Origin of the sequence: Achromobacter sp. F4_2707 (assembly GCF_047501535.1) — a bacterium.
Lineage (GTDB): Bacteria > Pseudomonadota > Gammaproteobacteria > Burkholderiales > Burkholderiaceae_B > Yanghanlia.
Map to the genome: position 1 here is coordinate 170,224 of NZ_JAZDRJ010000004.1, position 57,671 is coordinate 227,894.

Consider the following 57,671-nt stretch of genomic DNA (forward strand, 5'->3'; position numbering starts at 1 on the left):
AGCGCCACACGCTCTGAAGTGTTGCTGCGCATCATCATGCCCGGGATTCTGGGCAACATCCTCACTGGCGCGCGCCTCGCCATTGGCGTGATCTGGATTGTTCTTGTGCCTTGCGAAATGCTGGGCGTCAGTTCCGGTTTGGGCTATTACATTCTGGATACCCGTGACCGGCTCGCTTATTCCGAACTCATGGCCGTCATTGTGTTGATCGGCGCACTCGGCTTTCTACTGGATGGCCTGGCACAAAAAGCGTACCGCTACTGGTCGCGCACCCCAGCGCGGTAACGCCATGCCCACATGACTTAGTTCAGAATGTGGTAGCCGCCATCTACATACATGGTGGTGCCGGTAATCGCACGAGCGCCGTCGCTGGCCAAGAACGCGCTCAGCGGGCCGACGTCCTGGATATTCACATTGCCCATGGGGGCACGCCGTGCATTCTCTTCAACCAAGGAGTCAAAGCTGGCAATGCCCGAAGCCGCTCGGGTCAGAATCGGCCCGGGGGAAATCGCATTCACGCGAATGCCCTGGCCGCCCAGTTCAGACGCCAGATAGCGCACGGTTGACTCCAAAGCCGCCTTCACCGGGCCCATGATGCCGTAATTGGGGATCACTTCTTCCCCGCCCAAGTAGCTCATCGTCATCAGGCTGCCGCCATCGGCCATCAAAGGCTCGGCCAGACGCGCCATACGCACGAAAGAGTGGCAGGAAATATCCATGGCCTTCAGAAAGCCCTCGCAGGAGCTGTCGGTCACCCGACCGTGAAGATCATCTTTCGGCGCAAATGCAATCGAGTGCAGCAGAAAATCAAGCTTGCCCCAGCGCTGGGAAACTTCATCAAACAAGGCCTTTAGCTGCTCGTCATCACGCACATCGAGCGGCCGCTGAATCTCGGCACCCACGGCTTGCAGCAGAGGCTCCACATGCGGCCGCGCCTTGTCATTCAGCCACGTCCCACCCAATGTGGCGCCGGCTTTGTGCAGCGCATCCGCACATGCCCACGCAATACTTTGATCATTGCCAATGCCAATCACCAAACCTTTTTTGCCCTTCAGCACGTTCTGCCCTCTCATCGTCAAAAATGAGGGCCGACATCGGCCCTCACAATTAAACACTAATTGTAAACAATACGAACTAACTGTATTGCCACAACCTTACAAACACATTAAACCGGGACAGACCCCGTTTAGAGCAGCAGTTTGTTCATGCGTTTGACGAAGCTGGCGGGGTCGTTGAGTGCGGCGCCTTCGGCCAGCATGGCCTGATCCAGCAACAGCAGCGACCATTCTTCGAATTCGTCGTCAGCGGCTTCTTTCACGCGGCCAATCAAGGCGTGCTCGGGGTTGATTTCCAGAATCGGCTTGACCTCGGGTGCTTCCTGCCCGGCGGAACGCAGCAGGCGCTGCAAGTGCGGGCTGAGTTCGTTTTCATCAACCACCACGCAGGCGGGGGAATCCACCAAGCGAGTGGTGACGCGCACTTCCTTGACCTTGCCTTCCAGCGCTTTTTGCATGCGCTCAACCAGCGGCTTGTTCTCTTCCGCAACTTCGGCCTGGCGCTTCTTTTCTTCCTCGTCAGCCAACGCGTCGAGATCCAGCCCACCCTTGGCGACGGAAACCAGCGGCTTGCCGTCGAAATCACGCAGGTAAGACAGCATCCATTCGTCCACGCGGTCGCTCAGCAGCAGAACCTCGATGCCTTTCTTACGGAATACTTCCAGGTGTGGGCTGTTGGCTGCGGCCGCATAAGACTCGGCCGTGACGTAGTAGATCTTCTCCTGGCCTTCCTTCATGCGCGCAACGTAATCGGCAAACGACACATTCTGCACGCTGCCATCGTTGTGGGTCGAGGCAAAGCGCAGCAGCTTGGCGATGCGCTCGCGGTTGGCAAAGTCTTCGCCCGTGCCTTCCTTCAGCACCTGGCCGAACTGTTCCCAGAATACCTGGTAGTCTTCAGTGCGATTTTCTGCCAAGTCTTCCAGCATGCTGAGAATACGCTTGGTCGAGCCATCGCGGATCGCTTTCACATCGCGGCTTTCCTGAAGGATTTCACGCGACACGTTCAGCGGCAGGTCGGCTGAATCGATCACACCCTTCACAAAACGCAGGTAGGTAGGCAGCAGTTGTTCGGCGTCGTCCATGATGAAGACGCGCTTCACATAGAGCTTGACGCCACGCCGGGCGTCGCGCTCCCACAGGTCGAACGGCGCACGCTTGGGCACATACAGCAGCTGGGTGTATTCGCTACGGCCTTCCACACGGTTGTGCGTCCAGACCAGCGGGTCCTCGAAATCGTGGGCGATGTGCTTGTAGAACTCTTTGTATTGTTCCTCGGTCACCTCAGACTTGGAACGCGTCCACAAAGCGCTGGCCTGGTTAATATTTTCCCATTCCGTGGTTTTCACCTGCTCGGATTTTTCCTCGTCCCACTCTTCCTTCAACATTTGAATGGGCAGGGAAATATGGTCGGAATAACGGCGCAGCACCTCGCGGATCTTCCAGCCGCTCAGGAACTCATCGTCAGGGTCACGCAGGTGCAGAACAATAGACGTGCCGCGATCCGCCTTTTCGACCGACGCCACGCTGAACTCGCCCTGGCCGTCGGATTCCCACAGAACGGCCTCGGTTTCGGGCACGCCTGCGCGACGCGACAGTACGGACACCTTGTCCGCCACGATGAACGACGAGTAAAAGCCCACGCCAAACTGGCCGATAAGCTGAGCATCCTTCTGCTTGTCGCCAGTCAATTGTGAAAAGAACTCTTTAGTGCCGGAGCGCGCAATGGTGCCCAGATTGGCCACTGCCTCATCACGCGTCATGCCGATACCATTGTCGGAAATCGTGATGGTGTGCTTTTCTTTGTCGAAATCAACACGGATGCGTAATTCCGCATCACCTTCATACAACTCGGGTTGATCGATCGCTTCAAACCGCAGTTTGTCGCAGGCATCGGATGCATTCGATACCAGTTCGCGCAGGAAAATCTCGCGATTACTGTAGAGCGAATGAATCATCAATTGCAGTAATTGCTTGACCTCAGCCTGAAAGCCAAGCGTTTCAGAAGTCACTGACGTGTCGGATTGACTCATGTTGGGACCGTGCAAAAAAGTTTGTAAATATTTCCCTATCAGGCGTGTGGTTTTAACGACACGCCCAAGCTTCAAGCGTATATTGGGTCGTTATAGGAAATTTCAACCCGCCTCATAGCCGGTTGTTTCCTGGCATCACACTGCAGCAAGGGCGGCATTGAACTAAACGCCGGAGTGTCTTGGCCACTGTCCTACGCCCCGGCTTTCCAAGAAGAAGCGCAAGCAACAATTTGGAGGCAATACCATGCAGGCAGACGTCTTGTTCCGCATACTGAAAGGCTTGAGTTGGGTCGTCATCGCACTCATGCTGGTCAGCATCGTTTACGCGTCATTTACTTCCATCAAATACTGGGCCGGCATCGGCGTCTAGGAGGAAGCTATGAACAAACGCCAAACGCGGCTCTTTGCCATTGCCTCGACAGCCATCGCGACGCTCATATTTCTTGTGCTGACCGTCGATAGCCACCGCCAGTTTCCCACCCTTACCAACGCCGACACCATCACTGATGAAGTCGTACGGGGGCAGAAAGTCTGGCATAACTACAACTGTATTAACTGTCACACCATCTTTGGCGAAGGCGCTTACTACGCGCCCGACCTCACGAAAATCACGCAGCTGCGTGGTGCGCCGTACCTCACGGCATTCATGAAAGACCCATCCCAGTTTTACGACGAACAAAAGCACCGGCGCCTGATGCCCAACCTGGGCATGAGCGACCAGGAAATCTCCGACGTCATTGCTTTCATGGATTGGGTCAGCAAGGTTGACAACCAAGGCTGGCCGCCACGGCCCATTCTGGTGGTGGGCAGTTCCATACCCGGCACCGACCTCAGCATGGCTCAGCAAGAAGTCGAAGGCGAAGGTGTCGCTGCCGGCCTGCCGCCGGGTGCGCGCCCTGTGGCCCCTGATAATTCACCCATCGCACTGGGCGAAGCGCTGTTCCGCACGGCTGTCCCCACCTGTCAGGCGTGCCACAGCATGGCACCGGGCGTGAATCTGGCCGGCCCCTCGCTGGCAGGCCTGGAGGCATTCTTTGAACAAATCAAAGCATCGGGCGAATACACCGGTGAAGCTACTACGGCCGAAGAGTTCGTGCGCGAATCCATCGTTAACCCGAGCGCATGGCTGCACCCCGGCCCCATGTATTCAGCAGATGGCACGTCTTTCATGCCACCTAGCTACGGCGACGATCTGACAGAAGAACAGATCGACCATCTCGTTGCTTATCTCCTGTCGTTCAACTAAGAGGGGGCCTGCCATGCGATACAAATCACAATCCGTTGCCTATTGGTACTTCGCCCTGGCTTTGGTCCTGTTCGGCCTGCAGCTCGTCTTCGGCTTGCTATCGGCGTCCAAATACCTGGGGCCTGATCCACTTCTCAATATTCTGCCCTTTGACGTCACCAAAACCATTCACACCAACCTTCTGATTGTGTGGGTGCTGACAGGCTTCATGGGCGCCACATACTGGATCATTGCCGACGAATCGCGCTCTGAACTCTACAGCGTGAAACTGGCTTACATCCAGCTAGGCATCTGGGCCATCATGGGCGTCACAGCAGTCATTGGATACCTGTTTGGCTACGGCACAGGCAATAAATTGCTGGAACAGCCTCTGCCACACAAGATTGCCATCGTGGTCTGCATGCTGATCTTTCTCTACAACATCGTCATGACGATACGGCAGTCAGGCCGCTTCACCACTACCGAAGGCGTGTTGTTGCTTGGCCTGGCCAGCTCAGCCGTGCTGTACCTGCCGGCCTTGCTCAGCTGGGATAACTACGTCATCGCTATCTACTACCGCTGGTGGACCATCCACCTGTGGGTAGAAGGCGTATGGGAAATGATCCAAGGCTCCTTCTTGGCTTATCTGCTCATCCGCCTCTCGGGAGCCGACCGCGAAGTCCTGGAAAAATGGCTGTATGTCATTGTTGGCCTCGTGTTTATTGCGGGCATTCTGGGTACGGCCCACCACTATTACTGGGTGGGTGTGCCGCATTACTGGCTACCCTTGGGCGGTTTCTTTAGCGCTCTGGAACCCGTTGCCCTGGTCGGCATGGCGATGTACGCCTACTTCTCTATCCGCCGCGGCGGTGTGCGCCACCCCAATGTGCTGGCCTTGCACTGGACCATCGGCAGCGCATTGTTCACCTTGTTTGGTGCCGGTTTGTTGGGCCTGGCCCACACCTTCCCCGCCATCAACAAATGGACGCACGGCACGCTGATCACCGCCATGCACGGCCACGCCGCCTTCTACGGTGCCTATGCCATGATTGTCATGGCCGTCATCAGCTATGCCCTGCCCACCCTCACCCAAAACCGCAAAATGGAAGGTAGCGCCGTGGGTTACTGGGCCTTCTGGCTGCAAATGGGCGGCATGTTCGGCATGACACTATCGTTCGCCACTGCCGGCATTGGCCAAGTTTACTTGGAGCGCGTACTGGGCATTGGCTATCTGGACGTGCAACTGAAGATCCAGATCCATTTCGTCATGCTGATCATCACCGCCTCCATGTTTGCCATTGGCGTGCTGCTCTTCATCTACGACTTCTTCCGCCACGCCCCGCGGTTGGAACCCATTGACGAAACGGAACTGTTCCCCGATACCCCTCCGCTGCGTGGCCCAAGCCACTTCCAAGCCGGCCATACAGGAGACGCAAGGCTGAATGAACAAGTTGGATGACGCACTACAACCCCTGGGGCCGGATGCTTACGCAGCGTCCGGCCCGCAAATAAACGAAACACAGGCCAAGGCGGCGCAACTGGCACAAGACGGCCTACGCCCGCCGCCTGACATAGAACCTTACTACCTGGCCACACACGACGAAATTCAGCTTTTTGAACTGTGCCATGAAAACGGACTGGCCGTCATGCTAAAAGGCCCGACCGGCTGCGGCAAAACCCGCTTCGTCGAGCACATGGCCTGGAAGCTACAACGCCCGCTGGTGACGGTTTCCTGCCACGACGACCTAAGCGCCAGCGACCTGATTGGCCGCTATCTCATTCATCACGATAGCGTCCAATGGCAGGACGGCCCCCTGACTACCGCGGCTCGCCTGGGCGCCATCTGTTATCTAGACGAAATCGTCGAAGCTCGCCAGGACACCATCGTGGTGCTGCATTCGCTCACCGACCACCGCCGCACGCTCACCATCGACAAAACGGGTGAAGTACTGGAAGCCGCCCCGGGTTTCCAAATGGTGATTTCCTACAACCCCGGCTACCAGCGCATGATGAAAGACCTAAAGCCCAGCACCCGCCAGCGGTTTGTGGCGCTGGATTTCGACTTCCCCGCGCCAGATCACGAAGCTGGCATCGTGGCCCATGAAGGCGGCATCAGCCACCAGGATGCCCAGACGCTTGTCGCACTGGCCGGCAAGCTGCGCGCGTTTCAGGATCGAGGTCTGGCCGAAGCCCCCAGCACACGGCTGCTGGTTGCCACAGCTCAGTTAATGAAACGCGGCATCGGTATCAAACGTGCCTGCCAAGTGGCACTGGTTTCGCCCTTGTCGGATGACGCCGGGCTGCTGGACGCCATGAACGACTTGCTGGACCTTTCCCTGGCATAAGGCCGGGCTAGGCGCGCGACATGGCAGAAGCCGAAGACGTCGTCCAAGACGTAGCCCGATACGCCACGCTACATATCCGCCGCCTGTGGCTCAGGCACCGGGGCACCGCCGACTCACCGCGCCCGCTCAGCCTGCCGGAAGTCCGCCAGCGCATCGACCTGCTGATTCATGCCGTACATGGCTTCAGCCTGCCGTTAAGAATCGCGCATATTCCCGCCCGCCCTACCGTACTCACCCGGCTATTCCGACGCCACGACGTACGCCAATCCGGCCTGGCAATCCCCTGTACGGACGGAAGATCGATCTGGCTGCCCATGGAGCTTGCACTGCCTGTTCCGATAATGGCATTGACCGCGCCCGCGTCAGCGGAATGGCGGCAATACCAACAGAAGGCCGCAGAACTCTTTCGTACCATAGCGCTGCAACAAGCCAGCCGCGCCCTGCGCGGGAGCGCCACACAGGTCGCCCAAGCCCCCTGCCCCCGCAGCTTGGCGCTATACACCTTACTGGAAGCGCAGGCCGCCGACGAGCACTTGGTCGCGGAACTGCCCGGCCTGGCGCCAGCGGTTGAACAGCTACGCAAATGGGCGCTCAGCCTGCGGCCCCCCATCGACAGCCTGCCGCCCGCCTGCCGCCCCATTGAGGCACTGGCCCAAAGCATTCTGTCCACACCGCTGAATCAACCTGTTGAAGGCCTGCCTTGGCCACCCGCGCCTAGCCCGCAACAGCAGATGGAAGCCGCCGAATGGCTGGTGCGTGAACACAAAACTCCGCACACCAAACTGCCACGCGCCCAAGCCCTATTCAAAGACTGCTGGACGGGCGAAATCCTGCCCTCGCCACCCGAACACCCGCAGCAATCTGTACCGGGCCAGGCGCTGCCACCGGACTTCGACCCCCCGACTCGCAGCGCCCACATGCCTCGCAGCCCCAAGGAAAGAAAAGCCGAAGAGGACGAAGACAAAAAAGAACCAGGCGTATGGATGATCCACGCAGGCGACCCGCTGGAAAAAGCGGAAGACCCAAAAGGCACGCAACGCCCCACCGACCGCGACGAAGAAACCGCCAGTGAAGAATTCGCCGACGCCTTGTCGGAACTGCCGGAGGCGCGGCTAGTGAGCACTTCCACACCAGCCAAAGAAGTCCTGCTGTCCGACGACACGCCAGACCGCCGGCACCAGACCCGAGAGGAAAAAACCGCAGAAAACACGCCGCAGATCCACTACCCCGAATGGGACTACCGCATCAACGGCTATCACCACCCGGGCGCCATCATCCACCTGCTGCCCGCCCAGCACGGGCCCGGACTCTGGGTGGAAAAAACTCTGGCACGCCACCGCAGCATGCTAGACACCATCCGCCGCCGCTTTGAAATGCTGCAGGCTGACCGCGTCTGGCTGCGCCGCCGCCTGGACGGCGACGAAATCGACCTCGACGCCTACACCGAAGCCCGCTGCGACCTGCGCAGCGGCCTGTCCATGCCTCAGGCCTTGTACCGACAACAACGCCGCCAAGCGCGCAACATCGCCATTGTGCTGCTGGTGGATATCAGCGGCTCAACCGACTCCTACCTGGCCGACGGCCGCCGCATCATCGATGTAGAACGCGAAGCCCTGCTGCTGGTAGCCATCGCCCTGCAACACATGGGCGAACCCTATTCCATCCAGGCATTTTCCGGCGACGGAAGGCGCCGCGTCACCCTCAGCACCCTGAAGTACTTCAACGAACCCTATAGCGAAGACGTCGCCCTACGCATTGCCGCTTTGGAACCCCAGTACTACACCCGCACCGGCGCAGCCCTGCGCCACAGCACCGCCGAACTCATGCAACAACCGGCAGAACATCGCCTGCTGTTACTGCTATCGGACGGCAAACCCAATGATTCCGACATCTATGAAGGCCGCTACGGCGTAGAAGACACCCGCCGCGCCGTAGAAGAAGCCCGCCTACAAGGCGCACACCCCTTCTGCCTGACCATAGACCGCCAGGCCGCCGGATATTTATCAAAAATATTCGGCCATGGCCACTACGCGCTGCTAAGCAAACCACAAGAGCTGCCTACCGTTCTGTTGGACTGGATGCGCAGACTAATGGCAGGCACATAAAATTTATGTATAATTGCGGACTTCCTGCCGTGTGTTGTTATCTGCAACATACCTCCCTGCCCGGGTGGTGAAATTGGTAGACGCAGGGGACTCAAAAATAGGTACTTCTACCTATTTGCACTATGAGTTCAATGCTCACCAAGCCGCATGGGATAAGGGTTTGCAGGGATTTGTAGCTTCTTTGCGAAAACATTGATTTTCGCTCTAGGAGCCAAATAGGAGCCAGACCAGTTCATACTGGTTCCTAGCAGGTGGTAGTAAGTAGTAGTGAAGTAGAACTGCTTCACAATTTTGCCCGGGTGGTGAAATTGGTAGACGCAGGGGACTCAGACCAAATTTGAGCCCTCCGAGGGAAACCTCAGAGGTGAAGCCCGTCAAACTCGGTGAAGGCCCTGGACGATAAGTCCGAGCTAATGCCGAGCCAAGCCCTGGAGCCGAAAGGCCCCTCGGAAGGTGTAGAGAGCAGACGGCGGGCACCTAAGGCAAAGCGATAACACGCGATGCTACGGTGAAGGCGTGCTCCAGACCACGAACGTCATGCTTCGGCATGGCGGCGATGAAAATCGAAGTGGTAAGAAAATCCCCCGCCGCAAGGCGTGCCGGTTCGATTCCGGCCCCGGGCACCAACGATTTGTTCCGCACAGGTTCAGATTGCACCAAATTCTCAAGAAAATCATGAGGTTAGACTAGAAACCTGACCCATGAGGTTCCATCAAGTCTCAGCAAATCCCAACGTTGCGTGCCCCCAAAGGTGTACCCTAGACTGGTCGTACCCAGTTTTCTTTTTGCAGGGGTACACCTATGGGATTCCTGACTGACCTCAAAGTCCGCACCGCTTCGCCCAGCACCAAAGAGTACATGCTGAATGACGGCGACGGCCTCCACCTGCGCGTACGTGCATCCAACAAAAGCTGGCTCTACCGGTACAAATCCGGCACGAAGCAGATCAAGATCGGCTTGGGTGCCTACCCTGCCGTGACACTGGCAATGGCGCGAGAGCTGGCCAGAGAAGCGAACGCGCTACGCGCCCAAGGCATCGACCCCCAAGATGCCCGACGGGAGCAACAAGAGCAGGCCAAGATCGCCAAGATGAACACGTTCGAACTGATGGCCCGCGCCTGGCTCGAAAGTGCCAGCAAGGATCGCATCTGGTCAGCCGGCTACAAAAGCAAAGTCACCCGTCACTTGGAGATTCACGTGTTCCCTTGGGTGGGCGACAAAGCAATGGAGACCATCAGGCCACCCGAAATCGTTCGATGCCTGCATCGCATCAAAGACCGCGGCAACCTGGAAACGGCGCAGCGTGTCCGCGAGGCCGTCCAACATGTCTATCAGTACGCTGTGGATACGGGCGTATTGGAGCCCGCCCAGAACTTCGTCAACAACCGTACTGGGGGCTTGCCAACACCGCGCGGCCGCCACTACGCCGCCATCACTGACCCACAGCTACTTGGCCAGCTCCTGAGAGATATGCGGTCCTATTCCGGCAACTTCATTTCCGTGGCCGCCCTGCGCTTGGCTCCCTTGGTCTTCCAACGGCCCGGCCAACTGCGTCTGGCTCATTGGGAAGATGTCGATCTCAAAAAGGGTCTGTGGCGCTGCCCGCCAGAGAACATGAAGATGCGTGAATGGCAGAAACGCGATAATCGCACGCCGGCCCACATCGTGCCGCTATCGCGCCAGGCCCGACGGATTCTGGAAGATCTATTGCCCATTACCGGACCGACAGGTCCCGTGTTCCCCAACATGGCCAGACGCTCTGACAAGTCACGCTACATCAGTGAAAACACGATCAACTCGGCTTTGCGCACGCTGGGCTACGACACCAAGGAACAGATCACGGGCCACGGGTTCCGGGCTACCGCACGCACGATGATTCGGGAGTACCTGGGCTGGGAGCCGGACGTCATCGAACGCCACCTGGCGCACGTGTCGAAGGAAGAATTGGGCGCCAGTTACGATCGCGCGACTTTCCTGGCGCAACGTAAGGTGATGGTGCAGCAGTGGGCAGACTTCCTGGATGAGCTTGAGGCAGGCAAGATGCCCAAACTGGCGGAAAACGTCCTTTGGCTTAAGCGGGCATAAGACAGCCTACAGGCGAACCTGTCGGACTCTGGCTCCCTGGCGTGTCTTCCTTATCATGCAGGACTGCATAAAACGAAAACCAGACGGGTCTTCTGCCCATTGCTCTAGTTCTTCTCGGCGCCATCCCTTAGCCTTACCACCCAGGGAAACAGGAGGCGGGAAATTGCCGGCGGCAATGCGACGATAAAGGCTGGAACGGCTTAATGCCGTCATTCGTAACACATCACGCATACGGTAGAACATCGGCGCCAACGGGTCGCTGGGCATACCATTGTCAGTCGGCGTAGTCTGAAGGTCGGACATGTCGGTCTCCTGTTGTTCCATATGACCTCAGAATGCCGTGAAATGCGATGGATTAACACTCACTCAGGCTAAGACAAGCGTAGTGGCCAGACTGCTTCGACTGCGGACGTTCAGAAGACACGCTGACCTAGTTCCCGCTTTCGCATCAAGAACTGCTAACTTGCGTGAGTGCCGCCAACAGCCCTTACCGATACGCTGCCCGCAACCGCTGCGAGCTTTTCAAGGAACCTTGTGCGCGCCTCATCGGTGAAGTGCTTTGTTACTTCGCCCGCCCTGCTTTGTGCCGTCGGTAGGTCGCCTTGAACGGCGGCGAGATAGGCGCGCTGCATGCCTAGCGTCTTAGTCGACAAGCTCGCGCCGTCGTTCACAAGAGCTTCGAGGCGGCGCAGCGCGTCCTGCATGGCGGCCTCGTCGCGGAAGCTCATACCTATGTCGAACTTCGCCAGCATCGGGTAGATAGCGCGGGGGAACGCAGCAATGGCGTCATCGATTTGATTAAGAGCTCGATGGTCATGTGTGCACCGTGCCGAAACGAGTGCCCGCCCGATCATCGCCATCTGGCGAGCGCGCTCGCTGCCCACCGCTTCTAACTCTGCGCAGAGCACTTCAAGCTGGGTAAAATGTTGTTCTGGGTTGCTGCCCATTACTAGTGCGCGGAAATACGCTTGGATGTGGAACTGGTTGGTCCGGTTTTCCTCATAGTTCTTCTGAGCCATATCCCTCGCCTCGTCGTACTGCTCCATCTGCAGCAGAACCTCAATCAGTTCCCGTTTGGCCCGAACGCCGACGAAGGGTCCCGTAACAACGCGATTGAGCCGCTCAATAGCATCACGCTGGCGACCAACGAGGCGATAGTAGTAGCCTAGGATAAAGTGGTGCTCATCCCCGTGAATACGCTGGGCTTCGTCCAGCACACGGCTATCCCGCAGACGGGCGAGCACCAGACAAAGGTAGTAACGCACATCCTGGACAAGTTGCGAATCTAAACTTCGCTCTTTCGCCAGCAGAACGTCCGCCAACTGGACGGCGCGCCTCAGCCCCCCCCGGTCGTAGTAAAGCTCCTTGATAGCTCGCAGGATATGCGAAGGAATCAAAATCTTGGGGTCCAGACTCTGACCGCTAGCGAGCGCATTTTTAACCAGAAATGCAACTCGCGACGAATCATAGTCGTTCCAGTTGCCGCGCCGGATATCACCTTCGATTGCGATGTTGACAGCTTTCTGAAGCTCAGGAGCCAAGTTGAGGTTATTCCGCTTCACGTAATCGCGAACCGAATCCACCAACCTTACGAACTCTCCTTCCGCTCCGATTAGCTCACACACATGCTCCGAGATTAAATCGCCGATTAGGGAAGCGAGCGGGTCCGCGTTGAATACTTGGCAAAGGAACTCGACACTAAATACTTCCGACTGCGCTAGAAGCCGAATTACATTGAGCGCGGCCTCATTTTCTTCGAAGGGGCGCAACAACATCAACGCCTTCTCCCCATTAAACTCCACTATTTCATGAGATCGATCCAGCGCGCCTTTGACGCCGAATCGCGCAACAAGGTCTACGGCAAAGAACACCTCGTCGGGAAACCCATGGAGTAGGTCGGCGAACATTTCGAAATCTTCGTTACTTAGCGCGACACCCTCAATTTGTAGAAGACGAGCAAAGAGTCGGCGGCGTTCTGACGAATCTAGCTCACCCAAGGAGCACGAAAAGACTGCCGGTTGCAGTTGCCGCGCCGAGCCAGGATGGAGGGCCCAGCGCGAGGCTACAAATATCAGAGGCATACCGGCCAGGTCCGCATTGTTGGCAATAGCAGCGAACCAGGGGGCCAGCGTCCGCTCAAAGGTGACGAGACATCCTTCATCGAGCACGATCACTCGCTCTTTGAAATTCGCCAGATCCTTTAGCAAGCCTACCGAAATTTCAACCTTCTCATCGAGTGTCCGCTCGGTAAGGTTCAATTCGGTGTAATTCGTATCCGACGCCCCAAGATCTAAGAGTCTTAAGATAAAGTCCTCGATGCTCGCGTGGCGGTCGAGATGAAGAACAGGGAAGTCCTTGTCTGGCCCCACAAGCCCTAGCTTCCGCAAGGCGTTCAAGATTAGCGTGCGTCGACCAATCGATGGCGGGCCTCCAACGACCGAAAGCACGGGCTTAGACCGGCTGAAATCATCGAAGCGACGCTCGAACGCTTCAATCTGCACGTTGCGACCGACAAAAGCACTTTGGCGCTCTTTCAGCTTGGGATGTTTCGCCCAGCTTGCCTGCCTTAATTTCTGCTGGATGCGGCGCGCAGCGATAACGGGCCGGGGGACTTGCCTCAGGTTGTAGTTGTCCCTAAGCCATTTTGGTATGCGTGGATCGTCGTGAGCTACATTACGGTCAATCACGATCGGATAAACGCACTTAAGCGAACCGCTCGCCAGTCTAACCGACGCACCATCCACCTCTTGCTGAACCCACTCAGAATCGAGCGACTTGCTGGAGATGAAAAGGCAAAACACGGTACTTTCATCCAACCCACGGATAATCTCGTTGAGGGTCAGCTCGCCAGACTCAAACGAGACCTCGTCATAAACGATGTCCTCCGCCGCTAGGCGTGCCGCCACAATGCCGACGTAACTTTCCTTATCCGCACTCGAATGAGATAAAAATGCCTTCATGGTCAATCCTTATAGTGTCGCATGCGCGCCGTATAAGCTATTTCGTCACAGCCCGCGTGAGGCTACCCCACCTTAAGCGCATTCGGCATAGCGTCGATCACTTAATCTGAGTGGCCTTAGATCGGCATGTCTGATGACTGCTTTTGACCGCAAGTAGCCACTCAACCTCTACCATTAACAGTTACTTCATTTTACTTTCCTAAACCCCCTATCACCAGCCATAAACCGCTCCAACATATACGGAATCAGCGTTAAAGCATCCACGTTTTCCCCATGTTCCTGGCTGTGAGCGGCTGCATACCGCTCCAAATCCTCCAGCAACGACTGCGACATCTGCACTGTCACCTTCACCTGCCGCACCTTCGGCAGCGGCCCTAATCTCAGTTTTGTCGCCATACCCTCACCTATTGATGAACAGCGGCCGATACGGTCGCAGTGTGATGTCTCGGTTCACGACCACCCGAACCGGCATTCCCTGCCGTATGGTGAGCGTGGGCTGGATGTTCATGTTGCGCCGGGTCATTTCTTGACCGACCTGATTGATGCTGTCGTGCAGGCCGTCCCTGGTCGCCACGACCACTCTTCCTTCGCTGCCTGACAGATCTGGTGCAGCCAGTTCCGCTGTCACGCCAAGCAACGTGGTCAGCGCCGCACCCGCCAGGATCCGATCCCAGTGCCAGTCCACATCGTCCTCCAGGCCAGCGAATCCGGCAGGATCTGCAGCGGCCAAGCTATCGAGCGTCACCGACGAGGTATCCGGCAACACGATGCGATCCCATACGGCCTGAACTCTGCTCTGCCCATAGGCCACCTGACTGTTGTAGCGCCCCATCAGGCGTGAGCCCTGCGGGATGAGCACATGTTGACCTGTCGCGCTGTCATAGACGGGCTCCGTGATGTTCGCGATGATCTCTCCAGGCAGATCAGACTTGATGCCCGTCACCAAGGCAGCCGATATAACGGTGCCAGCCATCAAGGTGTACGGCGCACGTGGCGCTGTCAGCCCTTGCATAGCGACTTTGCTTTGCTGCCCCGACCGGGCGAAGGCCTCTTTTTTGCCCTGGAGGTTCTGAGCCGGTACGGCGTCCACTGCGCCTGCAGTGCCAGCAGTATTCAGCGCCAAGTCCGGCACTTCCATGCCGGATGCTGTTCCAGCAATAGCCGAACCGGATGCGCTTTTATCCGTCGTCTTGTAGAACAAGGGTGCCCGCGCCGCTTCCTCTGCTTCTTTCAACCTTGCCAACCGTTCCGCTTCTGCTGCATCCGGGCCTCCAGCCAGCCGCGCCTCAGTTTCACGCTCCGCACGCAGAATGGGCCGCCCCAAATCTCCAGGCAAGGGGTCGCCCAGTACGGGCACGGGCTGCACCCGCTCAGGCGGCAGCTTGATCTGGCTGTAGTCACGCGGCAAGGTTTCCAGCCCCTCCGCCCTGGAAATCCGATCGACGTTGTAAAGCTCCTCGGTCTCTCCCTGTCCACGCTTGACGGGCTGCAATGACCACATAAGCGCGCCCATCACCAGCAGTGTCCCACCGCCGGCCAGGACCGCCAGCGTGCGCCGGTTCAGGCGCGTGACGCGCTGCGGTTCGGCGCGCAGGCGTACGGACTCGGGAGAGACCTTGGGCGGCATGATGTCAGGCTCGATCTGGTTCTCACTCATGTCGGCCTCCATCAGCGGGATTTCACATCATTGCGGCTGATGCGCACGACCTGCTGACGCTCGCCGCCCAAACGCAGCTCCACCGCCCCAAACAGCCTATCCACGATGTAATACGGGGCCTGGTAGCGGTGATTGACCAATTGCAGATCACCCTCCGGCCCCACCAGGAACAGCGGCGGCAATTCGCCCTGGGCGATGCCGGCCGGGAACTGGATATAGACCTTGCGCCCATCATCAAAAGCTCGCAATGGCCGCCACGCCGGCTTGTCGCCCGTGATGTCATAGCGGAACTGCAACTGATCAACAGACAGGCCTGCTGCCAATGGCGTCACCTGCCGGGCAGCCTGCGCCTGCGCATTCAGGGCGTCCAGCCGGTCCTGCGGATAGTCCCAGGAGACCGACGCCATCCAGGCAGATTCTGTAGAGGTCAGTTCCAGCAGGTAGATGCGCCGGTCGGTCGTCACCACCAAGTTGGTCTTCAGACCCGCACGAACAGGCTTGACCTGAAGGTTCGGGCGCTGCGTGGCGTCGCTGCCGCTCATCGAATCCCCAAGAATCCACCGTACCGTATCGCCTGCGGACACGTCGATGAGACGTTCACCCGGCTGCAACTGGATGAGGGTGACCCGGCCAGGGCTGGCATAGACCTGGTACAACGCGCCTTCCGTGTACGGCCAGACCTGGATGGCATTGATGAAGCCATCGCGTGTCGGAGCCATCCTGGCCTCCTTGTTGGCCTGCGCCACGCGCGCCGTGGGGCTGGCAGGCTCGGCCTTGCTTGGTTTAGCGTCGAGTTCCTTCAACTGCCCGGGCAACGGCAGCGGCTCAGGCATGGCGACCACCTCGATGGGCGTGGGCGGCGCATCCAGCGCAAAGGTTTCCGAGACGGTCACCTCATCCAAAGAGATTTCCGGCGGCGGCGTGCCACGCGAAGCGCAGCCAGCAAGGACGGCGCAAGCGATCAGCGTCAGGCTCAACGATTTCATGGGGTGTTTCCTCCTGTAGATTGGCTCGACGACAACTGGCGGCTCCAACTGATGCCGTCCACGTAGATGCCCAAGGGGTTGGCGCGCAGCTTCGCCTCGGTGTTGGGCGCTTGCAGCACCACAGTCAGAATCGCCGTCCACCGCTCTGAACCGGCCAGGGAGCCGTTCACATAGCGGCGCTCCATCCACTGCACCTGGAAGGAACGTTCGCTGGCGCGCACGATGCTCTCGATCTCCACCGTGGCAGTTTCCTTGCCCACCTTGGCAAAGGGGTCGTTGGCACGGGCGTGCTCGTTCAGGAACGCCGCACCCCTGTCCGTGGTGTAGTCATAGGCAGCCAGCCAGTTGTCGCGCACAACGACGGGATCCAGCGAGATGGCGCGCACGCGCTGCATGAAACCGGCCAGGTGGTGGGCGATCTGGGCGTCGGTCGGCCGGTACGGGGCTTCAGCAGGCCCGACCGCCCGCACTTGCCCGAGCGTGTCCACTTCCACCACAAAGGGAGTGACCAGCGATTGGGAGGTTCGCCAGACATAGGCGGCCGACATGGCGATGGCCCAAGCAATGCAAGCAAAGGCCATCAATCGCCAGTTGCGCGTCTGGGCGTGCGAGCTGCCCAGACGGCCATCCCAGACCTGACCGGCTTTCTGATACGGCGTGATGGGCTCCGGTGTCTGGCTGTACTTCACGCTGGGGCGTCGAAACAACATGAGTGATCTCCTTTAAGAATTCGAGTCGTCACGCAGGCTGGGGCTGGGACCGGATCCACCGCCGCCATCGCCCGAGCGCACGGCATGCGCGGCCATCGTGGCGCCATGCGCCGCCCGATGCCGTGATTGCGCCCGTTTGGCCCAAGCGGGCTGAGCGCCGGCGCTGGCTACCGCACCGCCAGTCGCGGCTCCGGCACGTGCGTCACCGGCAGCGCCCATGACGGCGGCCTTGGCGCGCTTGCCGACCGCACTCGCCCCGGATCGAGCCACCTCTTTCAAGCCTGCGGCGACGGCCTGCTTGCCAGACTTCCCGGAAAAACTGGCTCCTTCCACATAGGCGTTGCGTGCGCTCTTGGCAACGGATGCCCCGGCCCTGACGCCTCCTATGCCTGCACGACCGGCAGCAAGGCCCGTTCGTGCCGCGAGACCAGCCCCGGCCACGCCGGCAGCAGCCATACCCGCCACACCCAACGCCGTACCGGCAGCGGCCCCAGCGCCCAGCTGCGGCGCACCGGACACCAACCCTGTGGCAATGCCTGGCCCGAAAATGCCCAAGCCCAGCATGGCAAGAGACGCCAGCATCACGGCCACGGCCTGATCCATCGTGGGCTCGGCCCCGATGCCGGTGCGGAAATCGTTGAACACGTGCGTGCTGATGCCCAGGATCACGGCGAGCACCAGCACCTTGATGCCCGAGGCCACCACATTGCCCAGCACCTTCTCGGCCAGGAAGGCAGTCTTGTTCCACAGCGCAAACGGCACCAGCACAAAGCCCGCCAGGGTCGTGAGCTTGAATTCCAGCAGCGTGATGAACAGTTGAATGGCTAGGATCAGAAAGCTGAACACCACGATGATCCACGCGAGGAACAGCACGACAATGACGTCGAGATTCGCAAAGACCTTGGTGATGCCGGACAACTCCCCGATGCGTTTCAGCAGCGGCGCGCCGGTGTCCACGCCGACCTGCGCCACGCGCCCCGGCTGCAGGAACTCGGTAATCGACAGTGACGAGCCAGAAGCGATCAGTCCAAGCCCCGCGAAGGACTTGAACACAATGGCCGAGAGCGCATTGAAGTTGCCGATGATGAAAGCAAACGCCCCGACATACAGCACCTTCTTGATGAGCTTGCCCGTCACATTGTCCTGGCCGCCCGTCGCCCACAGCAGGCCAGCCAGCGTCATGTCGATGACCACGAGCGTGGCGGTCAGAAACGCGACCTCACCGCCCAGCAGCCCGAAACCGCTGTCGATATAGCGCGAGAAGACCTGCGTGAACTTGTCGATGATGGCCAGATCGTTCATGGTCAGAACCCGTCCACCGGCTGCGGGGTGTAGTTGGATTTGCCGTCGCCATAAAAGTGATCACGCACGGCTTTGGCCTCACGCTGCGCCTGAGCATCCGTTTCAGGCGTAACTAACAAGACATCCGCAGCCTCTGTCTCTTGCGCCCGCTCTCCGCAGGCCGGCAGGACAAAGCAGCAAGCCACTACAGCAGAAAAGTGTATCCACATGGCTCGCCTCCTTCAGTCATAGAACCGGACAGATTCCGGCGTGTATTGCCCTTTCCCGTCGCCCAGGAAGCGGCGGCGCACCTCACGCGCCTGGGCTTCGTCCGCCACGGCGCGCGCCTTGTCGATGGCAATGGCCCGGTCCTGCGCGATCTGCAGTTGCTGTTGCTGAATCGCCTGCTTGGCCTGCAGGGCCAGCAATTGGTTGGTCGCCTGCATGGCTTGCAAGGAGCCGGCGGCGGACTGGCTTTGCGCCACCAGATCGGCCAATACGCCTTCGTCATCGCGCAGGTTCTGCACGGACTGGGCCTGCAGCTTGACCGTCGTGCGTATCGCCTCCAGCGACTGGTTCCAGCGCTCGCGAGCATCGACCACCATCTGATCGCTGGTCAGCGCCGCGCCCATCTCTTCCGGGTACAGGCGCGAGAAATCCACTTCCAGCCGCGACACATCGTAGGCCAGGCCTCGGGCCTCATCGATCAGGCGCGTGGTCGTGGCAATGGCCGAGCGCAGACGGTTGACGCTGTCGAAATCCAGCGTCGCCAGATTCTTGGCCTGGTTGATCAGCATCTGCGCTTCGTTTTCCAGTTGCCTGATCTGGTTGTTGATCTGCTCCAAAGCGCGCACCGCCGTCAGCAGGTTCTGGCTGTAGTTACTGGGATCGAACACCGTCAAGGCGTGGGCAGGAATCGCCATCCAGAGTGCGGCGGCCAGCAGGCAATGCATGGGCTTTTTCATGAGACATCCTCCGTCGGTGGGTTTTGGATGGAATCGGTGGCAGGTGAGGCGGATGCTCCGCCGTACCCGCTCAACATCTGCGCTGCCCAGTCCAGGCCTTTGTGGCGCAGCCAGCCCGACGCGAATCCGTCCGGCCCATGGGCTGCCAGCACGGCGTCCATAGCGCGCTGATCTTCCGGCGTAGATGCGCCTACAAACGCCAGCGCCACGGGGCCCAGCCCCAGGTCAAAGACACGATTGCCCAGCCTCGACTGGTAGTAGTAGTCTCGCTTGGGTTGGGCGTGGGCGATCAACTGGATCTGTCGGGCGTTCAACCCGAAGCCCTCGTAGATCGTGCGAATCTGCGGCTCAGACGCTTGCGGGTTGGGCAGGAAGATGCGACTCGCGCAGCTTTCGATGACGGCAGGCGCAATGGACGACTCCTTGATGTCGGCCAAGGACTGGGTATCGAAGACGACCGAAACCTGTTTTTTCCGCAAGGTCTTCAGCCACTGCCGCAGCCGCGCTGAGAACAAGGGGTGATCCAGAAACGTCCAGGCTTCGCTCAGGAACAGCATGGTTGGGGAACCATCAAACCGCTCTTCCAGACGCGCAAACAAGTAATCCAGCACCGCGAGCACAGCGGCTCTACTCGCCATCAGGTCTTCCATCTCGAAGCACTGCACATCGGCCACGCCCAGGCGGTCATGCTCCGCATCGAACAGCTTGCCGTATGCGCCGCCCAGCACATAGGGCGCAAGCGCCTGGCGCAGCCGGTTCGATTGCAAGAGCGCGCACAGCCCCGTCATCGTGCGCTGCCCGACCGGTGCGCTGGCCAAACTGCCCAGCGCCGACCAGATGGCTGCCTTCTCATCAGGGCCGACCGTCTCGCCTTCCATGACCAGCCGTCCTTCAACCCACTCGGCGGCTTGGCTGCGGTACGCGGGCTCGTCCACACGGGCCAGCGGCTGAAAGGCAATCTCACCCTTGGCGCTCAGGTCGTAGTGCTCTCCGCCCAGGCCCAGGATGGCCGCGCGCAGCGACCGGCCGACATCAAAGGCGAAGATGCGCGCACCGGCGTAGCGCCGGAACTGCAGCGCCAGGGTCGCCACCAGTACCGACTTGCCCATACCGGTCGGTCCGACAATCATCGTGTGCCCAACGTCGCCGATATGGGTCACCAGCCGGAACGGCGTTGCGCCATCGGTGCGCGTGACGATGAGCGGCGGTCCGTCCAGGTGTTGATTCCTCTCCTGTCCGGCCCAAACCGCCGAGACCGGCATCATGTGCGCCAAATTCAGCGTGGAGACCAGATACTGACGGACATTGGCGTAGCAATGCCCCGGCAAGGACGACAGCCAGGCATCCACCGAATTCAAGGTCTCGGGCATGGTCACAAAGCCCCGGCCCTGAATCGCCCGCTCAACCAACCGCCGTTTCTCATCGGCAAGGCTGGGGTCGGGATCCATGACAACGACTGTGCTCGTCAGGTAGCCGTAGGCCACATCGTCCGAACCCAGTTCCTGCAAGGCGGCATCGGCATCCAGCGCCTTGTTGTCCGCATCGTTATCGACCAGCGGGCTTTCCTGCTGAGACAGGGTTTCGCGCAGCAAGGCCACCACGCTCTTGCGCTTGGCAAACCACTGACGGCGCAGGCGCGTCAGTTCCGACTGGGCTTGCGCCTTGTCCAGACAGATAAAGCGCGTCATCCAGCGATACGCAAAGCCCAGCCGGTTCAGGTCATCCAGAATGCCGGGCCAGGTCGAAGCCGGGAAGCCCCGCACCGACACCACCCGCAGGTGCTGGTCGCCCAGCATCGGCGCCAAGCCTCCCACCAACGGGCAGTCCGTCAGCAGGCTGTCCAGGTAGAACGGCACTTCGGGCACCGATATCCGATGGCGGCGCGTTGAGATGGTTCCATGCAAGTACGTCAGCAGCTCTGCACTGCCCAACCACGCCAGCTCGGGCACGACGCCCTCCAACAGGCCATAGAACCGCTGGGTTTCCGACACGAACCCGGCCAGCCGCTCACGCCAGTCCACGCCTTTGCTGTCCTGGTTTTCGTAGATCAGCCGGGCGGCGCGGGCTCGGGACTCTTCCGGTGCCAACCAGACCACCGTCAGGTAGTAGGCGCTCTCGAAGTGCGACCCCACATCATCGAAGGCAGACCGTCGCTCTTCATCTACCAGCCAGGACAGGCCTTCAGGGAATGTCGATTCCGGGTAAGCGCGAGCCGGACCGCGTTCGGCTTCCACGAACAGCGCCCAGCCTGAACCCAGGCGTTTGAGCGCATTGTTCAGCCTGGCCGTGACGGCCACCAGCTCGGAATCCGTGGCGCTGTCCAGGTCCGGCCCGCGAAACCTGGCCGTGCGGGCAAATGCGCCATCCTTGTTCAGCACGACACCATCAGCGACCAACCCCGCCCAGGGCAGCCAATCGGCCAACAGCGCCGGACGCTTGCGGTATTCGGTCAGATTCATCATGGCCGCGCCCTTAAACGTCCAGCAACGCGGGATGCTTCACGTGCCGCGCGAACACCTGCATGAACTGCACATCTATGCGCGCTCCCCAGACCGCCAGCATATGGCCGACAAACCAGCAGGCCACGCCTGCCAGCCATAGCTGCAGGCCCAGCCCGATGGCGGCGGCCAGCGTGCCGTTGGCAATCGCTACCGTGCGCGGTGCGCCGCCCAGAAGAATCGGCTCGGTCAGCGCCCGATGCAGCGGGGCTTCAAACCCGTCTGGCAGGCCGCTCATACCAGCGCCCCGCCCGAGAAGCTAAAGAAAGACAGAAAGAAACTGGACGCCGCAAAGGCAATGGACAGACCAAAGACGATCTGAATCAGCCGCCGAAAGCCGCCTGACGTGTCGCCAAAGGCCAAGGTAAGGCCTGTCACGATGATGATGATCACCGCCACGATGCGGGCCACCGGCCCTTGGACAGACTCCAGAATGGATTGCAGCGGCGCCTCCCAGGGCATCTTGGAGCCGGCCGCCTGCAAGCCGCCGGCTGCAGCCAGCATCAGCAGTACGCCCAGGCGGCGCGCATAGTCACGGGTTTGAACGGTAAAAGAACGGACGGGTTTCATGCGATATCTCCCAGGGTGCAGTGTTGGGGCTCAAGCAGGTAGCGGTCGCCTTGGACGCCGGTGACGCGCACGATCTCGCGCACGCGGCGAGCCGTTCCGCGCCCAGCGAGGAAAACAATGACGTTGACGGTCTCGGCGATCAGCGCCCGAGGCGGCACCGCTGACACTTCAAGGGTCAGTTGCTCCAGCCGCATCAGTGCGCCGTAGGCGGAATTGGCGTGCAACGTAGCGACGCCGCCCGGGTGGCCCGTGCCCCAGGCCTTGAGCAAGTCCAAGGCTTCAGAGCCCCGGACCTCGCCGACGATGATGCGATCAGGCCGCTGACGCAGTGTGGAACGCACAAGATCCGCCATCGAGGCCGAACCCGGCTTGGTGCGCAGTTGCACGTGGTCTTCGTTGACGCACTGCAATTCCACCGTGTCCTCCAGGATCAGCACGCGATCGCCGCTGCGCCCGATCTCGGCCAGCAGCGCATTGGTCAGGGTGGTCTTGCCGGAACTCGTGCCGCCGGCCACCAGGATGTTCAGGCGTTCGGCCACGGCATGGCGCAAGAACTCAGCCTGTTCATCAGCCAGAATGCCGTCGCGCACGTAATCGTCCAGGGTGAAAACACCTGCCGCATGCTTGCGGATGCAGAATGCGGGGGCATAGACAATGGGCGGCAGCACGCCTTCAAATCGCTCACCATTGCCCGGCAGTTCCGCCGACAGGATGGGCAGGCCGCGATGGACCTCCTGCTGCACGCTGGCCGCCACCAGCCGGATGATGCGCTCGGCATCCTGGCTGGAAAGCATCACGTCAGTGCAGATGCGGCCATTGCCCAAGCGGTCCAACCAGAGCCGCCCATCGGGATTGAGCATGATTTCCGCGACCTCGGGGTCGGCCAGCGCCGCCGTGATCGCCGGGCCGAAGGCGGTGTGCAGCATCCTCAGGCTGCGTTGCTGGGATTCATCGTCTTCCGACTGCCATGCCTGCCTGCTCATGCCTCATCTCCTTGCTCGCTTTCTGGTGAAACCTGCGCCACTGCTTCGTTACCCTCAGACTGGTGGGGAACGGGTGCTTGGACGGCATCCCCGCTGAAGAGCCCCTCCTGCTCGGGGTAGATTTCTTCATGCACCTCACGCACCAGGCTGCGCCCGCGCTGCAGATGACGGGCCAACTGGTCTATGAACTGGGCATAACGCAGCTTGCCTTGAGCGCGTGCCGCCTCCTGATGCTCGGCCGGCACCGTCGCTGACACCGTGAGCGAGTAGCGGACAAACAGCGCTAAGGTCTCGATGAGAATGTTCTGATCACGCTCCAGCTTGTCGAACTGGCGAGACAGCCGGTCCAGGCGGCGGGCAAAGGCCGCTTCGCGTTGGTCGGCAGCATCCGGCGACAGAAACGAGGCCAGCGCAGCCGCGACAATGGACGACTTGGACACGCCGCGATGCGCCGACAGATCCTCCAGGCGTCGGGCGTGATCGGGCTGAATAAAAAGGTTCAGACGGTGTTTACGTCCCAGGCTCATAGCGGTATCCCATCGTCTGGATCAAGGGCAGCCAGTCGCGCCGCCCGCTGAAGGCGGCGGTCTGGCGTCATGGGCAGCGGCATGTCATCCAGGTCGGCCAGGAGCCTGAAATCGTCGTTCTCGTCGGCCAGCGCGATGCCAGGCTCCAAGACCAGCTCGGGCTTGACCTGCAGGCCGCCGTCATCGATCGACTCAGCCACAGGCGTGGCTATCGCATCGTCAGGCTCAGGCACGCGGAGATGGCTCCAGTCATCGGGCCTTGGCGCGGGCCGGTCCCGATACGCCCCTTCACCCAGCACGGGCGGCGGCAGCACCCGGCTCGTGAAATTGCGGTCCTCGTAGTAGCGCAGCTTGTGGGCTCGGATGGGCGGCTGACCGGACACCATGACGATCTGCTCGTCAGGCGGCAGTTGCATGATTTCGCCGGGAGTGCGCAGCGGCCTGGCCGTCTCCTGGCGAGACACCATCAAGTGGCCCAGCCACGGCGCCAGCCGGTGGCCGGCATAGTTGCGCTGGGCGCGTAGCTCCGTGGCCGTACCCAGGGAGTCCGATATCCGCTTAGCCGTGCGTTCGTCGTTGGTCGCAAACGTCACGCGCACATGGCAGTTATCCAGAATGGAGTTGTTCGGCCCGTAAGCCTTGTCCACCTGGTTCAGAGATTGGGCGATCAGGAAGGCGCGCAGGTCATAGCCCGCCATGAAGGCCAGCGCCGACTCGAAGAAATCCAGACGGCCCAGGGCCGGGAATTCGTCCAGCATCAGCAGCAGCTTGTGCTTGCGCTCGATGCCATCCGAGCCATCCATCGATTCAGTCAGGCGACGTCCAATCTGGTTGAGGATTAGGCGAATCAGCGGCTTGGTGCGGCTGATGTCCGAAGGCGGCACCACCAGATAAAGGGAGACGGGGTTGTCGGCGGCAATCAGGTCGGCAATACGCCAATCGCACCGCGAGGTCACTTCGGCCACTGTTGGGTCGCGGTACAGGCCCAGGAACGACATGGCGGTTGAAAGCACGCCGGAACGTTCGTTCTCGGACTTGTTCAACACTTCACGCGCGGCGGACGCCACCACCGGATGCGGGCCATCGTTCAGGTGCCGGGTGTGCATCATGCGATGCAAGGTCAGCTCAAACGGGCACTCGGGGTCCGACAGGAAGTTGGCGACACCACACAGCGTCTTGTCCTCGCCGGCGTAGAGCACGTGCAAAATGGCTCCGACCAGCAGCGCGTGCGAGGTCTTCTCCCAGTGATTGCGTCGCTCCAACGCCCCTTCGGGGTCCACCAGGATGTCGGCAATGTTCTGCACATCCCGGACTTCATGCGTGCCCAGGCGCACCTCCATCAGCGGGTTGTAATGCGCCGACAGCGGATTCGTCGGGTCAAACAGCAGGCAGTGAGAAAAGCGTGCACGCCAGCCCGCCGTCAGCTTCCATATCTCACCCTTGATGTCGTGAACAACGCAGGATCCCAACCAGGACAGCATGGTCGGCACCACCAGCCCCACGCCCTTGCCCGAGCGGGTCGGTGCGAACGCCATGACGTGCTCTGCCCCTTCATGGCGCAGATAGTGATAGTGCGTCTTGTCTTTGATGCGCCCAAGGAACACGCCCTCCTGGCGCAACATGCCGCTTTTACGGACTTCCTCGAAACTGGACCAGCGTGCAGAGCCATAGGTCGATACGCGCTTGGCAAGCCTGGCGCGATGGACCGACATGCCAACGGCCACACCGGCTGACAGCACTCCACCCATGGAGGCAATGGCGCCTCCGCGCGCAAACACGTCTGGCGCGTACGCCTCGAAGGAGAACCACCAGGGGAAGAGTTGCCAGGGGTAATAAACGGGAACGTCAGCAACGTACCCCACGGGCTCGCCCAGCCGTGGCGAATATCCCAGGGCTGCGGCGGTGTACTGGGTTCCGGCCCACAGGCACGCGAAGGCAACGGCGCAGACTGCAATGATCTGCCCGAACAGCACCCCTGTTTGTGCCGATGCCTTCTCCGCCATGTCGTCTCTCCGCTGACAATCGCGTGGTCAACAGGCACGCAAGCGCGTGCCGTATCCACACGTGATCAGTCTCGTTCAGAGGCGCTGAATCCAAAACCCACTCAGGCGTAGTCCAGCGCAGGAAATGACAAATGTCTCGACAGGCGTCGGCAAGACGCGGCCCGCGCGCGCAGCAACGCGCACAGAGCAAAGTATTTGTGGGGAATGACCGTCAGTACGGTCAGGCGCAGAGCAGCCCGTTCAGGATGCCGCAGGCAAAGTCATGCGCAGGTTGCACCCATCATGATGACCGTTCAAAGACGAGTCAAATAATGCGGCCGCAGCGGATTGATAATCAGTTGGACAATAAAATGGGAGCAGGCGTCTGGGGCTCGCGACCAAGGAATGACCGCACCACCTCAAAGAACCGCCGATCTTCAGGTCGCAGTCCACCAGACCTGTATAACGCCGAAGCGTAGAAAGCCGACTCGCACTGCTCGATCGGCAAAAAACGAACCCCATGGCGCGGATTGCGCGCAATCTGGGACTCAGCGATAAAGCTCACGCCGAAGCCTGCAGCCACCATCGACAGCATCCCTTGGACGCTGGAGGCGTACTGCGCAATAGTCGGCTCAATCACTTTCTCTGCAATGAGCGCACGAATCTGCTCGCTGCCGCCATCATCACTGTCAGGATGGCATACGATCAAACGGCATGACCTGAGGTCGTCACGGCTCAGGTACGAGGCCTGAGCAAGAGGATGGGAAGCTGGCACCACTGCCCACATGGGGTCGCTCCAAAGACGCTGAATCACCAAGTCTTCATGGCGAAGATTGCCAATGGCGATGCCGATGTCCAACACGCCATCTCGCAAGTTGCGGATCAGCGTGCCATGCTCGTACTCGGTGACATACAAATCGATGTCCGACAGCTCTTCATGCACGAGCCTTAGTAGCGCATCGAGTTGAGGGTGTGCCAAGCCGACCGTCATGCCCGACAGGCCCAGACGGATACGTTGCTGAACGGCTTGGGTAACCAGCGAAGCATGACGTTTGAACTCGGCATACTGGTTCAGAATCCGTTGCGCTTCCGGCAGTAGGCGCGCCCCGGCCTCGGTGATTCTTGTGCTGCGTTGCGTACGTTTGAACAGCAGCACACCCAACTCACTCTCAAGGCGTTTGATCGCAAGCGACATCAAGGGCTGCGCAACGTTAAGCCGTTCCGAGGCGCGGTGATAGTGCTGCTCTTCAGCTAACACTACAAAGCATTGCAGGTATTTCATGCGCATAGAAACCCATCCCATCTATCCACTAGATCCATCAAATATCAACGGGTACAAGGAAAGCACAAGAAGAATTGCCATTGATGTGTTAAAGATCCGAAGAGAACGCGGATCATTGAGAAAACGACGCAACGAAGTGCCACAAATCACCCATACAGAAACACTGGGCGCATTGATGATGGCGAAAAGGATGGCTATGATGATCACAGACATCATGCCGCTACCTGCAGGCACATAAGTCGTGATGGCGCCGCTAGCCATGATCCATGCTTTCGGATTTACCCATTGGAATCCGGCAGCCTTCCAGAACCCAAAAGGACGTGAGATCTCCGGCCGATCGTCCAGGGGACGTGCCGTACCAATCAGCCACGCGAGGTACAGCAGATAGGCTGCACCACCGACACGCAAGACGACATAAAGCTCTGGATAAACCGCAAACAGACTGCCCAAACCTACGCCAACACCCACAACCATCAGTGCGAAGCCAATACTGACGCCGAGAACATGCGGTAGGCTGCGGACAAAACCGTAGTTCAACCCAGAAGCGAGCAACATGGTGTTATTTGGCCCAGGCGTGATTGAGGTCACAAATGCGTAGGCAACAAAGGCAAGCAGAAACTCTGATGACATAACCATCCATAGTCAAATTGGCATCTCGATATACGCTTCAGTAGCAAGTAATTTGTGGTCGCCACACACAAACAATCAAACAGCGGACAACTCGTCGCGAGAACGGATAATGCGCGAAACCAAGCCATAACTGACCGCTTCCTCAGCCGGCATCCATAGATCACGTTCGATATCCATGCGCACGCGCTCGATTGCCTGTCCACTTTCATCTGCGATGACACGCGCGATGCGTTCTCGAGCTTTAATGATCTCGGTCGCCTGTATGGCGATGTCACTTGCAGGTCCCCCGGCGCCACCGCTGGGTTGGTGAATCAGAAAGCGAGTCTGCGGCAGGCAGAACCGGCGTTCGCGAGGCGCTCCCAGGTAGAGATGTGTAGCGGCGCTTCCCACCCAACCCGTACCAACCATATTGACTGGCGAAGATACGAAGCGCGCCACATCGTGAATTGCGTCACCAGACTCCAGATGGCCTCCAGGAGACGAGATGATCATGGTGATGGGAGCCTTTGACTCGTCATCCAGTATCAACAGTTTTCGCACGGTCTCCAATGCAAGGGTATCGGTAATCGTGCCAAACACCAGAACCATTCGGGAGCGAAATGCTTTTTCTTCGAGGAATGCACTTTCCTTAGGCAAAGTTGACCGAGGAGTCGTATCAGTTTCTTGTGCGTACATGTTTAATATTTCCCTTTCTACTTGATCAATGAGGCAGCGCCCCTAATCCGAGAGCCTTGTACAAGGCAACGATGCGTGTCTGAGCGATGGCTTCCTGCTGAGCAACTTCCCGGCGCACTTGAAACAGCGCACGCTGGTTCTCCAAGACCGCTTGATAGTTCCCCGCGCCAGCGCGATAACGTTTATCTGCAATCTCAAACGCGGCCTGAGCATGCTGTCCAGCTCGCAGCAGAGCAGCCAGTTGACGCTGCTGTTCTGCCAATTGCGTCACCGCGTTCTCAACCTCTTCCTGCGCGTTGAGCAACGCCTGTTCGTAGCGCGCCCATGCTTTGTCCGACAAGGCTTCGGCTCCACGCAAGCGGGCGCGCGCGTTCCCAAGGCGTAGTGCTGGCCAGGACACGGCCGGTGCGATTTGAAAAGCGCGCGAGGCAGCACTGCCAAAATCGCCGTCACGCAGTGCAAAGAATCCAAGGAAGCCGCCCAGGTCGATACGTGGATACAGTTCTGCGGTAGCGGCGCCAACGTCCTCGACGCTGGCGGCCAACAGTCTCTCGGCCTGCACTACGTCAGGACGAGCCAGGATCAATTGGCTCACATCGCCCAGCGGCAACTGCGCCGCCAACGGCGCTGCTCGCACTGCAGTGGGGTCGGGCAAGCCGCCATGGCCGGGGCGCTGCCCAGCCAGCACATCAAGGCGATGGCGCATCTGCTGCACAGAGGCCGTCAATAGCGGGAGCGCCGCCTCGCTGCGCAGCAGATTGGCCTGCGCATTCTCCACGTCCTCGGGCAGACCAGCACCGGCGCGCAGGCTGGCCTGGGCCAGCCTCACGGTTTCCCGCCAGTTATCGGTTTCCTGCCGCGCCACCTCTAATTGCCGGCGGTAGCCTTGCAACTCGAACCAAGTGCGCGCGACTTCGCCGACAATGCTCAGACGCATCATCTCCAGTTCCGCCTCACTGGCCTCGGCCCGTGCCATCGCTGCATCTTTCAGCCTATCCAGGCGGCCGAACAGGTCAATCTCCCATTGGACGTCAAATCCGGCCCGCCAAGATTCGGACAGCGTGCGCTGACCGCTGTTGCTAACCTGCTGCTGGATGCCGCGGGTGTAGTCAGCCCCGCTCGTCAAGCCCGGCAGGCGGTCTAGTCGGCGTTCGTCGAAAACGGCGCGCGCGGCCAACAAGTTGGCCTGGGCCTGGCGGATGTCGTGGTTGTGCGCCAACGCAGCGTTGATCCACTGGTTCAGGTCCTCATCCTCGAAAACGCGCCACCACTCTGTGGTCATCGTATCGGCCTCGGTCGCAACGAACTCCGCCGCCTGCGGGCTGGCCAATACGATGGAGGACGGTTGCGGCCGTACATAGTGCGGTCCAACCGTGCATCCAGCCAGCGCCGACGTCAGTACCGCGGCCACACATGTACAAAAAGCCCTATTGTTCGCCCTCATGCCGTCACTCCCTCGGCCCGAGCGATCTCAGCGAGTTGCCGGCTTCGTGCCCCCTGCACGCGGTGGTCACACGCCAACCAGGTGTAAATCGTCGGCAGCACGAACAGGGTGAACAACGTACCCACCAGCATGCCGCAAACGATCACTGCCCCCAGACCGAAGCGGCTGTTGGCGCCCGCTCCGCTGGCGAATAGCAGCGGCACCACGCCGAAGGCCATCGCGCCGGTGGTCATCAACACGGGACGCAAACGAATCTGCGCAGCGCGTATGATGGCAGCGCGGCGGTCAAGCCTTTCATGGACCTGCAGTTCGTTGGCGAACTCGACCATCAGGATGCCGTGCTTGCTGATCAGTCCGATCAACGTCACCAACCCAATCTGCGTGTAGATGTTCAGCGTGGCCCATCCCAACGCCAGCGGCAGCAAGGCACCGCAGATCGACAGCGGTACCGTGATCAGGATAATCAGCGGATCGACCAGGCTCTCGTACTGCGCGGCCAGCACCAAATAAATGACGACCAATGCGGCCAGGAAGGCGAAAGCCAGTGCATTGCCTTCCTGCACATACTGGCGCGATTCTGACTGCCAGTCATGGCTAAAGCCCGGCGGCATCTCAGCCACGATTTGTTCGAGAAAGCCCACGGCCTGGCCCAGAGAAACCCCTGGCGCAGGAATGGCCTGAAGGGTGGCTGCGTTCTGCTGGTTGAACTGGTACAGCCTGTTGGGCTCCACACCCATGTCCAGCCGCGCCACGGCGGACAATGGCACCAGGATTCCGTCTGCGGTCCGCACGTACTGCCGTTTCAAAGCCTGCGGCGTCAGGCGCTGCTCGCCCACGCTCTGCGGGATCACGTCATAAGACCGGCCAAACAACGCGAAGCGGTTGACGTAATTCTCTCCAACCAATACGCCCAGAGAGTCGCCGATGTCTTGCAGCGCGATACCCAGGCTCGCGGCCTTGGCGCGGTCGATCATCACCTGCACCACCGGGCTGTCGTACTCGAGGTCACTGTCTACTACTACGAATAAGCCGCTTTCGCGGGCACGCTGCTTGATTCCTTCCATCGCCTCGTACAGCACCGAATAGTCCTGTGCGCTGCGCAGCACCAGCTGTACCGGGAGACCTCCGCTGCCGCCCGGCAGGGGAGCCACCTGAAATACGAAAATATCGCTGCCAACAATCTCGCCGACGGCACCTTGTAGCTCGGCCACAATCTCCGGTTCTTGACGCGTGCGCTCGCCCCAGTCGGAAAGGTTGACGCCGCCAAAGCTAGCTGCAGGACCATCGGTGCCATTGATAATCCAGGTGCCGACACTTTCTGGAATACGTGCCATCACAGCATGCAACTGATCGGCAAACCGTTCCGCATATTCCAGGCTGCCATGCTGCGGAGACTTCACTGCTGCCAATACCGCCGCCTGGTCTTCCGGCGGCGCCAGTTCGCGCTGCGGCATCTGATACAGGAACGGCAGGCTGATGCAGACCAGCATGGCAAAGCCTCCGCTGGCCCAGCGATGCCGCAACGACCAACCTAGCAACCGCCCATAGCGACCCGCTAAACCTCCGAAAAACCGTTCGGCCAGACTAGCCATGCGCCCCTGTCCGCCGTCCTTATGGCTGGACGTCAGCAGCAGCGAACTCATCACCGGCGAAAGCGTCAATGCCACTATCCCGGAGACGATCACGGCGCCAGCCAAAGTCAGCGCGAACTCACGAAACAGCGCACCGGTCAGCCCTCCCATCAGTCCGATGGGAGCGTAGACGGCAGCCAGAGTCAGCGTCATGGCGATCACTGGACCGGCAATCTCACGTGCGCCGACCAGAGCCGCCGCTACAGGCGACTTGCCTTCCTCGATGTGGCGGTGCACATTCTCGACCACCACGATGGCGTCATCCACCACCAGCCCGATAGCCAGCACCATTGCCAGAAGGGTCAACAGGTTGATGCTTAACCCGAACGCCAGCATCAGCGCCGCCGCGCCCAGCATTGATAGCGGAATGGCGACCACTGGGATCACCACGCTGCGCAATGAGCCCAGGCACAGCCAGATCACCAGCACAACAATCAGCACCGCTTCCACCAGCGTCTTTATCACCTCCTGGATAGAGGCGTCGATGAAGCGCGCCCGTTCATAGACCATCGCGACCTTCACGCCCGGCGGCAGGGTCTTCTCGATGTCCGGCAGCAGTTGTCGGATGCCTTCCACGATCACCAGCGGATTTCCCTTGGGCGTTGGGAACAGCGACAGATAGACCGCCGGTTCGCCATCCATCTGGCCGCTGGTCTGCGTCGAGGCAGCGCCCAGTTCCACCGTGCCCACATCGCGCAGGCGCACCAAACCGTTGCCATCCTGGCGAATGACCAAGTCCCGGAATTCCTCCACACTGGTCAGGTCAGAATTAACCTGCACATTGGCGATCACATACTGTCCGCGCACCTGCCCCGGCGCGGCCTGGTAATTGTTGCGGCGAATTGCATCCGCCACATCCGTGGCGGTCAGGCCGCGTCCAGCCAGGCGCTCGGCGTCCAGCCACAGACGCATTGCCAACTTCTGCCCGCCGTCCACCTGCACCTTGGCCACGCCGTCGATACCGGAGAACAATGGTTCGACCACGCGCGATAGATAGTCGGTCAGTTCGGGGATCGATAAGCTTCCAGTGGAGAATCCCACATAAGCTACAGCCGTAGAGTCGCCAGCGGAGAGCTCAATCACCGGATCGTAAGCGCGCTCTGGCAAGCGGTAGCGCACCTGATTGACCTTCGCCATTGTCTCCGTCAACGCCTGGGTGGAGTCACGGTTCAGTTCCATACGCAGTGTCACCAGACTGCGCCCCTGCGCCGACGAAGACGATAGATAGTCGATGCCCTCGACCGATGACACCGCCTGCGCAATCGGCTGGGTCACGAAGCCTTGCATCTGCTCGGCCGAAGCGCCCGGATACTCGGTGCTGACTGTAATGGTTGAGGTTTCCAGCGTGGGGTATTGCCGGATCGGCAGCTTGCCGAGTGCAAACAGGCCCAGCAGCACGAGCAGACTGCTGACCACCAGCGCCAGCACCGGGCGGTGCACGAAAACATCCGTAAATCTCATGTCGCCTGCTCCTGCGCCATATCCGCGTGGTACGAGGTCGGAGCACCTTGCAATGCGTCACCCGCCACCGGCTCGACCGACATACCATCGCTGAGCTTGATCTGGCCGGAAACCACTACCCGGTCGCCTTCCTTCAGACCGGAGATGATCTCCACCCGGCCATCCCAGCGTTCACCCGTTTTCACCGCTACGCGGCGTACGGTCATGCCTTGAGCCTCCAGTGCTTCGGCGACGAACACCGTCTGCCCATAGGCTGTGTAGGTCACCGCAGTTTCGGGCACGGCAAACACCAGCGAAGGCTGCTGGCGCAGCACACGCACCTTGGCGAACATACCGGCATGCAACAGGCTCTCGGGGTTTGGCAGACTGGCCTGCACACGCAGCGTGCGCGAAGCGCCGACCAGCGAGTCGATGGCCGTCACCTGCGCCTCGAAACGACGCTCCGGCCAGGCATCGACCTGAACCTCGACCGGCTGACCCGGCTCCAAATGAGGTACTGCCTGTTCATCCAGCGAGAAGTTCACATTGATGGTGCCGGAATCGACCAAACTGGCGATTTCATCACCCGCATTGAGGTATTGCCCCTCATGTACACGGCGAATACCGATCACGCCCGCGAACGGAGCACGGATCGCCTTCTGCGCAATGACCGCTTCGATCCCTCGCAGTTCGCCTTGCGCCATGTCGCGCGCGGCCCGAGCGTGGTCGAACTGCTCCTGCGTCGCCACCTTGTCAGCCAATAACTTGCGGGTGCGCGCTAGCACGGTCTCAGCATTGCTCAGTTGTGCTTGCAACCGCAGTCGCTCAGCCTGCTCGGGCGCATCGTTAAGCTGCACAAGCAATTCGCCTTGCTTCACCCGTTGCCCGGAGGTGAACACGATGCGAGTGATACGCCCGGCGGTTTCCGAAGCTAGCGCCACCTGTCGCGCCGCTTCCAGCTCCCCTACGCCGTAGAACGCTCGCGGCGCCTCCACACGCTCGACCTGCGCCAATGCCACCTTGGTGGCCGGCCAACCGCCAGCGCCATCGTCCCCTGACATACATCCCGCAAGGCTGACCGCGCCAGCTATCGTCAGACCTATGAGAACAGACTTGACTTTCATGCCTGTCCCTCCAATCGACGATGCAAACGGCTGCTAATCGCCGCTGCGACAAGTCCACCGATCAGGCTGATATGCTCCAACGCCCAGAACATCGCTACCTTTGCCTGCGGGTCAGGTAATGCCCAGAATCGGTGCACGACGAGAATGGTCAACAGCAGAAATACGGCCAGTGCGCCCGCGCCCAGCCACAGCGCGCGATCAAGCAGCAACAACGCCGAGCCGCCCAGCAGCAACACGATAGTCGCGCTGTTGAATAGCCAGTCTGGATCTAAACCAGCAGCGCGCATCTCCGCCAGCCCGCCTTGGAAGTCGATAAGCTTGGCCAAGCCAGAGGAAAGAAACACCACCGCCAACAAAATGCGGGCAACGACCCATAGCCAGCGGCTGTCCAGAGTTTTATCAACGAAGTGATGCATACGCGTCTGAGTTCATAGAAACGGCCGCAAGACATGGCGATACGACCGGTAGGTTGCACAAAGGCTAGCCACCGCGAAGGGGCTTGCCAGAATCGATGCAACGGACTATAAAACCTCAAGTTAAGTTGAGGTCAAGCCATGAAAATGAAGAAGCCAATCGACTTTTCTCGATTGCTGACCGTGGGCGAAGTTGCCCACCGCGCAGGCGTGCCGGTCTCCACGATCCATTTCTATGAGTCGAAGGGGTTGATCGCCAGCACGCGCAATACCGGCAACCAGCGACGGTTCGCTTCTGTCGTGTTGCGCTACATCGCCGTGATCAAGGTAGCTCAGCGAACAGGGATTCCATTGGAGGAAATCAAGGAGGCCCTCGGTCGCTTCCCTCCGGGAAGCAAGCTCACTGCTGAGCAATGGCGCGAACTGTCCTCGCGCTGGCGAGCCAGCCTGGATGAGCGCATCAAGAAGCTGACGCGACTGCGCGACGAGCTTGACAGTTGTATCGGCTGTGGCTGTTTATCGTTGGAAGAATGCCCTTTACGCAACCCCGAGGACACACTAGGGGCGGAAGGACCGGGGCCCCGGATCCTTGAGCGAGATTGAAAAAGAGCCTTGCTTAGATTGACCAAAGTAATTAAGTCAGCCAAAAAGAAGAAGTCGTTTATGTCATCGTTTGAATTTGACTGTTGTCTCTTCTTGAACAGATGCTTATGCTAAAGAAATACGCTTGGCTCATCGATGAGATGGCCAACTTCAAACAGTTTCGCGCTCAGTACCCGCACGCCCAACTGTGGCCCACACCGCCCAGCTACGCACGGCTATCGGTGTCTCAGTGCATGGGCCATCCAAGCAAGTGACAGGCATGCAATCACAAGTAGTCATTTCGGGTTGTTCCGGCGGCGGCAAGTCCACCTTGCTCGGAGAGTTGCAGCGGCGTGGCCATGTCACTGTCGCCGAACCCGGCAGAAGGATCATCGCTGAGCAGATTCGCCTGGGCGGCAACGCCCTGCCTTGGGCCGACATGGCTGCGTTTCTGCGCGAGGCGCTACGTGTCGCAGCCATGGATCTCGAAGACATATCGTTGGACGTCGGTCCAGTTTTCTTTGATAGAGGACTGATCGACGCCGCAGCCGCACTTCAGCGACTCTTCGGCGTCCCTCTGTCACAAAGCCTGGGTGAATCACTCCCCTATGGGCAGCTCGTGTTCCTTGCTCCCCCTTGGCCGGAAATTTATTGTGCCGACGAGGAGAGAAAGCATGGCTTTACCGAGGCAGTGGCCGAGTATGACCACCTGGATCGAACCTACCGGGCGTTAGGCTACGAAGTCAGGCTGCTCCCGCGCTCCAGCGTGGCCGACCGATCCGACTTTGTTCTCGAAGCGATTCATCGCCGCTAGAGGCCCCTCTCTTCGCGACGGGTGAGGCTCGCCACCGTCCAGAATGTCGTCTAGCCTACAAGTTCAGCCTAAACCTGATAGATACTTCGCAGGGCTGCACCAAATAAAATCAACCAATCGAAGGCGTACGCAGGCGAGAGATATTCCATGAAACAGTGCCTTGACCTATGCTTACACTGAGCTGCTGCCCTAATTTCGGTTCGATCACAGGTCTCCACGGCACCAGGCTAAAACCTTTGCCATGCTCCAACATGGCGTAACGACCGCTGGCTAACATCACGGAACGACGATAAATTCCGCTTGCCCTGCCGTCATCTCCGATCGGCTGGTACGTCAGGCCCGTCTCCGCCTGCAGCCGCTGCCCGGCCACGGCCAGCTCCCGCGCACGTAGCGTTCGCAGAAGATTTCTCGCCAACACAAGGCGTTGCCCCCGACGCTGTGCCAGGCCCTTTTCCTCCAGGTGCTCAATGCGTTTCTCCATCGCAGTTTGTACCTGTGCACCGAAGCCGACGGCAGCCAAATCCTTGCCCCTGGCAATGAGCTGTTCATCCAACCATGTGGCGCCCTCGGACTGTGTTTGCTGAGCCAGCGAAAGATGTGACCGCAAAGCGATAGTCACACCACCGGTTCGCCTCTGATCGAAGGCCGCGCCACGCTCTGCCAAGTCGCCCGGTACCCGCCAAACCCCGTCCGCAATCCGCTCCACGATGCCTGCCCGACGCAAGGCCTCCAGGCGGCGAACATGCGCCTGCACGATATCTATCGGCGAGCGGTCGCGCCCCTTGATCACAGCCAGGTGATCGGCGGTTCGGTAGATGCCATCCCTGGCGTGAGCCTGGATGTTCTGATCAGCCATGCTGGGCTGCCGGGGCCTGACAGATACGATCCCGCCAACCGGCCAGTCCCCCAGGTCCGACTGCGCAGGCAGACGGACGTAATGGGCTCGCCCATCTACGCCATCGACCACCAAGTAACCGATGTCGCGCAGTTCATCGGCAAGCCCCTTCGCCGCAATCCGGCCCACGACGCCGCGCTGCTCTCCTAGCCCGGAGACGTTCAGTTCTCGGGCCACTCCCCTCATGGCGCGATGCATGGTTCGGATGATGTCGCCACGGTCGCCCAGCTCTCGCAGTGTCAACTCCATGTTGGCATCCAGCCGCCACACTCTTGCATCTTCCTGAGAGGCCAGCCCCATCCCCGCCAGATGCTGCAGGCGTGCGCGCAAACTGGCCTGATAGTGAGCATCCCCATTAAGGCTGAGCACATCCACACGATCCAGTACTGCCTGACGCATCAGCGAACGATCCAGCGTCGTAAACCGCTGCTGCGCCACCTCTTGTCTCAGGCTTTGCGCGATCTCCAGTTCCGTGCGTGGCCCCAGCCATTCGGTGGCGATCTCGCCGGCTCGCACCCGCATGCCGTGCCCCATGTAGTCCGGGGCGATAACCAGATCCTGGCCGTTATCCGCACGGCCTCTCAGCACGATATGCGTATGGGGATTGTCAGTGTCCCAGTGATCCACAGCCACCCAGTCCAGGCGGGTTTGCAGGTCAACGGACATGCGAGCCATCAGCGTACGCGTGTAGTCCTTCAGGTCGCCGATGTCCCTGGCATCCTCCGGCGAAACGATGAAGCGGAACTGGTGCCGGTCGCCCTGGCTACGTTCGATGAAGTCGCGGGTATCGGCCTGGTCTGTCTCCGGCCCATAGGCCTGTCCACGCTGCCCCTCCGATGTGACGCCTTCCCGCTCGATGTAGCGCAGGTGCGAGGCGATGGCAGAGCTGCCTGCTTTCAGGCGCACGAATCTGGACTTGATGACCACGCGCCGGGCGCTGAGCGGTTGCCGGTTGGAAGCGAATCGGGCGGCAACCTGACCGCGTCCGAACTGTCCTGTGCCGCGACCCTGACCGCGTCCGCCCGAGCCATGCCCAGCACGCGACATCTGCCGCCGCACGGTGGACAGGAAACGCTGCCCTTCAGCCTTCCCCCGCGCCTTGGGCGGGGCTGGCCGTGGTCGGAAGCGGTCATCCTCTCGGCCTGCCATCACGCCGCCTCCAGCGTAGTCGAGCATGGTCCGGCACCTATGGCACCCAGTTTCCCCAACACTGACAGGCGCTTGCGCGCCCGCACAGCACGCCAGGGCGCAGCCCGCGTGCCGTGCTCCCACCCGTGCAGACAAGGGGTTACGGTCGCCTGCGTGCCGCCCCTTTTATCTTGCTGCTGTTCCCGCCCCCCTCTCCTCCCCTGGTCAGAGCTTGCTCCTAGCCAGACCAACCCGGAGCCGCAGCTCACAGCCGCATGGCTGGACGCGGTGATGTCGACGACCAAAGGCTGAGCATGAGACGCGCAGTCAACCTGCACATCAGGATGCATTGCTGCTGCCATACCAGTGACAAAGTCGATACAGACCCAGCGCAGCCAGAATGCACAGCCAGCCGCGAAAGCGATGCCCGTTTGCATGTCGATCACCACACCCAGATCGGCACGGCGACGCCGAGCAAAGCCATTCGTGAGACTGGGCCGAAATAGCGGCTGTCGAAGGAAGATTCATGATGGTCGCTGAGCAGGAAGAACTCGTCTTCCGTCAGCAGTCGGCAGCCATGCCATGGGATCAATGCTCGCCCCAAAGAATCCCGGCCCAGTGCTCGTGCAATGTCCTGGCCATTGATCGTGACGCGCCCATTGCGCGCACACACATGCTCGCCGTACATGGCCGCCACGCGCTTGAGCAGCGGCACGTTGGTCGGGAGATACTGACGCTCAGCCGCCAGCGCGGCAGCGTCAGGCGGCAAGCGTGTGATCACCCAATCGTCATGCATAGGTTGAGTTTTTCGGACGACATAGAAACCGCGCGGCGCACTGTCGCTGGCGTTGTAGATGAGGCGCAGCGTGCGGGCCGGTTCTGCCGGCAGCCAGGCAGGCGCGAACAACGCCGCCAGACTGGCGAACATGAGCGATAGCACCCACATCTGGCGCAACCGAGAGCTGCCAACGAAGCGAGACGTGGATGGTAGAAGAAACGTCATAGCCGACCTCCTCACGCATCCAGCATCTTGCGTCGAGCAAGGTACGCGGCATGGCGCTCGGCGGTGTATTCCGGCAGCGGCAAGCGTGCCGCCAGCCGGTTGTCCAGCGTGCGCCAGTAGTCCGTCGAGACATGCGCCAGGGGAATGCCCCTGCCCACGATCTCATCCATCACGCGCAACGCAGCTTGAACACGGGCTTCGCCCCGCACGCGCAGCAGAATGCGCGCACCGGGCGCCACGCCGCGCACCGTCTGGATATCGTGCGAGCCGTCATCCGCCTGCAGCACCATCAACTGCCAGAAGATTGGGCCGTAGACATTGGCGACCCACTGGACACGGCAGCAAACCGCGCCGGGGCCAAACACGGCAATGCGACGCTGCGCGTCCAGACCGATGACGGACCGGGGCTCACCGAAGCGCAGCCAGGTGTGCGAGCGGCCAGCGAAACGCCACAGCAGCATCCGCATGTCACTTGCGGGTTGATCGTGTCCGACAGCAGCTACAAGCGGGCAACGGGAACCGGGAATGAGAGCAGAAACCGTCTTCTGAACTGTGCAGCAGCCCCAGAAAACGGCCCGTGGCGCGTTTTCCTTGCCCAACACGGCCTCTGCTATGGCTCGTGGCCTGATCGACGCGCTGGCGGGCTGTAAATGCGCTCGTGAAAGTTGCCGCCGAGAGCTGGGCGATGCCCAAACGGCCAGCCTGCGAATACCGTTTCTGCCACTTGCAGCCACGGCGGTGGCGCTGAATCGATCTGCTGGACAACCGGCTTTTTCGACCTCACGCATGCTGCTGAGCAATGTTTGATCAGCAAACGCCACCCCTATTATCTTAGTTATTCTTATAGTTATATAAGTTAAGGGCTGCGCAAACGCTTGACTGGCAAGGGTTTCCGGGGAATTCGTACCGGTGATAGCACGTTGCATCCACCGGTGATAGCACGACAACCCTGCGGCTGATAGCACGTCACTATCCACAGAATATTCACAGCTTACGCACAGATTTATCCACAAGTTGCGCATGGCATCACCTCTTGCGTACGGGTCGGAAGCACAGGCTGTCCGAGCCCTGGCCACGCTCCAGCCACAGTTGGTAATCCAGCAAGGGTCGAGTGATCAGCCGCCGGATCTCAAGTGAGAAGTCCGAGTAGCGTTGCAAACTGCCCGAGCGTGCGTGTAACTGGCGCAGCGGAAAGCGCCAACCAGCGCGCTGGCGACCGCCATGCTTGCGCACCAGGCGGTACAACCAACGCTGCAAACCGCCCGTCAGCCGGAAGTAATCCGGATGCAGCGACAACAGCGAAGATTCGTCCAATGCGCCTGCATAGAACCAGTCGGCCAGGACAATCTCGATACCTGCGGAATGACCGCTCTCGTGCACCAGCTCCTGCCACTCGGCAATCCAGGAAAAGCGATGCTGGTGGCGCAGTTTTTCTGCACGCAACGTAGTCATGACCGTGGAGGTCTGCAGGCGGTTGAGTGCGGCTCGCAAGCGTTGGTAGTCATGCAACGATGTGCCACGCCGAGTGAACCGCAGAATCTCACCGAGGCTGGCGCAAATACGCGGCGATGTGGGCAGGCGCTGATTCATTGCAGCGGCAAGCTGGCTTGCGGCCCAAATCAGCACATCGGCATCCCAAATGGTCGCGATGCCGAAGCTCGGCACGCCTTTCACCTCGATGCTGACCGGCCCTTGCGCGTATTGAATGGGCTGCATCCGCGCGCCCTTGGAAAGCGAGAAGAACGGGTAGGACATCAAGTCCTGCTGGTCACGCAGCCCCGTCTCCATCGGCAGCGCCGTAAACATCCATAGCTGCGCTGGGCCTTGCACCGGCAGCATGCGTCTGTCCATGTCCATCGTGCAGCTCCTGACGCCGTCAGCGACGCTGGTACTCAGGATCGGACGTCATGTCATAGGCCCGACGGTCGGCCCAGGCGTCCAAATCAGCGATGGCGTACATGACGCGCCTGCCGAACTTGCGAAAGCGCGGCCCGCCGCCGATGACACGCATCTTTTCCAGCGTGCGCGGCGACAGGCGCAGGTAATCTGCTGCTTCGTCATTCGTAAGATAGCGTACGGCAGCAGCGGTCAGCACCGGCGTGCTGCCGGAAGAATGCGGCTGCGGGCGGGAGGTCTGACGGGGCATGGATGGGCTTTGCATGACGGTCTCCTGATGGTGTGATCATCCGCCGCCTCATGTCGGCGGCTTGGAGACAGTCTCGGCAAAGCCAAAGACTCGCGGAAGGGATACGAACCTGCTGGCATGTCGTATCCGTGGGCTGGAGCGTAGATCAGCGCGGCGTGAGCAAATCCAGGTAGCCGCCGCGCATGAAAAATTGTCCGCGCCTCAGATAGTGCCGCAGTTGCGTGCGCAAGCTCGAATCGGCATGCCATTCGGCCTGCACCTGGTCGCGGCCAAAGATCGCCTCGGCGATTTCGCGATGCGAGGCGCCAGCAGCGGCCGCATCGACCGCCTGCAAAGCGCGCAGGTGCAAGATCTGGTTGCGAAACCCTCGCGTGCGTCGCCGTCGCCGCTGCGCCGTCCAGCCCACTGCGGCTGGCGGCAGCAGGCAAGCCTGACGCCTATGCTGTGTAGCTGAGACTGGCACTGGCACTGGCACTGGCAGCCAGTAGACCGTTGATGCCGCCGCCAGGGCTTGGGGCTCGACACGCGCCCTGATCCAATCCGATTCGGTTTGGGCCAGCAAAGCGAGATGGCCATCAGGCGCATCGAGCACGCGCAAGCGTTTGCGGCCAGGCAATGACCACAGATTGAACGCGGGCTGGTCGGCAGTATTGCCGGGTGAGCCGGACGTCACGTGCAGTACGGGCAGGATCGTATTGTTCCAGATCGGGCAGGCGCTACGCGCATCCAGAAAGGGATCTTCCCAGGCCTCCAATCCCCACCGATCAAGGTGCGCATCGGCATGTTGCCATGCCTCCTGATACTCGGGGTTGCGGCGCAGATATTCCCAGGCCAGTCCAGGCCCATCCAGATGCAGCAAATAGAGGTATCCCGCCGTGGCGCGCCAGGCGGCATCGGACCCGCACATCATCCAGGCTCCTTGTGGGTGTCACAAAGCCCTTGGTCCCGCCGGCGGATAGCCAGCGGTGAACTGCATCGCGCCGAGGGTGTCTCGACGCGATGCAAGGGAATCCGTTTCTGCAGCCCTGCCGCTACGGCGGCAAGCCAGTCAATCCTCGACGTATGCGCCCTCGGCACAAGCCAGGGCGGCATAGGCGGACAAGGTGCGCGTCGCTTCAAATGTGGCATCCATTGCCACGGGCAAGCCCCGGGGGCCGCGCATCGTCTCCAACTCTGCCAGCCAGATGTCGATCAGCGCCGGAAAGCCCGTGCCGCCATCACACAGGGCATGCAGCCTTGCGGGCTCGTCTGGGTAGGCGTAAGCCAGCAGCCAGACCACGCGCCCATCAGGCGTGTACGCCTTTGCCACCGGCAACGGGTCGAACGCCGGATCACGCGCACACTGCACGCCATTGGCCCTCAAGCGTGTCAGTTGTTGTTCTGTCAGCAATCCCATGAAAACGTGAGCCAGGCAAAGGCCCGGTGCCATGCGGCACTGCCACTACACTTCCTGAGATGCTATGGGAATGGCGCATGCCCGTCTAATAACGGCGCTGCACCAGATTGATAACGCGGCCCAGCCCTGACACTGAGCCACGTATGCCAGCGCCCGGCCAACCGGGCGCTGTGGCTTCTGCTTAGCACGCCTTGGGCCGCGACCAGTGCAGGTAGTACTTGCCGTCATCGCCTTCGATCAGGCGCGCGTAGATGGTCGCCGGAAAGCATGGGTCGTCAATCGTCACCGACAAATAAGGCCGGTCGTTATTCGAGACCTTCTTCCATGCGGCGCCCAGTTCGACCTGGCCGGCCAGGATGCGGTAGTCCGGGGCTTTGTCGTTGTCGTGCTCCACGGGTACGAAAGAGACTTTGGCGTTCAGCGTCAGGGTGCGCAGCGTGCCGGTGTAGCCGTTGTCGTTGGCGGTGAAGATTCCGATTTGAGACATGACGTTTCTCCTTGAGGTTGCAAGTCCGCGCCCATCGCGTCCTTGGTGTGATCCGTTCGTCGGAGGTCGGGCGCGACGCATCCCGCAGGGACGGAAACGCAGTAGACGACCGGCAAGGCACGGCGATTTTGGCTCCGCGAGGAATGCGCGTCAGCGCAGGGGAAAATCGTTGTGCCGGCCGGTTGCGCCGCATCAGCCCGAGCCAGCCCACGGCTGGCGTGCCGCAGACAGGATTCACGACAAACAAGGCCGCCGTTGGGTCAGGACGCCGTTCAAGGAGTCATGGCGAGGACATCGGCACTGCCTTGACGATTGTGGTGCGGCCTCAGTTAGCGTCGATGTCGGATGTTATGTCTCGAGCTCATAGCTGCGACAAAAACCCTGCATAATGGAAGGCATTGCGAGACGGCTGCGCGCGAAGGCTGACTCTCAGGCCAACACTCACATTTGACGATAACCGTCTAACTGCAGCATCGCTGCATGGTTGGAAAATCACAACCAGCAGGGTCTGACTGTGGCGTAGCAAGACATATCTAGCTGTTAGGACGCTGGGTCTCAGCTTTGATGTGCCACGAGAATGGTGAAGCCGGGAACCACTATTGAGATGACTTCCCCAAAGCAGAGGGAATGATTTGGAGACAATAAAACCGTGCCATTTTTTTGATATATTGATAATCAGTAAAAGTTGGATGCCTCTCTTAGCACTTCCAAGCGGCAGACACCTGCGGACTGAAAGCTACTGCTTAACCTATGTATCGCGAATTGCAGGTCTTGCCGATACAGCACATCTCGTGGTCAGTCCAATAGGGAAATCTCTCCTTCTTGAAACCACTCGGTAGCTTTAATTGCTTCGGCTGCTGCCGCGCGATTACCCGCCCACAACACTAGTGCTAGACTTTCCTCAGCTCTGCTGCAAGTTACATACAACAATCGCAAGGTACGGTCGACGGTGGTTTCTTTACCCGCCGCGACGTTCTCGCTGTCCCCCTTAGAGAGCGGCTCAGCCCCGAACACTTTGTCATATGAGAACAAGAACCCCCTTGCTTCATAGTCATCCATAACCACCATCACGTGTTGGAACTCCGAGCCCTTGACAACTTGGTGGGTGGCAAGTTTGGCCTCTCCGTGCAAGTAATCTCGGTAGCGTGCAATCTGCGGCCAAGGCGTCTTAAAGAGATGACTCCAGCCCCGTTTCAGCCGGTCATTCCTTTCTTCCTTGCTCACCACTTTTGGAGGATCGGGAGGAGGTGAGTCATCAGCAAAGGCCGCAACAAGGCGGTCGTCTGCATCAAAAATCTGCGCATTCAACAGAGGGCTCAAAACATCTCGAACAGTGGCGTCAGGATTTCGGCTCGCGGCACCAAAGGCCGTCACGGCATCGTGTATTTTTGCGAGTCGCGTCCGCCGCTCTTCGACATCTTCGGGGAGATTTGCAAGCGCTTTCGCCGCTCGCAGCACGTCCATCACCGCGAACTCGTCCAAATCACCCCCAGGTTCGAAGCAAGCTGCGAGGTCAAGGATTGAGCCAAGCAAAGGTCGCACCATAGCCGGTCCAGTCCGCTCACCGTTACTCTTTGGAGCAGCCGCGTCTTCATCCAATAGATCCATGGCGAAATACGCGTCGAAGAAACTTCCTCGTTTCGCCGCCAGCTTGTGTTCAAGTGCCAACGTCTTGAACCTACGCGTCTCATCCGTCCAAGCGTCAACCCCGGTCGCCTTTGCCATAGCCGCAGCGCATTGACGCTCACGCTCAACCTTTTCTTCCGTTGCCAACGCAGCATCGCCGATGAAGATGCGAACAGTGCCTGCTGATTTCTCTTCTCGCGGGTGCTGAGCAAAACCCGACTTGGGCTGTGTGCGGCCAGTGATGTCGGCGCACCAAATCGCGTTGATAAGGTCCACAATCCGCTTTTGACTTCGGTGATTCATTCTCAGCGCAGGAAACGCCCAGTGAGCCGGCACATGTGCTGGCAAATCACGATGACCGTCCGGATAAATGCGCTGACGATGGTCCCCAAGAAGTCCCAGGGTAAACTTTCCTGACCGCGTGGCTTCCAAGTTCAAGAGTGCATCTAGGACGCTCTTCATAGTATCCTGCGACTCGTCTATTAGCACCAAGGGGTACCGCTCTTCCAGAATGCGCTGTAGCGTCGGCCTGCAGTTGACAAGCCAAGCAGCAACCGCGAGAACCGTTGCATGTGCTAGGGCGCCGTTGCCATATGTGTTGCGATCAGGGTGGTAGAGAAATTTCTCAACGACGCGTATCTTGTCAACTTCAGCCGCAATTTCCGCGTACTTCTTGCGATCTGTATCGGTTTCTCCATTCTTCTTCTCCGCAGCTGCCTTTTTAGCGGCCTCCAGTTCCTCATCTTTAAGTGCAAGCAGTGCCTCTCGAATATCTACATCAAACCCCTGGATGAGTTCCCAGCAGAACGCGTGAATTGTTGATACGACTGCCAGGTCATTCTTCCCCAATCGCCCCGCAACAACATCGGTTGCATTTTTTGTGTAAGTAATGACTCGCACAGCTTGGCCTTGACTGCGAAGGCGCTTAGCGTATTCCCCGCCAGCTTCATGTTTAACAACTCCGGTAATTCTTCGGAGCACCTCAACGAGCGTCCGCGTTTTTCCTGAACCTGCTCCCGCAAAGAGGAAGAAACTCAAGGGGACCGGGGCAGTGACGTATCCGCAGATTTCCTCTACAACGTGAGCATCACGGTCATTGCCTGTTTGCTGGACTGGTACGTTCATGGGGTTTCACCTGCGGTGACCTTCAGCTCGGTACTTAGCCAGGCAAGTGTGTCCTTGATATACCCAGGGCAGTCTAGCTCAGCGCCAGCGTTGAGCTTTTCAAAAATCGTGGCGGCGAAGTCCCCCTTGCTGAAACTGCCGTGCATCAGTTTGTGAAGTTCCGCCACAAGCTTCACATGGTCGGGATAATTCAGCACGAGATCAATCACCTTGCCCAGGGCACCACGGTGCTTTCGTTTCTTGCCATTTTCGTCAACCTCTTCATCAAGTTTCTTGAACCAAGCGATATTCGACAATACGAGCGCATCTTCAAATGAGCTTGGCCATTGATCGCTGGCCGCAGCGACTGGCAGTTGCCAAGCAAACCGAACTTTCACGCCTGTCGGTGATATCCATTCAAGCTCTGCTGCCGTAGGCGTTCCATATCCTTCAAATTTAGCAAGCTTGGGATGCCATGAAGTCAATGTGTCATTGCCACACTCCAAGTCAGCCTGGCCAGCGATATGCACAGCAGACCGCACTGTTTTCCCGCTTGCGGATTTGACTGGAATAACCGGGTCCAAGTCGGTAATGACTGCGGTCGGGATACCAAGGCGCTCAATGAGAGGCCTGAGCCGGTGTGCATGACTCCCTCCAATGTCTACGAAGGACACATACTTCTTGGAGAGCTTCGGAAAATCTCGTTCAATAAAGAGCGGTATGAGCATTCGCTCAGCAGTGCCCTCGACGAAAACCGCAGCATCTGCGAACAGCAAATCTGTGTGCTGCACTTGGAAGTAGCGCTCGGCAAAAATACGAGTCTCTACATCGTCACCGAAAGCATCACCCAGGTTCACAATTTCCGTGCTTGGCTTTGCCCCTTCCGATGTACCCGACAACCTCTTCACATACCGAAGGCGGGTGAAACTGTCACCGTGCGCCAGGTGGCTGGAATGTGTGCTGATTAGCAACTGGCTACGCAGATTGGAATGGATTGCTTCCTTAGGCTGAATGAGCCCAAGCGCATTAGATGAGAAGTTTCTTTGAACCTGAACATGGAGATGGGCTTCTGGTTCCTCGACTAACACAAGGTGCACGGCGGCTGGTGCTCCCTGCGGCGGATTCAGACGCGCAGCTCTGAATGAAACGAGCATAAAACTCAAGGACTGAAGGTTTTGATAACCGAGACCAATGGAATGCTCTGGCAAGGACTCATCGACAGCCGTCTTGTCAATGCGATACTGGACTGCGGTGCTATGCGCCAGAAGGTCCGCTGTCTGAATTCGAGTTCGAAAGTGGAACTGCTGAGGGTCGTGCAGACCAGGGTAACCCAGGACCTCAACGTCCTCCATGGCTGGCTTGAGTGCCTTGTAGATCAACTCGTCAAGATCGGCCTGTGCTTTCGCGATAGCGGTTACGAGAGCTTCACCTTGCGCCGGAGCGCTGGTAGATACATTCAGATGCTGCCGCGCGAACTTGAGCAGTTGACTGGAGAACATGCCTGGCCGCGAACTTGGTGACTCTGTTCGAGTTTCATCTTCCTCAGATCCGAGCCCGCGTTGCGCTGAAACGAAGTCGACGCGAACTAGCTTCCGCAGGTGACTCAGGTCCACTGGAGCAGAGCTCGGTGGCAAGCTCTGCGGGAGCGCGGCAACCGCAGGTGCCAGTGGCCCCTTCTGTGGATCAAGGCGGTACGAAACGATGCGACGTAGATCTGATGGGTTTCTCAGCCAATAATCAATGATGTCGACCGGCCACGCATGTCCCTCTTGTGGAAGCCCCTTCACTGGGAATCGAGCCTCACGATAGCCCCACGCCAATTTTCTTAAGTCATCGGTGTTGGAAACAGGTTCAAGGCGGACTCGTACGCCAACAAGACCGCCCTCCCACTTCAACGAGGTGATGTAGGGCGCTACGTAGCTGTAGGCTCCCTCTTTCGCGTTGAACCACAGATCGGCGAACGGCATGCAATCCAGCAGGGTCCGTAGCTGACACTCCCACTCTTCGGCATCCTTCGTGTCGGTAGCCGGATCTTCAGCAAGCCCCTCCCAAGCCTTGCTTAGCTCACGAAGCTTGGCCCATTGGGAAAGGCTTAGGTCATACGGACGGAAACCTGGAGAGTCCCCCAAAAAATTCCGTAGTACGGTCAGCAGCGACGTCTTGCCGCTGTTGTTCGCACCGACCAGAATCGTAGTTCCCTCATCAAGATCAAGCCGCGTGCGTGCAAGGCGCCGGAAATTGCAAACTTCGACACATGCTAGGCGGATAGGAGAGGACAGATTAGGTGCTGGCAGCGACGGCCCGGGCACTGCCGTTGAAGCGCCAACAGGCGCTGCTTTGATTGCGTGAGAGATAATTTTTCCCCTTTAGAGCAGTCCCTTTAAAGCTACCGTGATGCACGGTTGTTCGTCGAGTGGGCTGCGCATGATCATGGTAGCAGCTATATTACATTTTGTAATTAAAAAGCGCTTGTACGCTGATGATGCGCAGCTTAAATGTGACCAGTCCACCTAGCGGAATAGCCCACTGTATAGTTTCTCTGGCCACAATCGCATTTTAGTTTGGCAAAGCTTGCCAAGCCACGCACGCTGAAGGCTACGCAACGTGCTGGCTAAGTCAGTTAGAGCGACCTTCGACTGGAAATCCGCAATAAACCAGTTTGCTATTGTTCGTCGATTGGCTTACTGCGGCGCGTGGATAAAAACCTTTCAAACGCCTCGTCCACAAAAATACGGACAGGCTCCTGTTGTTTATTTCCCTCCTTTTTCAACAAGAATATACGGGAGGCCTCAAGGCCTCCCTAATATCAATCAGATCAGCCCTCTCTCCGCCATTGAAATAACCTCCTTTCCTGCCACAATGAAGTGATCCAGCACCCACACATCAATCAGACCAAGTGCCTGCTGTAAATGCTTAGTCAAAGCCACGTCAGAACTGCTCACCTCGACGCTCCCTGACGGATGGTTATGCACCAGCATTACCGACTTGGCATTGTGCTGCAAGGCCAGCTTGACCACTTCCCTCGGATATACCGAAGCCTGATCAATCGTGCCGCGAAACGGCTCCAGATAGGCGATCAGGTGATTCTGACTATCGAGCAGAATCAGCCCGAACACCTCATGCTCCAGCGCCGCATTGAAGCGCAGCCGCAGGAACTCCCTGACCAAGCCAGGGTTGGACAGATCCTGGCTGCGTAGATCGTCGATATCAATCAGTTCACGCGCCACCGCCAGTATCTCTTTACGATGCGCAGGGCGTACCGCGCCATCGGCCTCACGCACCAACAAAGCGCCAGCGTGATAGGAATCCAGAAAAAGGGAATATTGCTGCATGACGAGTCTCCGGTTCGGAATCAGGCGGAATTGCCTGGAACCGAAGGGGCACGCCGCAGCGCCAGCCGTCACAGGGTCAACGACGGCCCACGGCCGCAAGCGCCACGGCGCGCCGCCCTTGACGGCCAGACCGGCGTGACACAATGAGGAGAAAGCAAAGCCGCCCCACCCTCACTCTGGGTTTGAGGCAAGTGCCGAACGGCACGCGGCAGGCGTCAGGGATGCGCAAGGCTGGCAACGCCAGTCTCGCCAGGGATGAGCGAACAGCGAACCTGCAGCAGCCCGGTGCGCTCAGCGCAGACGTACAGGTTCATGGAGAAAATCAGCCATACGCCTTCCTCCTAAAATGGAGAGAAGATCCGTTTTCAAGATAGCAAGCCCATGGCAAGAAACATCGAAATCAAGGCGCACATCGACAGCATCGACGCGGTAATGCCCAAAGCCCTGGCCATCGCTACAGAAGAACCGACTGAGCTTCACCAGGACGACACCTTCTTCCAATGCGAGAATGGTCGTTTGAAGCTGAGGACATTCAATGAGCGCCAGGGCGAGCTGATCTTCTATCAACGCGCCGACCAGGCTGGCCCAAAGACATCGTTCTACTTGATCAGCCGCACTACTGAGCCCGATACCCTGCGCGAGGTGCTGGCCGCCGCCCACGGCGTGCTGGGTCGCGTCATCAAACACCGCACCCTGGTCATGACGGGGAGAACACGCATCCACCTGGACCGCGTGCAAGGCCTGGGCGAGTTCCTGGAACTTGAAGTCGTACTGCAGGACGACGAGCCCCAGTCCTCGGGCATTGCTGAAGCCCACCAGATCATGGAGAAACTGGGCGTATCGCCCGGGCAACTGATCGAGGATGCCTACCTGGACATGCTCCAACGTCAGAAATGAAACAATGCCCCAGCAGGCTTATCCACCGATACGGTGGGCAAGCCTGTGAATAAGTGATGAAGGGTTTGTTGCAACCCTTGATGCTGTTGACTTTGCATCGGGCTGTTCAAGGATTGACCAGCCCCGGCATCGGAGCGCAAAGCGCCCGCCGGGGCTGGAAACTACAACCTGGTGGCCACCAACCACCACTGTCTGTTGCGCAGACGTTTTCCGGTGACCGGATGAACGTCTGTCCACTCGGTCTCTACCGTCCAGCCCAATGGCGGACGGTAGAGACCGATATCATTCACGCCAAACCAGCGATGTGCCTGAACATCGCTGTCGCCGCTGGCGCTCGCTTGCGGCCGTCCAGGCCGATTCCTGTTCATGGAAAGTCTTAGGCAGCCCTGACCCCGGAACACCGGGGCCAGGGTGCCAGCCGATTAGGCCGCGATGACCGCATCCGCGTCGGCCATATCCTCCTGCTCCGACTCACCGACACCCGTCTCTGCCTGCAGGTAGCCGGGCATCCAGCCAGTTCCTGCCACCAGCCGTTCGGCTTCGCTGACCAGTGCGGCTTTTTTCAGCTTGGACAGGCGACTGACTTCGCTGGGCGCGTACTCACCCACCGCCTCAAGAATGGCTGCTTTAGGCAAATGCTGGAAATAGCTCTCGGCAGTGGGTTGCCACCACACCGCCATATCTAGCGCCACCGCCTGCGCAATGTCTTGCCCTGGCTGCGGCTGGTCGGCACGCATTACGGTCAGGTTCACAGTCAGCGCTGTGCAAAGCGCCAGCAAGTTCAGCAGTTCAGGCTGCGGCAAGTCGATCAGGTAGGCCAGCAAGGCATCACGGTCAGACGGCAAGCGCTCACGCCATGCCTGCACCTGTTCATGCAAGTCGGTGGCTGCCGAAGAGTCCGGCCAGTCCGAGGCGCTTCGCTCGAAATCACCTTTCCGGGTTGCACTCACTTCCAGCACAGATGCCGACCAATACCCGTTGTCCTGAATGGTGGTCTGCACCAGATTGTGCGCCAGCACGGCCAACGCTACCTGTGGCCTGCGAGACAATTCAACCTGCACGGCAGCGGTACGGTGAGCACTGAGACGCCGGGCCAGCCGATCTGAAATGCCGGCCTTGGCAGGCGCGTCATCGCCGCCGCTGTTCGCGTCTTCCCCCTCGATGTCACTCTGCGTAAACCCTTGGCGCAGGCGATCCAAGGTATGCAGCGCCTTGGCCTCGGCCTCGCGCATCAGGCCGCGATGGATGACGGGCTGACCTTCCCGGTCGATGCTGACCACGGCACCGGCCACGCTCAAGGTCTCCGGTGGGTAGGCGAACAGGCCTTCCTCAATCTCGGCAAGCTGCGTCATCAGAGCGTCACGGCGACTTTCCAGCGCCTGCACCTTGTCCGCGTCCTCGGCCTCATAGGCATCATCCAGCTCGGCATTGGTTCGCTCGACGCGGCCTTGCAGCACGGCCATGCACCGGGCTTCGCGGGGGGTCGGTTCCCGATCTTCCTGCGGCGCGGCATAGAACGCTTGGCGGTCTGCATAGCTGAACTGCGACACGGCCTGCACCCATGCCCACCCCTCGGCGCGGACAGATTCAGCCAGCGTATCCAGCTTTTCTTGCACCAGCCGTTCCAACAGATTGAAGTCATCCAGATAGATGCCGCTATCATCCTCGGCAAAGAGATCACGTCGAATGCTGCCGCCTGCAACTTCGTAGGCGTCCAGCCCCACGAAACGGACCAGTGGATGGTTGGCGTCCACATCACGCTCGGTCAAGCGTCCGCGCAAGGCATGCGGGCCGCGCTGCCATTCCGGGGCATCGTAGAAGGCAGCTTCCTGCGCTGCATGGTCATCGGTGATGGACAAGGCCATCAGTTGTTCCAGATTGACCTGATCGGCGCGGTAGTCCGCCATCAGACGCGGCGAGACGTTCGCCAGCCGCAGACGACGCTGCACCACCAAAGGCGTGACCCCGAAATCGGCCGCGATGTCCTCAATGGCGCGGCCTTCCTTGAGCAGTGCGGCAAAGGCTTCAAACTGGTCTGCCGGGTGCATGGCTTCGCGCTGCACGTTCTCGGTCAAGCTGACCGTGCGGGCATCTTGGGTTTGCACCAGCAGGCACGGCACCGACCAGTGTGCATCCAGGCGCTTGGTCTTGACCAGCCATTTGAGCGCGGCAAGGCGTCGCCCACCGGCCACGACCTCGTAATGCGCGCCGTTGGCGGCTGCCGTGACGGTGAGGTTTTGCAGCAGGCCGACCCTCTCAATGCTGGCGGCCAGCGCCTCAATGGACTGACCCGCCGCGCCGGTCTTGCGCACGTTGCGGCGAGACGCGCGCAACTGCGATACCGGTACGTGAATGCGTTGCGGGGCTGGCGTTTCCTGCCCGACGCGCTCGGTCTGGGAGGCAGCGACGGCATGTGCGGTCACATTCGAGATGGCTTGGGTTTCGATGGTGTTGATGGCGTTCATGACAATTCTCCTGACAAAATTTGGTTGGCTGTTCACTGCACACCGGGTTCCTAGATTCGGAGCCCAAAGCCTTTCGGCAGTTGGTGCAGTCGGCACGAAGACCCCGGTTGGCCTGGTTTGCCACCGTTTTCCTGAGTTCATCGCCCGCGGCGTCAGGAGCCCACAGCCGTCGGGCAGTCAAGGAAACAAGCGTCAGGGTGGGTGCGGCCCGCAGGCGCACGCCGAGGACACGGCCTGGCGCGCCTTGACGGCACGCGGCCACGGGCTACCGTCGCGGAGATTGGCGATGAGGGAAGGAAAGCGGATGAAGCCGGCAACGGCCTGATTGGGTGCCGACAGCACGCAAGCAAAGCGCGCAGGCCCGAAGCTAGGGAGTCGGGCCGTAGGCGTCAGGGATGAGCGGACCGCGAACCTGGAGCAGGGAGGTGCGTAAAGCGCGGACGTATGATCGCAGTTCAGCCACGTGCCAGGCGAGCCTCAGGAAGAATCAGGACGGAACCGAGAAATCGGCCCGCCCTTGAAAAGGTAACCACCGCCTATGCCCCGCCCGATCAAACGAGGCAACACATAAATACTGTACAAAAACACAGCTTCCTGGGGTATACTATCCCAATGAACTTACTCCAGAGCCAAGCGTTCTGGTCAAGGCAGCTACGCTACAGAAGAGGTAATTTCTCTGCCACCAAAGTGCGCACATATGCGCACTTATCTTGCTTTATGCGGCTTTTGGTGGCTTAATGAAGGTTACCTTGCCCCAGGAGCGTCTGTGACTGTGCCGAAAAAAATATCAGTGCTTGTTCCCGATCCCGAAGCCCGCCGTTTCGAAGCGTTTTGCAATGACCGGGGACACAAAAAATCAACGTTGATTGTTCGACTGATCAAGGAACACATGGACAGAGAACAATATCCCTTCCAAGAATCGTTGCTACCGCCGGTCTCTAGGAAGATCAGAACTCAGCAAGTGCAAAAAAAGACTGCTATAACGGAAACGCAGAAGTGACAACACCATACAAGCCAAGTCTTTCTTGTATCGACCTCTTTGCTGGATGCGGAGGCCTAAGTCTCGGACTTAAGGAGGCAGGCTGGAGCGGAGTTTTCGCAATAGAGCGTGATCCGATGGCGTTTGAGACCTTGTCTCAAAACCTCTTAGCGTCCGACGCCCCGTACGCAAGTTTTGAGAACTGGCCTGCTTGGCTGCCAAAGACCAACCATGACATCGTCACTCTCCTAAAAGACGAGTCAATGAGAAATCGCCTACGATCTTTACGCGGCACTGTCACGATGATGGCTGGAGGGCCACCATGTCAAGGGTTCAGCGTAGGCGGTCGTCGTGATGGAACAGACGAAAGAAATAGCCTCGTCTACCAAATGCTAGACATGGTCGAGCTTGTACGACCACGAGTAGTTCTAATCGAAAACGTCGAAGGGATTGCACGTCGATTTGTTGCTCGCCCAGGCGAGGCGAGCACGTCCGTTGCAGATGCTGTTATAGAACGGCTCTCTGCGCTCGGTTATACGAGCGTCTTTGATGTGCTTGATGCAAGCCGCTTCGGAGTGCCTCAATCCCGGCGTCGCGTGGTTATCGTGGGCATTCAGGACTGCACGTTACCGTCTACGGAGCTTAAAGCAACTCTCGATGACATGCTGAATAAATCAGCTATCGTGGTACGTCAACGTTGGGGCCTGCATCAAACCAAGAACGTTACTGCCAAGGAAGCAATAGGTGATCTTACCGGAGGTATCAGGGTCGAATGTCCTGACTCACCAGAGTTTGAATCTGCCGTCTACACAAAGGCGATCTCTGCTTACGCACGTGCAATGAGGAAAGGTGAAAAGACAGGGCGCATTCCTAACTCACACCGCTTCTCAAAACACGGTGAGCGAATCCAAACACTGTACAAGCTCGCTCACCAGACTCAGCCACCTGGAAGACTGTCAAAAGTGTTCTTGCTTGAAAACGGCACAAAAAAGGACAAAAAGGTTCTCATTGATCCTTCGGCAGTCGTATCAACGATAACGACCCATCCGGATGAGTTTATTCACTACGCCGAGCCACGGAATATTACTGTCCGCGAAATGGCAAGATTTCAATCCTTTCCTGACAATTTTCACTTTCACGGTCGATATACAATTAACGGACCACGCCGAAAACATGATGTGGCCAGGTGCTCGCAAGTGGGCAATGCAGTACCTCCACTGTTAGCTGAAGGTGTTGGTCTGGCCTTGCGCAATCTCGTCAACTTGCTCGATAAACAGTCTACCGATGTTTTTCCTGCTCCAACGCCAACGCAGAACAAAAAAAATTCAACCTTGAGCAAAAAAATATCCGGCACTGTTGCTGCGTGATCAACAGGCAGAGTTTATTCTAGGGGCTTACCGCCCCTTTCTTCATTCAGGATAGATATGGCACTTCTTGACCTACTCCGATCAAACAGTAAGCTGACCTGTGACGCCGAGAGAGAGAATGCCCTTACTGAGCTAGGCATGCTGCTTCCTGAGGCCGAGTGGGGCGTAGACGCAGATTTCAACTATTACACGCCAGCTAACATCAGCAATCTCTGGACCAATGAGCTTCGACGTAGCATAAAACACAAGCTGGAAACAGCCGGTCTGGGAGAAACAGACTACGGTACCTGGCTTGGAGATGTTCATTTCTTGAACCTTGGGATTTATCGAAAAGACCTCTTTGAACGATATAGAAGTAACGCAGGGTGGCGTATTGCTCTCATGGCTTTACCACGGGCGGGCGCCATCCTGATCGGCTTGGCATCTCATTATCAAAATGCTCAGAACCACAACAAACTCGGCGGAGTATCAAATCTTCTCTTTGATATAGCCTCTGAAGCGTTGATGAGTGATGGAAAGGGCCCCATGTATGGCAGAAAAATATCAAGCATAGATTGGGATCAAAACGGCTTATTCCCTACGCCGCTATCTGAGGTCGCTGGACTTTCCATTGCCCCTGATGTTGTTTTTCTGAAAGATATTCGAACCACAACACTCAAGAAAATCTTAGCATCCTTCATTACGATCAAGGTTCTACCCAATTCAGTAACAGAAGTCGACCTACATCGCGAACTAAGCGAGCTGGCGACCACTGCAAAATACCTCTCTGCGAAGGTCTACCCCTTTGGAGGTCTTGAGGAGTTTGAAGCTCTACGCGCGCTCGCGCTCCAAGATCTAGCAGCAGCTGGCACTCGGTTGCTGTTGAGAAAGAAAAGTTCAACCAGATCCATTGTGCGCGTTTATTACGGCCCTCCAGGAACTGGAAAAACCTTATCCGCTGTCCGCGAAGCGGTGAAGATTGTCGAACCAGGATTTGACGACAAAGGAAACCCAACGACATCCTTTGAGAAATTCAACGACTACCGAGACCAGTGCGCTTTTATAACATTTCATCCATCACTTCAGTACGAGGATCTCGTTGAATCGATTCGACCTGTGATCTCAGAGGATGATCTTGCGACTGACGATGAAGGTGGTGACGCTGGGCCTGCGAAAATTTCTCCACAGGGCCAGCTACGTTACAAGGTGCATGAAGGATTACTGCTTCGAATGATTCGGCGAGCTCTTCAGGCCCCCGGAAAGGAGTTTGTCATTGTCGTCGATGAAATTAATCGAGGAGATGTGAGCCGAATCCTAGGTCCGTTGATATCAACCTTGGACTCCGATAAGAGAGTCGGGGCTGAATTTCCGATTGGCATAGAATTGCAATACCCTCGTGCAGAAGAGCTTGAATCTCGTCTTTTCATGCCATCAAACTTGCATTTAATTGGGACAATGAATTCGTCTGATCGGAATATCGCGCTTATTGATCATGCCCTTCGCCGTCGGTTCGATTTCATTCAAATACCACCGGAGCCTTCTTTGCTGCGAAGCACGACAGATGCACAGTCGGTCGACTGCGGGCATCTTCTGCGAACGATAAACGCAAGGATCGAGCATCTCTTGGATACAGATCATTGCATCGGCCATGGCTACTTTGTCGGCTGCGACACCAATGCGAAAGTAATCGATCGACTTGCAACTAAGGTTATTCCGCTACTTCGTGAGTATTTCTACGGCAATGAAGGTTTGATTTTAATGGTTCTTGGAGACTCGACCTCAGAGACGTCGAATTTCTTCAAACTTAACCCTCCCGAGAAACAGTTCAAAAAGCTATTTGGTATAAATCAGGATATTGCTTCCGCCTATGGCTACCGTCCCCACACCACCCCAAGAAGTCTTGAGTTAGACCCTCGGTTTTGGAATCCATCGCGGATGATTCCTGGACCAGATGATGAAGCTCACGCGATCAACTGCCTCCTAAAGCTTTGCCGGTCAGAGTCACCAGTTTTAACTAACCTCGGCGACGGTGAGGGAGAACACGATGAAACGCCTACTGCAGTGTGAAGAATGGTCTAAGCTGCGTGTAGGGCCAGGACTTGAGTTGGAGTCTCTAGAAGAATTAACTTCGATTATTACTGCGTGGAAACATAATATCGGGGAAGAACCCACTGCGTATTTTGATGTTTTTCCTGAAGCGCTAGTTCCTAAATTCTGGACGGGCACGTTGGAAACCCCACTTGTAACCCTTGAGGTTACTCCAATTGGAGCGACACTACTTGAGCCAGAAGCTCGATCTCGCATAGATAGCAACCTGTCGGCAATGTTAGCAAGTGCCATGTCAGCCCAGTCGGTGACAGCCGGTCTTGCATTCTTAAGCGCAGACGGAGGGAGATATGACGCCCTCCTTGAGGTATTCTGCGACGAATTGCAGCTCGCCCGACGTAGCCAAGTAATTCGAAGATATGTGTCATCCACAGAAAGCTTAGCCTCACCCAGAGGCCGGATAATGTTTCCGGACCAATGCTATGAAAGCATTAGAAGACCAGGCCGCTTTGCGTCATCCTGGGTGTCTCTAACCGAAGATGTTCCCGAGAATAGGATATTCAAGGAAGTCTTAATTCGCTACCGTCCGAGATGCTCTGCGCGAATCCGTGGACGTATTGACTTATGCATATCTGAACTAGATTCAGTTGATGTATCCAGAGATCACCGTCTCGAATGGGCGAAAGTGCGCACAGACCGACTCCCGGCGATCTATCACTCGTTACTTCGGCAGAGCAAGGCCCTCTTGAACGAAGAGGGTGTTGGGGTGTTTGCAGGAGAGAAGCTTGCCACAGCAGAAATTATTTTCACATCCCGCCT

52 protein-coding genes (2 of these 52 only partly in view) are annotated in these 57,671 nt (G+C 58.8%); 14 read left to right on the forward strand and 38 right to left on the reverse strand.

Going from position 1 to position 57,671, the window contains the following annotated elements:
- Positions 1–285: the 3' portion of an ABC transporter permease gene (locus VRY85_RS05790; protein ID WP_414597662.1), read on the forward strand. The gene continues 561 nt to the left of window position 1, outside the view; only the last 285 of its 846 coding nucleotides appear in the window; its start codon lies beyond the left edge, outside the window; the stop codon is at positions 283–285.
- 17 nt (positions 286–302) lie between these two features.
- Here VRY85_RS05790 and fabI read toward each other — a convergent pair whose 3' ends face one another.
- Both fabI and htpG read right to left on the reverse strand, forming a co-directional pair.
- Positions 303–1,073 (reverse strand): enoyl-ACP reductase FabI, encoded by a 771-nt coding sequence (gene fabI, locus VRY85_RS05795; protein WP_414597663.1) that lies wholly within the window; start codon positions 1,071–1,073, stop codon positions 303–305.
- Between the two features lie 113 nt (positions 1,074–1,186).
- A complete protein-coding gene (htpG, locus tag VRY85_RS05800) occupies positions 1,187–3,088 on the reverse strand; it encodes a molecular chaperone HtpG (protein WP_414597664.1) in 1,902 nt (633 codons plus the stop codon).
- Between the two features lie 244 nt (positions 3,089–3,332).
- On the opposite strand from htpG, the gene VRY85_RS05805 reads away from it, so the two are divergent.
- The 6 genes from VRY85_RS05805 to VRY85_RS05830 all read left to right on the forward strand — a co-directional run bounded on the left by VRY85_RS05805 (position 3,333) and on the right by VRY85_RS05830 (position 10,848).
- Positions 3,333–3,458, forward strand: a complete 126-nt coding sequence (locus tag VRY85_RS05805; RefSeq protein WP_414597665.1) for a hypothetical protein — start codon at positions 3,333–3,335, stop codon at positions 3,456–3,458.
- A gap of 9 nt (positions 3,459–3,467) precedes the next feature.
- Positions 3,468–4,334, forward strand: a complete 867-nt coding sequence (locus VRY85_RS05810; RefSeq protein ID WP_414597666.1) for a c-type cytochrome — start codon at positions 3,468–3,470, stop codon at positions 4,332–4,334.
- Positions 4,335–4,347: 13 nt separating this feature from the next.
- On the forward strand, positions 4,348–5,772 hold the full coding sequence (locus VRY85_RS05815; protein WP_414597667.1) for a cbb3-type cytochrome c oxidase subunit I: 1,425 nt from the start codon (positions 4,348–4,350) through the stop codon (positions 5,770–5,772).
- Entirely contained in the window at positions 5,756–6,658 is a 903-nt protein-coding gene (locus tag VRY85_RS05820; RefSeq protein ID WP_414597668.1) for a CbbQ/NirQ/NorQ/GpvN family protein, read from the forward strand. The genes VRY85_RS05815 and VRY85_RS05820 overlap by 17 nt, the downstream gene beginning before the upstream one ends.
- A 20-nt stretch (positions 6,659–6,678) precedes the next feature.
- Positions 6,679–8,763, forward strand: a complete 2,085-nt coding sequence (locus VRY85_RS05825) for a VWA domain-containing protein (protein WP_414597669.1) — start codon at positions 6,679–6,681, stop codon at positions 8,761–8,763.
- A gap of 801 nt (positions 8,764–9,564) precedes the next feature.
- Positions 9,565–10,848 carry a tyrosine-type recombinase/integrase gene (locus VRY85_RS05830; RefSeq protein WP_414597670.1) on the forward strand — a complete coding sequence of 428 codons (1,284 nt, stop codon included), beginning with the start codon at positions 9,565–9,567 and terminating at the stop codon, positions 10,846–10,848.
- A gap of 6 nt (positions 10,849–10,854) precedes the next feature.
- On the opposite strand, the gene VRY85_RS05835 is transcribed toward VRY85_RS05830, so the two are convergent.
- From VRY85_RS05835 to VRY85_RS05940, 22 genes are all read right to left on the reverse strand, one after another.
- The gene (locus tag VRY85_RS05835) at positions 10,855–11,151 is read right to left on the reverse strand and encodes a helix-turn-helix transcriptional regulator (protein WP_414597671.1); all 297 of its coding nucleotides are present in this window, start codon (positions 11,149–11,151) and stop codon (positions 10,855–10,857) included.
- A 155-nt stretch (positions 11,152–11,306) separates the two neighbouring features.
- Positions 11,307–13,808 carry a toll/interleukin-1 receptor domain-containing protein gene (locus tag VRY85_RS05840; protein WP_414597672.1) on the reverse strand — a complete coding sequence of 834 codons (2,502 nt, stop codon included), beginning with the start codon at positions 13,806–13,808 and terminating at the stop codon, positions 11,307–11,309.
- Positions 13,809–13,994: 186 nt separating this feature from the next.
- Entirely contained in the window at positions 13,995–14,204 is a 210-nt protein-coding gene (locus VRY85_RS05845) for a DUF2274 domain-containing protein (RefSeq protein WP_414597673.1), read from the reverse strand.
- Between the two features lie 4 nt (positions 14,205–14,208).
- Positions 14,209–15,465, reverse strand: a complete 1,257-nt coding sequence (locus tag VRY85_RS05850) for a TrbI/VirB10 family protein (RefSeq protein ID WP_414597674.1) — start codon at positions 15,463–15,465, stop codon at positions 14,209–14,211.
- 11 nt (positions 15,466–15,476) lie between these two features.
- Positions 15,477–16,451, reverse strand: coding sequence for a P-type conjugative transfer protein TrbG (trbG, locus tag VRY85_RS05855; RefSeq protein ID WP_414597675.1), 975 nt, complete (start codon positions 16,449–16,451; stop codon positions 15,477–15,479).
- Positions 16,448–17,161 carry a conjugal transfer protein TrbF gene (gene trbF, locus VRY85_RS05860; protein WP_414597676.1) on the reverse strand — a complete coding sequence of 238 codons (714 nt, stop codon included), beginning with the start codon at positions 17,159–17,161 and terminating at the stop codon, positions 16,448–16,450. Before trbF ends, trbG begins: the two co-directional genes overlap by 4 nt.
- A gap of 12 nt (positions 17,162–17,173) precedes the next feature.
- Positions 17,174–18,463, reverse strand: a complete 1,290-nt coding sequence (gene trbL / locus VRY85_RS05865) for a P-type conjugative transfer protein TrbL (RefSeq protein ID WP_414597677.1) — start codon at positions 18,461–18,463, stop codon at positions 17,174–17,176.
- A gap of 2 nt (positions 18,464–18,465) precedes the next feature.
- Complete coding sequence (locus VRY85_RS05870) at positions 18,466–18,672, reverse strand: hypothetical protein (RefSeq protein ID WP_414597678.1); 207 nt, start codon at positions 18,670–18,672, stop codon at positions 18,466–18,468.
- Between the two features lie 12 nt (positions 18,673–18,684).
- Positions 18,685–19,407: a P-type conjugative transfer protein TrbJ gene (trbJ, locus tag VRY85_RS05875; RefSeq protein WP_414597679.1), complete on the reverse strand. Its 723-nt coding sequence runs from the start codon at positions 19,405–19,407 to the stop codon at positions 18,685–18,687.
- Positions 19,404–21,869, reverse strand: coding sequence for a conjugal transfer protein TrbE (gene trbE, locus VRY85_RS05880; protein WP_414597680.1), 2,466 nt, complete (start codon positions 21,867–21,869; stop codon positions 19,404–19,406). Before trbE ends, trbJ begins: the two co-directional genes overlap by 4 nt.
- A gap of 10 nt (positions 21,870–21,879) precedes the next feature.
- Positions 21,880–22,143: a VirB3 family type IV secretion system protein gene (locus VRY85_RS05885; protein ID WP_414597681.1), complete on the reverse strand. Its 264-nt coding sequence runs from the start codon at positions 22,141–22,143 to the stop codon at positions 21,880–21,882.
- Entirely contained in the window at positions 22,140–22,475 is a 336-nt protein-coding gene (locus tag VRY85_RS05890; RefSeq protein WP_414597682.1) for a TrbC/VirB2 family protein, read from the reverse strand. The genes VRY85_RS05885 and VRY85_RS05890 overlap by 4 nt, the downstream gene beginning before the upstream one ends.
- Positions 22,472–23,458 (reverse strand): P-type conjugative transfer ATPase TrbB, encoded by a 987-nt coding sequence (trbB, locus tag VRY85_RS05895; RefSeq protein WP_414597683.1) that lies wholly within the window; start codon positions 23,456–23,458, stop codon positions 22,472–22,474. Before trbB ends, VRY85_RS05890 begins: the two co-directional genes overlap by 4 nt.
- Complete coding sequence (locus VRY85_RS05900) at positions 23,455–23,985, reverse strand: CopG family transcriptional regulator (protein WP_414597684.1); 531 nt, start codon at positions 23,983–23,985, stop codon at positions 23,455–23,457. Before VRY85_RS05900 ends, trbB begins: the two co-directional genes overlap by 4 nt.
- Positions 23,982–25,988 (reverse strand): conjugal transfer protein TraG, encoded by a 2,007-nt coding sequence (locus VRY85_RS05905; protein ID WP_414597685.1) that lies wholly within the window; start codon positions 25,986–25,988, stop codon positions 23,982–23,984. Before VRY85_RS05905 ends, VRY85_RS05900 begins: the two co-directional genes overlap by 4 nt.
- A gap of 334 nt (positions 25,989–26,322) precedes the next feature.
- Complete coding sequence (locus VRY85_RS05910; protein ID WP_414597686.1) at positions 26,323–27,249, reverse strand: LysR family transcriptional regulator; 927 nt, start codon at positions 27,247–27,249, stop codon at positions 26,323–26,325.
- Between the two features lie 21 nt (positions 27,250–27,270).
- Positions 27,271–27,879 carry a LysE family translocator gene (locus VRY85_RS05915; RefSeq protein WP_414597687.1) on the reverse strand — a complete coding sequence of 203 codons (609 nt, stop codon included), beginning with the start codon at positions 27,877–27,879 and terminating at the stop codon, positions 27,271–27,273.
- Positions 27,880–27,954: 75 nt separating this feature from the next.
- Positions 27,955–28,554: an ATP-dependent Clp protease proteolytic subunit gene (locus VRY85_RS05920; RefSeq protein ID WP_414597688.1), complete on the reverse strand. Its 600-nt coding sequence runs from the start codon at positions 28,552–28,554 to the stop codon at positions 27,955–27,957.
- A 25-nt stretch (positions 28,555–28,579) separates the two neighbouring features.
- Entirely contained in the window at positions 28,580–29,998 is a 1,419-nt protein-coding gene (locus VRY85_RS05925; RefSeq protein ID WP_414597689.1) for an efflux transporter outer membrane subunit, read from the reverse strand.
- Entirely contained in the window at positions 29,995–33,090 is a 3,096-nt protein-coding gene (locus tag VRY85_RS05930; protein WP_414597690.1) for a MexW/MexI family multidrug efflux RND transporter permease subunit, read from the reverse strand. The genes VRY85_RS05925 and VRY85_RS05930 overlap by 4 nt, the downstream gene beginning before the upstream one ends.
- The gene (locus tag VRY85_RS05935) at positions 33,087–34,193 is read right to left on the reverse strand and encodes an efflux RND transporter periplasmic adaptor subunit (protein WP_414597691.1); all 1,107 of its coding nucleotides are present in this window, start codon (positions 34,191–34,193) and stop codon (positions 33,087–33,089) included. Before VRY85_RS05935 ends, VRY85_RS05930 begins: the two co-directional genes overlap by 4 nt.
- On the reverse strand, positions 34,190–34,609 hold the full coding sequence (locus VRY85_RS05940) for a DoxX family protein (protein WP_414597692.1): 420 nt from the start codon (positions 34,607–34,609) through the stop codon (positions 34,190–34,192). The genes VRY85_RS05935 and VRY85_RS05940 overlap by 4 nt, the downstream gene beginning before the upstream one ends.
- A 144-nt stretch (positions 34,610–34,753) precedes the next feature.
- Here VRY85_RS05940 and soxR point away from each other — a divergent pair, with 144 nt between their 5' ends.
- Positions 34,754–35,209, forward strand: a complete 456-nt coding sequence (gene soxR, locus VRY85_RS05945; RefSeq protein WP_414597718.1) for a redox-sensitive transcriptional activator SoxR — start codon at positions 34,754–34,756, stop codon at positions 35,207–35,209.
- Between the two features lie 259 nt (positions 35,210–35,468).
- Complete coding sequence (locus VRY85_RS05950; RefSeq protein WP_414597693.1) at positions 35,469–36,002, forward strand: AAA family ATPase; 534 nt, start codon at positions 35,469–35,471, stop codon at positions 36,000–36,002.
- Between the two features lie 109 nt (positions 36,003–36,111).
- On the opposite strand, the gene VRY85_RS05955 is transcribed toward VRY85_RS05950, so the two are convergent.
- The 12 genes from VRY85_RS05955 to VRY85_RS06010 form a co-directional block, all read right to left on the reverse strand.
- Positions 36,112–38,046, reverse strand: coding sequence for a DUF3363 domain-containing protein (locus VRY85_RS05955; protein WP_414597719.1), 1,935 nt, complete (start codon positions 38,044–38,046; stop codon positions 36,112–36,114).
- A complete protein-coding gene (locus VRY85_RS05960) occupies positions 38,046–38,462 on the reverse strand; it encodes a hypothetical protein (protein WP_414597694.1) in 417 nt (138 codons plus the stop codon). Before VRY85_RS05960 ends, VRY85_RS05955 begins: the two co-directional genes overlap by 1 nt.
- Before the next feature lie 5 nt (positions 38,463–38,467).
- Complete coding sequence (locus VRY85_RS05965) at positions 38,468–39,028, reverse strand: S26 family signal peptidase (protein WP_414597695.1); 561 nt, start codon at positions 39,026–39,028, stop codon at positions 38,468–38,470.
- A gap of 11 nt (positions 39,029–39,039) precedes the next feature.
- A complete protein-coding gene (locus VRY85_RS05970) occupies positions 39,040–39,849 on the reverse strand; it encodes a DUF2840 domain-containing protein (protein ID WP_414597696.1) in 810 nt (269 codons plus the stop codon).
- A 205-nt stretch (positions 39,850–40,054) separates the two neighbouring features.
- The gene (locus VRY85_RS05975) at positions 40,055–40,885 is read right to left on the reverse strand and encodes a replication initiator protein A (protein ID WP_414597697.1); all 831 of its coding nucleotides are present in this window, start codon (positions 40,883–40,885) and stop codon (positions 40,055–40,057) included.
- Positions 40,886–40,904: 19 nt separating this feature from the next.
- The gene (locus VRY85_RS05980; protein WP_414597720.1) at positions 40,905–41,174 is read right to left on the reverse strand and encodes a helix-turn-helix domain-containing protein; all 270 of its coding nucleotides are present in this window, start codon (positions 41,172–41,174) and stop codon (positions 40,905–40,907) included.
- Positions 41,175–41,319: 145 nt separating this feature from the next.
- On the reverse strand, positions 41,320–42,084 hold the full coding sequence (locus VRY85_RS05985; RefSeq protein ID WP_414597698.1) for a DNA -binding domain-containing protein: 765 nt from the start codon (positions 42,082–42,084) through the stop codon (positions 41,320–41,322).
- A 138-nt stretch (positions 42,085–42,222) separates the two neighbouring features.
- Entirely contained in the window at positions 42,223–42,570 is a 348-nt protein-coding gene (locus tag VRY85_RS05990) for a DUF2958 domain-containing protein (RefSeq protein ID WP_414597699.1), read from the reverse strand.
- Between the two features lie 181 nt (positions 42,571–42,751).
- Positions 42,752–43,057, reverse strand: coding sequence for a DUF736 domain-containing protein (locus VRY85_RS05995; RefSeq protein WP_414597700.1), 306 nt, complete (start codon positions 43,055–43,057; stop codon positions 42,752–42,754).
- Positions 43,058–43,852: 795 nt separating this feature from the next.
- Positions 43,853–45,808 carry a UvrD-helicase domain-containing protein gene (locus VRY85_RS06000; RefSeq protein ID WP_414597701.1) on the reverse strand — a complete coding sequence of 652 codons (1,956 nt, stop codon included), beginning with the start codon at positions 45,806–45,808 and terminating at the stop codon, positions 43,853–43,855.
- Positions 45,805–48,096 carry an AAA family ATPase gene (locus VRY85_RS06005; protein WP_414597702.1) on the reverse strand — a complete coding sequence of 764 codons (2,292 nt, stop codon included), beginning with the start codon at positions 48,094–48,096 and terminating at the stop codon, positions 45,805–45,807. Before VRY85_RS06005 ends, VRY85_RS06000 begins: the two co-directional genes overlap by 4 nt.
- Positions 48,097–48,597: 501 nt before the next feature.
- Complete coding sequence (locus VRY85_RS06010) at positions 48,598–49,119, reverse strand: JAB domain-containing protein (RefSeq protein ID WP_414597703.1); 522 nt, start codon at positions 49,117–49,119, stop codon at positions 48,598–48,600.
- Positions 49,120–49,500: 381 nt separating this feature from the next.
- On the opposite strand from VRY85_RS06010, the gene VRY85_RS06015 reads away from it, so the two are divergent.
- Complete coding sequence (locus tag VRY85_RS06015) at positions 49,501–50,016, forward strand: class IV adenylate cyclase (RefSeq protein WP_414597704.1); 516 nt, start codon at positions 49,501–49,503, stop codon at positions 50,014–50,016.
- Between the two features lie 161 nt (positions 50,017–50,177).
- On the opposite strand, the gene VRY85_RS06020 is transcribed toward VRY85_RS06015, so the two are convergent.
- Together VRY85_RS06020 and VRY85_RS06025 are read right to left on the reverse strand one after the other, a co-directional pair.
- Positions 50,178–50,384, reverse strand: a complete 207-nt coding sequence (locus VRY85_RS06020) for a hypothetical protein (RefSeq protein ID WP_414597705.1) — start codon at positions 50,382–50,384, stop codon at positions 50,178–50,180.
- A 54-nt stretch (positions 50,385–50,438) separates the two neighbouring features.
- Complete coding sequence (locus VRY85_RS06025; RefSeq protein WP_414597706.1) at positions 50,439–52,481, reverse strand: ParB/RepB/Spo0J family partition protein; 2,043 nt, start codon at positions 52,479–52,481, stop codon at positions 50,439–50,441.
- 697 nt (positions 52,482–53,178) lie between these two features.
- On the opposite strand from VRY85_RS06025, the gene VRY85_RS06030 reads away from it, so the two are divergent.
- The 4 genes in view from VRY85_RS06030 to VRY85_RS06045 are tightly spaced (at most 57 nt apart) and all read left to right on the forward strand, a layout consistent with a single transcriptional unit that may run on beyond the window.
- A complete protein-coding gene (locus VRY85_RS06030; RefSeq protein ID WP_414597707.1) occupies positions 53,179–53,481 on the forward strand; it encodes a hypothetical protein in 303 nt (100 codons plus the stop codon).
- A complete protein-coding gene (locus VRY85_RS06035; protein WP_414597708.1) occupies positions 53,478–54,827 on the forward strand; it encodes a DNA cytosine methyltransferase in 1,350 nt (449 codons plus the stop codon). The genes VRY85_RS06030 and VRY85_RS06035 overlap by 4 nt, the downstream gene beginning before the upstream one ends.
- Positions 54,828–54,884: 57 nt before the next feature.
- Positions 54,885–56,873 (forward strand): McrB family protein, encoded by a 1,989-nt coding sequence (locus tag VRY85_RS06040; RefSeq protein ID WP_414597709.1) that lies wholly within the window; start codon positions 54,885–54,887, stop codon positions 56,871–56,873.
- A protein-coding gene (locus VRY85_RS06045) for an McrC family protein (protein ID WP_414597710.1) crosses the window boundary here: on the forward strand, positions 56,851–57,671 show its 5' portion. The gene runs 496 nt beyond the window's last position; only the first 821 of its 1,317 coding nucleotides appear in the window; the start codon lies at positions 56,851–56,853; its stop codon lies off the right edge, out of view. The genes VRY85_RS06040 and VRY85_RS06045 overlap by 23 nt, the downstream gene beginning before the upstream one ends.

Bases quoted from the DNA above. Each gene is read 5' to 3' on its own strand.
- fabI (WP_414597663.1), bottom strand. From the start codon at position 1,073: ATGAGAGGGCAGAACGTGCTGAAGGGCAAAAAAGGTTTGGTGATTGGC.
- htpG (WP_414597664.1), bottom strand. From the start codon at position 3,088: ATGAGTCAATCCGACACGTCAGTGACTTCTGAAACGCTTGGCTTTCAG.
- VRY85_RS05805 (WP_414597665.1), top strand. From the start codon at position 3,333: ATGCAGGCAGACGTCTTGTTCCGCATACTGAAAGGCTTGAGTTGGGTC.
- VRY85_RS05810 (WP_414597666.1), top strand. From the start codon at position 3,468: ATGAACAAACGCCAAACGCGGCTCTTTGCCATTGCCTCGACAGCCATC.
- VRY85_RS05815 (WP_414597667.1), top strand. From the start codon at position 4,348: ATGCGATACAAATCACAATCCGTTGCCTATTGGTACTTCGCCCTGGCT.
- VRY85_RS05820 (WP_414597668.1), top strand. From the start codon at position 5,756: ATGAACAAGTTGGATGACGCACTACAACCCCTGGGGCCGGATGCTTAC.
- VRY85_RS05825 (WP_414597669.1), top strand. From the start codon at position 6,679: ATGGCAGAAGCCGAAGACGTCGTCCAAGACGTAGCCCGATACGCCACG.
- VRY85_RS05830 (WP_414597670.1), top strand. From the start codon at position 9,565: ATGGGATTCCTGACTGACCTCAAAGTCCGCACCGCTTCGCCCAGCACC.
- VRY85_RS05835 (WP_414597671.1), bottom strand. From the start codon at position 11,151: ATGTCCGACCTTCAGACTACGCCGACTGACAATGGTATGCCCAGCGAC.
- VRY85_RS05840 (WP_414597672.1), bottom strand. From the start codon at position 13,808: ATGAAGGCATTTTTATCTCATTCGAGTGCGGATAAGGAAAGTTACGTC.
- VRY85_RS05845 (WP_414597673.1), bottom strand. From the start codon at position 14,204: ATGGCGACAAAACTGAGATTAGGGCCGCTGCCGAAGGTGCGGCAGGTG.
- VRY85_RS05850 (WP_414597674.1), bottom strand. From the start codon at position 15,465: ATGAGTGAGAACCAGATCGAGCCTGACATCATGCCGCCCAAGGTCTCT.
- trbG (WP_414597675.1), bottom strand. From the start codon at position 16,451: ATGAAATCGTTGAGCCTGACGCTGATCGCTTGCGCCGTCCTTGCTGGC.
- trbF (WP_414597676.1), bottom strand. From the start codon at position 17,161: ATGTTGTTTCGACGCCCCAGCGTGAAGTACAGCCAGACACCGGAGCCC.
- trbL (WP_414597677.1), bottom strand. From the start codon at position 18,463: ATGAACGATCTGGCCATCATCGACAAGTTCACGCAGGTCTTCTCGCGC.
- VRY85_RS05870 (WP_414597678.1), bottom strand. From the start codon at position 18,672: ATGTGGATACACTTTTCTGCTGTAGTGGCTTGCTGCTTTGTCCTGCCG.
- trbJ (WP_414597679.1), bottom strand. From the start codon at position 19,407: ATGAAAAAGCCCATGCATTGCCTGCTGGCCGCCGCACTCTGGATGGCG.
- trbE (WP_414597680.1), bottom strand. From the start codon at position 21,869: ATGATGAATCTGACCGAATACCGCAAGCGTCCGGCGCTGTTGGCCGAT.
- VRY85_RS05885 (WP_414597681.1), bottom strand. From the start codon at position 22,143: ATGAGCGGCCTGCCAGACGGGTTTGAAGCCCCGCTGCATCGGGCGCTG.
- VRY85_RS05890 (WP_414597682.1), bottom strand. From the start codon at position 22,475: ATGAAACCCGTCCGTTCTTTTACCGTTCAAACCCGTGACTATGCGCGC.
- trbB (WP_414597683.1), bottom strand. From the start codon at position 23,458: ATGAGCAGGCAGGCATGGCAGTCGGAAGACGATGAATCCCAGCAACGC.
- VRY85_RS05900 (WP_414597684.1), bottom strand. From the start codon at position 23,985: ATGAGCCTGGGACGTAAACACCGTCTGAACCTTTTTATTCAGCCCGAT.
- VRY85_RS05905 (WP_414597685.1), bottom strand. From the start codon at position 25,988: ATGGCGGAGAAGGCATCGGCACAAACAGGGGTGCTGTTCGGGCAGATC.
- VRY85_RS05910 (WP_414597686.1), bottom strand. From the start codon at position 27,249: ATGAAATACCTGCAATGCTTTGTAGTGTTAGCTGAAGAGCAGCACTAT.
- VRY85_RS05915 (WP_414597687.1), bottom strand. From the start codon at position 27,879: ATGTCATCAGAGTTTCTGCTTGCCTTTGTTGCCTACGCATTTGTGACC.
- VRY85_RS05920 (WP_414597688.1), bottom strand. From the start codon at position 28,554: ATGTACGCACAAGAAACTGATACGACTCCTCGGTCAACTTTGCCTAAG.
- VRY85_RS05925 (WP_414597689.1), bottom strand. From the start codon at position 29,998: ATGAGGGCGAACAATAGGGCTTTTTGTACATGTGTGGCCGCGGTACTG.
- VRY85_RS05930 (WP_414597690.1), bottom strand. From the start codon at position 33,090: ATGAGATTTACGGATGTTTTCGTGCACCGCCCGGTGCTGGCGCTGGTG.
- VRY85_RS05935 (WP_414597691.1), bottom strand. From the start codon at position 34,193: ATGAAAGTCAAGTCTGTTCTCATAGGTCTGACGATAGCTGGCGCGGTC.
- VRY85_RS05940 (WP_414597692.1), bottom strand. From the start codon at position 34,609: ATGCATCACTTCGTTGATAAAACTCTGGACAGCCGCTGGCTATGGGTC.
- soxR (WP_414597718.1), top strand. From the start codon at position 34,754: ATGAAGAAGCCAATCGACTTTTCTCGATTGCTGACCGTGGGCGAAGTT.
- VRY85_RS05950 (WP_414597693.1), top strand. From the start codon at position 35,469: ATGCAATCACAAGTAGTCATTTCGGGTTGTTCCGGCGGCGGCAAGTCC.
- VRY85_RS05955 (WP_414597719.1), bottom strand. From the start codon at position 38,046: ATGGCAGGCCGAGAGGATGACCGCTTCCGACCACGGCCAGCCCCGCCC.
- VRY85_RS05960 (WP_414597694.1), bottom strand. From the start codon at position 38,462: ATGCAAACGGGCATCGCTTTCGCGGCTGGCTGTGCATTCTGGCTGCGC.
- VRY85_RS05965 (WP_414597695.1), bottom strand. From the start codon at position 39,028: ATGACGTTTCTTCTACCATCCACGTCTCGCTTCGTTGGCAGCTCTCGG.
- VRY85_RS05975 (WP_414597697.1), bottom strand. From the start codon at position 40,885: ATGGACATGGACAGACGCATGCTGCCGGTGCAAGGCCCAGCGCAGCTA.
- VRY85_RS05980 (WP_414597720.1), bottom strand. From the start codon at position 41,174: ATGCCCCGTCAGACCTCCCGCCCGCAGCCGCATTCTTCCGGCAGCACG.
- VRY85_RS05985 (WP_414597698.1), bottom strand. From the start codon at position 42,084: ATGATGTGCGGGTCCGATGCCGCCTGGCGCGCCACGGCGGGATACCTC.
- VRY85_RS05990 (WP_414597699.1), bottom strand. From the start codon at position 42,570: ATGGGATTGCTGACAGAACAACAACTGACACGCTTGAGGGCCAATGGC.
- VRY85_RS05995 (WP_414597700.1), bottom strand. From the start codon at position 43,057: ATGTCTCAAATCGGAATCTTCACCGCCAACGACAACGGCTACACCGGC.
- VRY85_RS06000 (WP_414597701.1), bottom strand. From the start codon at position 45,808: ATGAACGTACCAGTCCAGCAAACAGGCAATGACCGTGATGCTCACGTT.
- VRY85_RS06010 (WP_414597703.1), bottom strand. From the start codon at position 49,119: ATGCAGCAATATTCCCTTTTTCTGGATTCCTATCACGCTGGCGCTTTG.
- VRY85_RS06015 (WP_414597704.1), top strand. From the start codon at position 49,501: ATGGCAAGAAACATCGAAATCAAGGCGCACATCGACAGCATCGACGCG.
- VRY85_RS06020 (WP_414597705.1), bottom strand. From the start codon at position 50,384: ATGAACAGGAATCGGCCTGGACGGCCGCAAGCGAGCGCCAGCGGCGAC.
- VRY85_RS06025 (WP_414597706.1), bottom strand. From the start codon at position 52,481: ATGAACGCCATCAACACCATCGAAACCCAAGCCATCTCGAATGTGACC.
- VRY85_RS06030 (WP_414597707.1), top strand. From the start codon at position 53,179: ATGCGCACTTATCTTGCTTTATGCGGCTTTTGGTGGCTTAATGAAGGT.
- VRY85_RS06040 (WP_414597709.1), top strand. From the start codon at position 54,885: ATGGCACTTCTTGACCTACTCCGATCAAACAGTAAGCTGACCTGTGAC.